The organism is Streptomyces cylindrosporus (genome assembly GCF_022698165.1).
Classification (GTDB): domain Bacteria; phylum Actinomycetota; class Actinomycetes; order Streptomycetales; family Streptomycetaceae; genus Streptomyces; species Streptomyces cylindrosporus.
Genome location: NZ_JALDAY010000019.1, coordinates 1 through 57,671 on the forward strand (window position 1 = coordinate 1; position 57,671 = coordinate 57,671).

Consider the following 57,671-nt stretch of genomic DNA (forward strand, 5'->3'; position numbering starts at 1 on the left):
CCATGCCCGGGCGCCGGAAAGCCGTCAGCGGTACGGCGGTGCTGGACATCGCCATCGACCGCGAGAGCCCGGTACCGCTGTACTACCAGCTCGCCCAGCAGCTGGAGCAGGCCATCGAGCGTGGCCTGCTCCTCCCGGGCGCCCTGCTCGGCAACGAGATCGACCTCGCCGAACGGCTCGGCCTGTCCCGGCCGACCGTCCGGCAGGGCATCAGGACGCTGGTGGACAAGGGGCTGCTGGTGCGGCATCGCGGGGTCGGCACGCAGGTCGTGCACAACAAGTTCAAGCGCCAGTTGGAGCTCAGCAGCCTCTACGACGATCTGGAGAAGGTCGGACAGGGTCCGAGTACCCGGGTCGTGCGCAACGAGGTCGTTCCCGCGTCCGCCGAAGTCGCCGAGGCCCTCGGTGTCGGGAAGGGCGACAACGTCGTCAGGCTGGAGCGGATCCGCTATGCCGGCGGTGTGCCCGTGGCGCTGCTGCGCAACCATCTGCGGGCCGGCCTGCTGTCGGCCCTCGACACGGAGCTGCTGGAGGCCACGGGCCTGTACCGGTTGCTGCGGGCGGCCGGCATCAGCCTGCACAGCGCCCACCAGGCGATCGGCGCACAGGCGGCGACCGCCGAGGAGGGCGAGTACCTCGGGGAGCCCGAGGGAGCGGCGCTGCTCACCATGCGGCGGACGGCGTACGACGCCGGCGGGGAGCCCGTGGAGTACGGCGCGCATCTGTACCACGCCGAGCGGTACGCGTTCGAGTTCCACCTGCTCACGCGGAGATAGGGCCTTCGCGCAGGAAGCAGGGGTGGTGAGGACGACCGTGGTCTCGTCCCCACCGCCCCTGCCGCTTTAGCCCAGAAGCGCCGCGGCGCTTCGGTACGCCACCTCCGTGGCCTCCCGCACCGGCAGCGCACGGTGCGCGTCGGAGAGGATCTCCACTCCCCAGGGCCCGGACCAGCCGGCCGCGCGGAGCGCGGCGATGATGCCCGGCAGGTCGAAGGAGCCCTCCCCGCACAGGCGACGGCGCCGGACGGTGTCCTCGAAGAGGGTGCCGACGACCTGCGCGTCGGCGTCGTCGAGTTCCACCCCCACGATGCGGGAGGCGGGTACCTTCGCCAGTTCGGCGGGGGCGGTGCCGGCGCGCTCGGTGTGCCAGACGTCGATGATGAGGCCGCCGGCCGGGTGCCCGGCCGCCTCGACGAGCTGAAGGCCGTCGTGCACGGTCTTGAGGTTGGACCAGGGCAGGAACTCCACCCCGAGCCGGGCGCCCACGCCGTCGGCCTGCGCCGCCAGCGCGGCGAACTCCTTGGCCCAGACACCCAAGTCCCAAGGTCGGTCCTCGACATCGGGGCCGACCTTGATGTGACGTGCGCCGAGTGCCTCGGCGGCCGTCAGGACGTAGCGGCGGGCGGCGCCCGACGCGGTGTGCGGGGAGTCGCCGTTCCACCAGTCCGTGATGAACTCCAGCTCGACATGGCGGATCCCGTTGTCCTCGAAGACGGCCCGGATGCCCGCGAGCCCGTACGCGCGCTCGGCCTCCACCAGGTCCGGGTACAGCAGTCCGAAGCCCGTGAACCCGGCCGCGCCCGCGGCTTCCACGCGCTCCCGCAGACTCAAGGGACTGCGCTCGTCGTCACTTCCGGGTATGGCGTCGCCCGCGGTTGTCCAGCAAGTCGCCAGCAAATCCTCAGTCGTCATTTCTCTGCAGCTCTCGATATTCCCGGGAATTTGGAATGGGTGCGCCGAATTCCCGGGAAGCCATCAAAAACACATCAGCAAGCTCTTCCAAGAAGGATCGAGGAAGGGCAATGCTCGTATACCGTCACGCGGCGGCGCGCAGCACCGAGCGCAGATGTTCGGCGCTTTCCCACACGTCCTCGACCGGCCCCTTCGCCGTGGGTTCCTCGATGAGGATGGTGTCCTGTTCGAGGACGTACCAGCCGTCGTATCCGCGGGCGCTGAGGTGGCTGACGATGGCCTCGACGTCGACGTCGCCCGCGCCGAGCGGGCGGTACATGCCCTCGCGCACGGCCTCGGTGTAGGTGAGGCGGCCGGACTGGACCTTGGCGGCGAGGGCGGCGTCCACGTCCTTCATGTGGGTGTGGGCGATGCGGTCAGGAGCCTGCCGGGTCAGCTCGGCGGGGTCGGTGCCGCCGATGAGCAGGTGCCCGGTGTCGAGGCAGAGGGAGATCGACGAGTCCTCCAGGACGCGGCGGACCTCCTCGCCGTTCTCGATCATCGTGCCGACGTGCGGGTGCAGGACGGCCCGTACGCCGCGTTCGGCGGCCAGCGCCGTCAGCCGGTCGAGGTTGGACAGCAGCAGCTTCCAGCCCTCGGCGTCCAGTTCGGGCCGGGAGTCGTAGCCGTCCTGTCCGGTGATCGCCGACAGGACGAGGACCTCCGCGTTCGAGGCGGCGTAGCTCTCCAGGAGCTGTTCCGTCTCGGGCAGCGGGTCGTGGCCGGGCACGTGCAGCAGCAGCGGGGTGAAGCCGCCGACGGCGTGCAGGTCGTGGTGGGCGAGGACCTGGGCCATCGCGTCCGGCGCGGCGGGCAGGAAGCCCTCGGGGCCGATCTCGGTGGCGGCGAGGCCCACCTCGCGCATCTCCTTCAGTACGCGTTCGGGCGTCAACTGGTAGCCCCAGCCGGGCACTTCGCACACACCCCAGGAGATGGGCGCGCCGGCGATCCGGTTCAGCGGTGAGGTGGTCATGCCGTGGCCTTTCGGAGGTTGTGGTCGGGGTCGGCGACCGCGGCGGGCGGGCGGCCCGCGAGGACGTCCGCGACGCCACGCGCCGCGTCGACGAAGGTCAGCGTCATCGCCCGGCGTGTCATGCCCATCAGGTGCGGGGTGAGGACGACGTTCGGGTGGTCGAAGAGCGGGTGGTAGAGGGCCGGTTCGGGGTCGAAGACGTCCAGGCCGACGCCGGACAGTCGGCCCGTCTCCAGGGCGGCCAGGGTGGCGTCGAGGTCGAGCAGGCCGCCCCGGCCGCAGTTTATGAGTATCGATCCCGGTTTCACGCGGGCCAGCAGGTGCTCGTCCGCGAGGTGCCGGGTGGCGTCGGTGAGCGGGGCGTGGAGCGTGAGCACGTCGCTGGACTCGGCGAGTTCGCCCAGGTCGGCGCAGGCGACCTCGGCCGGAGGCGGGGTGAACGGATCGTGGGCGAGGGTCCGCATCCCGAACGCCGCGGCGAGTTCGCCGACCCGGCGGCCGATGCGGCCGTAGCCGACGATGCCCATGGTGGCGCCGTCCAGGTCGCCGACGGGTATGGTGCTCCGCTCGGCCCAGCCGCCGTCCCGCACCAGCTCGGTCAGCGGATTCAGCCGCTTGGTCAGGTGCAGGGCCATGGCGAACACGCCCTCGGCGACGGCGCGGCTTCCGGCGTTCGGGGTGACGACGACGGGGATCCCGCGGGCGGAGGCCGCCGCCACGTCGACCAGGTCGACGCCCACGCCGGTGCGGGCGATGACCCGCAGCCGCGGCATCCACGCGAGCAGATCCGCGTCGACGTGCCGGTCCGCGCGGACGATGGCGCCCTCGGCGACCGCGAGGTCGTCGGGCGTCGGGTCGGTCACGAAGGCGACCCCCTCGCCGAGGACGGGGACCACCGTGTCGGCGTCCACAGGCCCGAGGGCCACTACCACATGCTGGTCAGCCATACGATCAACTCCGCGCCGGGTGACCGAAGTTCGCGCCGTCCACAGCGGGCACCGGCTGCCAGGAACCGCTCTGGGCGGAGGCCGCGGCGGCCGCGATCACCTCGGCGACGGCGTGCGCGTCCTCGATCGTCGAGTTGTGGTGCTCGACGCCGGCCACGGCGGCCAGGAACTTCTTGGCCTCGATGACCTTCAGGTCGTCGTAGCCCATGCTGTTGCCGGGGCCGGGCTGGAAGCTGGCGTAGTCGCCCATGTGGCCGTTGCCGAGCACCGTGGTGTAGCCCTGGTGGGGGCCGCTGCGGTCGAGGGCGACACGCAGTTCGTTCATGCGCTCGAAGTTCCAGGTGACCGAGCCGTCGGTGCCGTAGATCTCGAAGCCGATGCCGCACTGCGGGCCGACGATGACGCGGGACGCCTCCAGCGTGCCGACGGCTCCCCCGCTGAAGCGGACGAGGGCGGCGGTGTAGTCGTCGTTCTCGACCTCCGCCATCTCGCCGTCCTCGATCACCGCGAAGTGTGTGCCCGAGCCCATGGGCAGCAGCGGGCGCTCGGTGTAGACGGTGCTGGTGAGCGCGGAGACCTCGTCGATCGGGGCGACGACGTAACTGACGAGGTCCACGACGTGGCTCATCAGGTCGCCGAGCGCGCCGTGTCCGGCCAGCTCCCGCTTGAAGCGCCAGGACAGGGCGCCCTTGGGCTCGGAGGCATAGCCGGAGAAGAAGGTGGCGCGGACATTGGTGATACGGCCGAGCCGGCCCTCGGCGATGAGCTGGCGGGCCCGCTCGACGGCCGGGGCGTGCCGGTAGTTGTAGCCGATGGAGGTGACCACGCCGGCGGCGCGGGCCGCGGCGGCGACCTCGCCGGTCTCCTCGGCACTGCGTCCGACGGGCTTCTCGATCCAGAACGGCTTGCCGGCCTTGGCGGCGGCGATGCCGATCTCGTGGTGGAGAAGGTTCGGCGCGCAGATCGAGACGACCTCGACGTCCGGGTCGTCGAGGACGGCACGGTAGTCGGTCGAGGCCTTCTCGTAGCCGAGGACGTCACGGGCGTAGGCGGCGCGGTCCTCGGCCGTGTCGGCGGCGTGCACGAGACGGGGCTTGATGCCCAGCTCGGGGTAGACGGAGGGCAGCGCCTGGTAGGCGCGGCTGTGCAGCTTGCCCATCCAGCCGACGCTGATGAGCCCGACGCCTATCTCACGTGCGGCGCCCGGGGTGGTGGGGGTCATGTGGGTCTCCTGAAAGTTCTGAGTGGGCTGGGCGAAGTCAGCTGCGGTCGGGTCGCGCCCCAAAGGGGCGCGGGGCTGCATCGATTGGCGGCTCCGCCGCGGGGCGCGACCAGCCACGACGGCGCCGCAGCCGAACGACGACGCATCGCGGCACATCCAGCGGAGCGCTCAGGCCCGGGCTTGGTCCAGCGCGCTGGACAGGGCGGCGGCGAGCAGGGTGGAGTCGGAGCCGATGCCGATGAAGGTCCAGCCCTCGGCCCGCTTGGCGGCCGCGGCCGCGCCGTCGTTGACGAGGAGGCCGCACGCCTTGCCGTGGTCGGCGGCGGCCTTGCGGACGCGCTCCAGCGCCTGCTGGTAGACCGGGGCGCCGAACTCGCCGGGCACACCGAGGTCGTGGCTGAGGTCGCGGGGGCCGACGAACAGCACGTCGGCTCCGTCGAGGGCCGCGATGGCCTCGACCTCGTTCAGCGCTGCGGCCGACTCGATCTGGACCACGCCGAGGATCTCCCCCGCACGGTCCAGGGCTTCGGGGTCGAGGGCGAAACGGCAGGACCGGTTGTAGGTGGCCACGCCCCGGTCCCCCGTCGGCGGGTACCTCAAGTGCCGTATGGCTTCCTCGACTTCAGCGGCCGTGTCGAGGCGCGGCAGCATGACTCCGGCGACGCCCTGGTCGAGGGCGCGGCCGATGCGGATGCGGGCCGCGGACTCGACGCGTACGACGGTCGGCACCCCGTAGGCGGCCGCGGCGGGCACGGTCGTACGGAGCTGCTCCTCGCCTCCGGCGCCGTGTTCGAGGTCGAGCAGCACCCAGTCGGCACCGGCGGCGGCGCAGACCTCGGCCGAGACCGGGGAGGCGAGGCCGATGAAGGTGCCGAGGGTGGCCTCACCGGCGGCGAGGCGGCGGCGCAGGCGGCCGAAGTCCAACGGTGAGTTGTTCATCCGTACCACCTCTGGGAAGCGAGACCTTCTTCGTACTCACGGCGCAGCTGGGCGACCGTTTCCTGCTCGGAGACCTCGGCCGGGGCCACGTCCCACCACACGCCCGCACCGGGGAGGTCGGCGTGCGGGATCACGGGCACGACGAGGACGACGGGCCCGTCGTGGTCCCGGGTGTCGGCAAGGGCGGCGCGCACCTCGTCGGCGGTGGTGGCGCGGAGCGCGCGGGCGCCGAGGCCCTCCGCCGTCTTGACGAGGTCGACCTGGAGGTAGTCGCCCTCCAGCCGGGCGGGCTTCTGCGAACCGATCTCCAGGCTGCCGTCCCGGTACCGGAACTCGTTGCCGAACTCCCGTCCGCTGCGCCCCATCTGGAGGCGGTGGATGACCTGGTACCCGTGGTTCTCCGGGATCACGATGGTGACCGGGAGCCGCTCCTGGGCGGCCGTGACCAGCTCGGTCGGCGCCATGAGGAACGTGCCATCGCCCAGCAGGGACAGCACCCGCTTCGACGGGTCCGGCTCGGCGAGGCGGACGCCGATCGCGGCGGGCAGTTCGTAGCCCATGCAGGAGAAGCCGAACTCCAGGTGCGCGAAGCGGCCTTCGGTGGCGTCCCACACCTTCTGCAGGTCGCCGGGCGGACCGCCGGCGGCGGCGATGATCGTGTCGCCGGACTGCGCGTGCTCCTGCAGCAGACCGATCAACTGGCCCTGGGTGAGCACCGCGTCGGTGTCGCTGACGACGTCGGGGTCAGCGGTGGAGTGGTCGAAGGGCGTGTCCGGGTCGAGGGCGGCGGTCCGCAGCGCCTGCCACCGCTCGTCCAGCTCGCGCACCTTCTCCTGCCAACCGGCCGACGTGGTCGTGCCGTTCGCGCGCACGGCGTCGGTCAGCGCGGCGAGCGCCCGCTTGGCGTCGGCGACGATGCCGATGGCGCCGAGGCGGCCCGCGTCGTGCACGTTGACGTTGATGCTCGCGAACCGCACGTCGGGGTTCTCGAAGATCGAGTGCGAGGCGGTCGCGAAGTCCGTCAGGCGCGAGCCCACGGTCAGTACGAAGTCGGCTTCCCGGGCAAGGGCGTTGACCGCCTGCGTGCCTTCCAGACCGATGCCACCGAGCCCCCACCAGGCCCGCCGCTGCACCGCGCCCTTGCCGGCGAACGTCTCCGCCACCGGGACGCCCGCCGCGTCGGCCAGCGCCTCCAACTCCTCACCCGCACCGGAGTACACGACCCCGCCACCGGCGATGATCAGCGGCTTCTCGGCCTCGGCGAGCATCCGCGCCACCACCGCGACCTCGTCGGCGTCCGGCGCCGGGCGGCGGATCGGCCAGTCGCGCTCGGCGAAGAACTCCGCCGGGTAGTCGTACGCGTGCGACTGGATGTCCTGCGGCAGGGAGACGACGACCGCGCCGGTGTCCACGTCGGTCAGCGCCCGCATCGCCGCGGGCAGCGCGGTCAGCAGCTGCTCGGGCCGGGTGATGCGGTCGAAGAAGCGGGATACGGGCCGGAAGGCGTCGTTGACCGAGGTGTCGGCCTCGATGGGGTGCTGCAACTGCTGGAGCACGGGCCCCTGGTGGCGGGTCGCGTAGGTGTCGCCCGGGAGCAGCAGGACGGGCAGCCGGTTGACGGTGGCGAGGCCCGCGCCGGTCACCATGTTCAGGGCGCCGGGCCCGATGGAGGCGGTCACGGCGAGGGTGGAGTGCCTGCGCGTCGCTTTGCCGTAGGCGGTCGCGATGTGGACGAGGGCCTGCTCGTTCCGCCCCTGGATGAAGGGGAGTTCGTCGCTGAGCTGGTCGAGGGCCTGGCCGAGGCCGGCCACGTTGCCGTGGCCGAAGATGCCGAGCGCGGCGGGTATGAGGCGGCGGCGGTGGCCGTCGGCCACGGAGTACTGCCGGGAGAGGTAGGTGACGACGGCCTGGGCAACGGTGAGGCGCACCGTGCGCTGTGGGGTCGGATCAGTCATGAGTCGGCTCCAGAACAAAGGGGTACGGCGAGGGGTGCTGTGTCACCAGGGACGGCCGTGCAGCACGATGGTCTTGACCTCGGTCATCTCGCTGACCGCGGCGCGGGGGCCTTCCTTGCCGTAGCCGCTGCCCTTGAGGCCGCCGTACGGCATGAGGTCGGCGCGCCACAGGGGCGTCCAGTTGATGTGGACGGAACCGGCGTCGATCTCCCGGATGGCCCGCACCGCTCCGGCGACGTCGGAGGTGAAGATGCCGGCGCCCAGGCCGTAGGCGGTGCCGTTGGCCTGGGCGATGGCGGACTCCCAGTCGGCGGCCGAGCTGACGGCGACGGCGGGACCGAACAACTCCTGCTGGCTGAAGGCGGACTGAGGGTCGACGTCGGCGACGACGGCCGGCTGCACCACGGCACCGTCGCGCTCACCGCCGGTCAGGACCCGCGCCCCGTCCGCGCCGGCCTGGGCGATGGCCCGCTCGACGCGCTCCGCCTCCTTGGCCGTGATGAGGGCGCCCATCATGGTGTCCGGGGAGGAGGGGTCGCCGGTACGGATGGCCCGGACCTTGGGGACGAGGGCGTCCAGGAAGTCACCGGTCACGGCGGGATGCGTGATGACCCGCTGGACGGAGATGCAGACCTGTCCGGCGTTGACGTACCCACCCGCCGCGACGGCGCTCGCCGCGGCCTCGATGTCGGCGTCGGGGAGGACGACGACCGGGCAGGACGCACCCAGCTCCAGGGACAGCTTCTTCACACCGGCGACCCGGGAGATGTGCTCGCCGGTGGCCGTCGAGCCGGTGAAGGAGATCTTGCGGACGCGGGAGTCCGTGACCAGGGCGTCGCCGAGCACCGAGCCGGAGCCGACGAGCACGGACAGCACACCCTCCGGCAGCCCCGCGTCGACGAAGCACTCGGCGAGTTCGAGGGCGGTCAGCGGGGTGCTGGTGGCCGGCTTGAGGATCACCGCGTTGCCCGCTGCCAGGGCCGGGGCGAGCTTGTGCAGGACCAGCAGGGCCGGGTAGTTGAACGGCGTGATCGCCACGACGATCCCGCAGGGCTGACGCAGCGTGAAGCCGATCTTGTCCTGTCCCGTGCCGCGGTTGGCGTCGAGCGGGAGCGTGTCGCCGTAGAGCTGGGTCCCCTCGAAGGCGGCGAGCCGGATCAGGTCGCCGGAGCGGGACGCCTCGCCGGTGGCCTCGGTGATGGTCTTGCCGGACTCCGCGCTGATGGTCTGCGCGATCTTCGAGGCCCGCTCGTCGGCCAGCTCCGCGGCCCGCAGCAGGATGCGCATCCGCTCATGGGCGGGCGTACGGCGCCAGACGGCCGCGCCCCGCTCGGCGGCGGCGAGTGCCGCCTCGACGTCGTCGGTTCCGGCGAGCGCCACGGTGCCCACCGCCGAACCGTCGAACGGCGAGGTGACCTCCCGGGTCTGTCCGTCCCCCTTGGCCGCCTGCCAGCGACTGCCGATCAGCAACTCCACGGGCGCCATTGCCCTCTCCCTTCAGGAAGCCGTCAAGAACACGGCCATGCCCTCGGCCAAGCCGTTTACGTGTCCGCAACGCTAGGTCCGGCGGGAAGGGGTTGCGAAGCCCTCGAATCAATCATTTCGCCATCATTGACGCCATCATTTATCCATCATCGTGGAGGGCTGTCACCTCCCTGCCCTACGGTCGCAACATGGATCGGAACACCGGCACCGCGCACGACGAGCTGCGCTCCGTCGCCTTCATCGGTCTCGGGATCATGGGCGGCCCGATGGCGGCCAACCTCGTCCGGGCGGGTTACCAGGTCATCGGCCACAACCGCAGCCGGGCGGCCGTCGACCGTCTCGTCGAGGCGGGCGGTCGTGCGGCGGGCAGCGTCGCGGAGGCGGTCGCCGACGCGGACGCCGTCATCACCATGCTCCCGGCGGACACCGAGGTCACCGAGGTCGTCCTCGGCGAGGGCGGCGTGCTGGAACACGCGCGGGTCGGAAGCCTGCTCATCGACATGAGCACCATCAGCCCGCGCACCGCCACCGCGCTCGCCGAGGCGGGTCGCGAGCATGGCGTACGAGTCCTCGACGCGCCCGTCTCCGGCGGAGAAGCGGGGGCCGTCGAAGCGGTGCTGTCCATCATGGCCGGCGGCGACGCCGCGGACTTCGAGCAGGCGGCTCCCCTCTTCCACGCCCTGGGCACCACCGTCGTGCACGTCGGCCCGCACGGCGCGGGACAGACCGTCAAGGCCGCGAACCAGCTGATCGTCGCCGTCAACATCCAGGCCCTGGCCGAGGCCGTCGTCTTCCTGGAGAAGGCGGGCGCCGACCTGCCGGCCGCGCTGACGGTCCTCGGTGGAGGCCTGGCCGGTTCCACCGCCCTGAACCGCAAGAAGGACAGCATGACGGCCCGGGACTTCACCCCCGGCTTCCGCATCGACCTCCACCACAAGGACCTGGGCATCGTGACCGACACGGCCCGCGACATCGGCGCGGTCCTCCCCACGGGCTCGCTGGTCGCCCAACTCCTCGCGTCCTGCCGGGCGAACGGTGACGGCGGGCTGGATCACTCCGCGTTGCTGCGGGGTGTCGAGCGCCTCTCCGGTCGCGCGCGGACCTGAAACCGCCTACGCCGCCCGGACGGCCAGGAGGCAGGCGGACGGGGCGTCGGGCAGGGAGACGGTGAGGACGCCGCGGTCCGGTTCCCAGCGGTGCGAGCAGCTCCCGCCCGGGTACAGCTCCTCGACGGTGACACCGCCGTCGGAGCGGCGCAGCCGGGGCAGGGCGAGCTCCACCGACCGGTCGCCGCCCCGGCGCCACACGCTGAGCAGCATGCCCTGCTCGTCGTCGAGCCCGAGGGCGATCCAGTCGTCGTACCAGCCCGGCAGGCCGAGCGGCCAGCTGGGCAGAGCGTGGCGGAGCCGGGTGCGGATGGCGCGGTAGACGCCGAGAGCCCGGGCGACGGCGTCGCCCTGCTCGGCCGACAGCAGGTCGATCCGTCCGCTGAGGTGCACCCGGCCGAGCAGTGAGCTGACCATGGTGAAGGCGTTGAGGGCGGGCGAGTACTCCGGTTGCGGGTAGGCCCACACGGCGCCCTGCTCGGGGGTGACGGCCGAGGGGGCGGCAGCGGCGATCGGCGCGTAGCGCACCGGGTCCTGCTGGTCGCTCGTGGACAGCAGGGTCATCCGCGCGAGGTGGGCGTGGTCCATGCGCATGCCGCCGGAGCCGCAGTTCTCCAGCACCAGGCCGGGGTGCCGGTCGAGGACACCGTCGAGCCAGCCGAGGAAGGCCCGGCTGTGGCCGAGCAGGCCGTCGCCCGGGGAGTCGGCGTCGACGTCCGTGCCGGGGGCGGCGTTGATGTTGTGGTCGAGTTTGAAGTAGCCGACGCCGTGCTCGGCGACGAGCCGGTCGACGGTCTCGTCGAGGTGGGCGCGGGCGGCCGGGTGGCGGAAGTCGAGCTGGTGGCGGCCGCGTTGGACGACGCGTTCTCCGTCCCGCTGGAAGAACGCCTCGCGCGGGAGCCGGTCGGCGACGGGGCTGCGTACACCGACGACCTCGGGTTCGAGCCACAGGCCGGGAGTCATCCCCGACTCCCGGATGCGGGCGGTGATCTCGCCGAGCCCCCCGGGGAAGCGGACGGCGGACTCGCGCCACTCGCCGACCGTGGACCACCAGCCGTCGTCGTCGGCGTACCAGCCGGCGTCGATGACGAAGTACTCGGCGCCGAGCCGGGCCGCCGCGTCGACCAGCGGCAGCAGCTTCTCCCGGCTCGGGTCGCCCATCAGGCAGTTCATGTAGTCGTTGAAGACGATCGGCAGCGCCTCGGTGTCGGGGTGCGGCCGGCGCAGCGCGCGGCGGTGGACGGTCAGGGCGCGCAGTGCGCCCTCGAAGCCGTCGGCGCAGGCGGTGACGGCGACTTGGGCGGTACGGAAGGAGCCGCCGGGGGCGAGGAGGGTGGTCCAGGCGTGTTCCTGTTCGGTCGGGCCGGCCAGTCTGATGTGCAGGGCGCCGTCCAGGTCGTCCAGCGAGTGCACCCAGGGGCCGTTGTGCTCGATCTGCCAGGCCCAGGCGTGGCCGGTGGCCCGGTCGCTCACCCCGCCGACCGGCAGGTGGGTGCCGGAGGACCGGCTGCCGTGGGCGCCGATCCGGTGGCAGGTCTGGGTGGTGCCCTGTGAGTGGGCGGGGCCGTCGTCGACGAGGCCGATCTGCTCAAGGGTGGAGGTCTGCCAGCGGAGTTCGGCCACCCACGAGTTGTACGCGGTGTGCACCCGCAGATCCCGGTACATCCGGCCCGCGGTGACCGGCACGTTGAGGCTGGAGACGTGCCGGAGCCGCACGGGCCCCGGGCCGTCGTTGCGGATGTCGCTGTACGTGTGGAGGACCGCGGTGCCGGGACGGTGCCGTATCCGGGTGGTGACGCGCAGGCCGGTGCGCTCGTCGGCCTGCTCGACGGCGAGTTCGCGCACGCCACCGGGCTCCTCGGTCTCCCGGTGGCCCGTGTACCGCAGGCGGCCGGTGGTGACGTACGCGCGGTGCTGGGGGGCGGCGCCCTCCCCGTCGTGGCCCTCGGCGTCCGCGGCCAGCTCGACCAGCGCGCTGCCGACCGGACGGGTTCCGTCGTCCTCCTGGTCGGCGTGGGCGAGACGCTTGACCCGCACCGGGCCGTCGGACGCGATGTCCAGTTCGAGGCGGAGCGGCCCGGCCTCCCAGTCGAGGGGAGACCTGGCGGGCGAGTCGGCGGCGGGACGCATGTGGCGGGTCCTTTCCGGTCTCAGGGGACTCTCAGGAGACGGGCTTGAGCTTCCAGAGCTGGCAGTCGTTGTTCAGCCAGGTCCACTGGCGTACGTCGGTGCCGTCGGCGGTGTTGCAGTTGGCCACGTCGGCGACCTTGCCGCTGTTGACGTTCACCAGTCGCACGTAGTCGGTCAGCGTGTAGACCAGTTGCCACCGCTGGCATTTGTTGTCCAGCCAGCTCCACTGCTGGATGTTGGTGCCGTCGGCGGTACCGCAGTTGGAGACGTCGAGCACCTTGCCGGTGGCCGCGTTCGTGACGCGGTTGGTCTCGTCGCCCGGGTCGGAGAACGTCCACAGCTGGTTGGCGGTGCCTTTGCACGTGTACTGGATGACGTCGGCGCCGTCGGCGGGGTCGCCCGCGAACTCGTCGAGGCACTTACCGCTGTGGCGGTTGACCAGCTCGTACGCGGTCGGCGTGGCGGCCGTCTCCCCGGACGGGCCGGGCAGCGAGGTGCCGAGGGCGACGGGGGTGCCGAAGTTCGGGGTGCCGTCGGCGTTCCAGGTGAACTTCTGCGCGCGGGTGCTGCGGGTGTTGCCGCAGCCGCCGGTCGTCGTGCTGTTGGCGTGGTAGACGATCCAGTTCTCCGTGCCGTCGGGCGAGGTGAAGAACCCGTTGTGGCCCGGCCCGTACACCCCGGCCGCGTCGTTGCGGGTGAACACCGGCGTGGACTTCTTCGTCCAGGAGGCCGGGTCGAGCGGGTCGGACCCGGTCAGCTCCAGCTGGCCCAACTTGTAGTCGGGGGTCCCGCAGTGACTGGCCGAGTAGGTGACGAAGGTCCGGCCGTCGTGCTGGAGCACCTCCGGGCCCTCGTTGACCGCGGTGCCCACCTTCTCCCAGCTGTAGGTGGGCGTCGAGATGACGGTGAAGGCCGTACTCGCCAGCGTGTAGGGGTTGCTGAGCGGCGCGATGACCAGGCTCTGGACGCCGCCGACGAAGGCGCTGCCCAGCAGATAGCGATTGCCGCCGTACTCCAGGACGTCGGTGTCGATCAGCCAGCCGCCCTTGTCCAGGTTCGAGCCGACAATCTGGCTCTTCCACGTGTACGGCCCCATCGGGTCCGTGCCCGAGCTCTCCAGGACGTTGGTGCGCTGGCCGTCGCAGCAGCTGCTGGAGTCGCCGGCCGCGTAGTACAGGTACCAGCGGCCGTCGAGGAAGTGGATCTCCGGTGCCCAGATGTTCGCGTTGCGCCCGGCCGTGTCGTCGTGCCAGATGAGCACGTTGGGGGCGGTGCTCAGTCCCGCGAGGGTCGGGGACTTGCGCATGAACATCTCGTTCGTGATCGAGGTGGTGATCAGGTAGTAGCTGCCGTCGTAGTACGTCAGCCAAGGGTCGGCGCCCGCCCGGGACTTGACGGGGTTGGTGTACGGCTGCCCGTCGGCCGCGTGCGCGGGCGGGGCGAGCACGGCCGGGATCAGCAGGGCGACGAGGGCGGCCAGCAACGCGGGCCACGGTACGCGTCCGTGGCGGAAGGTCTGCATGTCAGTACCCCACGTGGAAGGTGGCGTCCGCCTTCTCCAGGCTGGTGGAGATCGGGTCGATGCGCAGGACGTAGTTGAAGTGCCGGATGTAGCGGTCGGGGAAGTTGTACGAACGGAACGACGTCCACGTGGAGTCGGCGAGCCCGGCCGTCCTGTAGAACGTGGCGTCCGCGGCGAACGTCGACGTGCCGTCGTTGACGTCCAGCTCCAGCTGGTAGTTGAAGTGCCGCAGATACCGCGTGGGATAGCTGACCGACTGGAAGGAGACGCCCGAGGAGTCGGCGAGGCCCGGCACCAGCTTCCACTGGGAGTCGGTGTACGGGTCGAAGGGGTACGGGTCGATCCGGCCGACGAAGTCGACGTGCCGCCAGTAACGCCCGGGGTAGTTGGAGGACTTGAGGCGGTTCCAGGTGGGAGTGCCCCACTTGGCGACCAGGTTGTCGTACTCGGTCTGGCTGATCGGCTGGACGGTGCCGTGCTTGGAGTTCAGCGGCTGTGTGTAGACGCGCTGGTCGAGGGCCGTCCAGGTGCCGGAAGCGAGGTCGCTGGTCTGCCAGGCGTAGAACACGCCGTTGGGCGTGTAGGAGTCGCCCCACAGGTACCAGGTGCCGGAGGTCTGGGACTTGACCAGGATGGGTGCCTCGGTGCTGCCGTGGGAGACGGTGCCGGTGAAGGCCGTGAAGCTGCCGGGATCGAGGGTGGTGGACTTGGCGCCCAGCATCTTCCCGGTGGTGTTGTTCTTGAAGTACATGTAGTTGACGCCGTTGACGCCGACGGCCATGTCGCCGTCGATCGCGTCGTAGCCGGGGTCGAAGAACAGCTGCCCGGTGGTCGCCGTCTGGAAGTCGGTGGTGTAGCTCACCATGATCACGTTGTGTCCGCTGCTGTTGACGGACGAGTAGATGATCGCGTACTGGCCACGGCCGGCGTCCCAGAAGGCCTCGGGCGCCCAGCTGTGGGTGGCCATGTCGTGCAGCTTCAGCAGCCGGTAGTTGTCGAAGGACCGCAGGTCGGTGGAGTCCCAGACGTGGATGTACTGGCTCTCCTGGGTCCAGTCGGTGCCCTTGAGGTTCGTCGCCATGACGACGAAGGCGCCGTCCTGCTTGCGCAGGATGAAGGGGTCGCGCAGGCCGCCGAAGCCGCCGGTGGGGGTGACGACGGGGTTGTTCTGGTTCAGCGGGGTCCATTCCAGGCCGTCGGTGCTGACCGCCAGGTGCAGGCCGTAGTCGGAACCCAGATTGTCGGGCGACTCGGTGAAGTAGCCCATCACGTAAGGGGTTCCGGTGGCCGCGCGGGCGGTGCCGGCGCCGAGGGCCAGGGCTCCGGACAGGGACAGCGGGACGGCCGCGGCCATGCCGAGGACGAGACGGCGGGAGGGTCGGGGCATGCCGGGGCTGGGCTCCGTGCTCATGAGGGTCTCCGAGGGAGGGGCGCGGGTGGCGTGGGTGGGTCAGTTCACCGGGACGGCGTCGTAGACGGCACGTGCGACGCGGGTGCGGGCCGACCGGGCGAGCTTCGCGGTCATCGACCGGTAGCGCTCGTGGACGTATGCCTGGCGGTCCTGTCCCTTGAGCCGGTCCGGGACCGTGATGTCGCCGCTCCGGGTGAGCTTCGTCTCCAGGCGGGCGTCGAGGTCGTGCAGGACGTAGTTGAGGTAGTTGGCCTCGGTGTACTGCACCGGGCCGTAGACGACCTGGTGGGCGGCGACCGCGTCGCGGCGGCGGGCGTTCTCGGCGGTCCAGGAGGTCAGGAAGGCGTCGTATCCGGGGTCGGCGATCAGCCCGTGCCGCTGGGCCAGGCCGAGGACGACGGCGGCCCGGGTGACGTCGGCGAGGGCGAGCTTCCTGGCGTAGGCGGCCGGGGTGGTGCCGCCGTGGGGCGTGGTCCAGAAGTCGGGGCCGTCGCTGACGCCGTAGGCCTGCCGGAAGTGGGCGAAGGTGGCGGCCCGTTCCTGTGCCAGGTAGAGGGTGAACTCGCGTACGGGGATGTCCTGGCCGTTGATCTCGGCGACCACGGCGGTGGGCGGGGGCGCGAGCGGGGCCGGTGTTCCGGCCGCCGCGTCCCGGTGTCCGGCGGTCAGCAGGACGACGGCCGTGATCACCACGGCGCCGAGGACGCCCGCGACGGCGACCGCCCAGCCGGGGACGGTCCGCCCCCGGGCCGTGCGGCGCTGGGGAGTCGTGGAAGGGCGGCGGGCCTGGCGCACCGACGTGGTCATCGTGGACCCCCATACGTGAGTGGTGGAAGCGGGCGCCCGGCCCGAAGGAGCCGTTTCTCCGGGCCGGGCACCCGCTGACTCGTCGCCGGCTCAGCCGGCGGCGAGCGTCTGGATCTCCGAGCTGGTGAGCACCCGGTTGTAGAAGTGGACGTCGTCGATCTGGCCGTTGGTGAAGTCGACGGGTCCCTGGTTGTAGGTGGCGGCCCCGATCAGGGTGGCGCCTCTGGCCGTCCAGGGGCTGCTGAAGGCGGTGGTGCCCTGGAGGGTGCCGTTGACGTACAGCGAGATCGTCTGGGCGCTGCTGTCGTACACGCCCAGCACGTGGTACCAGGTGCCGGTGGCCGCCGAGGCGCTCGCCGTGACGTTGGTGGCCGTCGAGCCGTTGTCGTCGGCGGCGCGGGTGACGAAGACGAACTTGCCGCCCGACAGCTGGAGATAGAACGGGCTGACCTTGAAGCCGACCAGGCTGGCGAAGGTCTGGTTGCCGGTCAGGCTGTTCAGCTTGACCCAGGCGCCGACCGAGTAGCTCTGGCCCGTGTCGATCACCGAGGACGGTACGACGGCCATGGTGGTGCCGGAGCCGTTGAAGCTGAGCGAGTTGCTGCCGACCTTGCCGCTGCCCGCCCAGGCGGTGTTGCCCTCGGTGTAGCCGCTAGCGGTGTTGCCGAGGAGGTTGGCGAAGCTCTGCCCACTGCCCTCGTCGAGCTGGTAGTAGCCGGCCGCGCCCGTGCCGAGGGCGTACGCCTCCCGCGCGGTCAGGGCTCTGGGGACCATGCGGACGTCGTCGATCGCGCCGTTGGCGAAGTCGACGTTGGCGCCGTTCCACTTGGCGCGGCCGATCGTCGTGTGACCGGTCGCCTTCCACGGAGAGGAGAAGGCGGTGGTGCCCTGGAGGGTGCCGTTGACGTAGAGGGCGATGGTGTGGGCGCTGTTGTCGTACACGCCGGTCAGGTGGTACCAGGTGCCGGTCGTCGGGGAGCCGCCGGTGATCTGCTTGTAGCTCGCGCCGGTCGAGTCGGCGCTGCGGACGGTGAACGCGAAGGTGCCGCCGGACAGTTGGAGGTAGAAGGGGCTGATGCTGCTGCCGTCGATGCTCGCGTAGGTCTGGTTGCCGGTGAGGCTGCTCGGCTTGACCCAGGCGGAGACCGAGTAGCTGCCGCTGGTGTCGACGGCCGTGGTGGGCACGTCCACCCAGGAGTTGCTCGCGCCGCTCAGGCTGACGGCGCCGGCGCCGAACTTGCCGGTGGTCCAGGAGGCTCCGGCCTGCAGGGTGCCGTTGTTGGAGCCGCCGCTGATGTCGGCGGTCGCGGTGCCGGTGGCCTCGTCCAGCGGCCAGTAGGCGCCGGAGGTGGCGGTGGGGCCGGAGACGGCCGCGCCGTTGTAGGCGCCGATGTTGGGGGCCGCGGTCGAGGAGACGGTCGTACCGAAGTAGTCCTTGCCGCCGTTGCCGGAGATGAGCGTGCCCGCGCCGAGCGCCGGGGAACCGCTCTGGAGTTTGTAGGCGGCGGCGGTGGAGCGGCCCGCGCCGCCTCCGCCCGGCTTCACGAACAGCGGGTCGGTGGTGATCTTGGCGGAGTCGGACGGCTCGGTGGACGGATGGTCGCCGTAGAAGAGGTTGTGGGTCCAGGTGGTTCTGCTGGTGGAGTAACCGCCGCTGCCCAGCTTGTAGATGATGTTGTTCGAGAAGGTCAGGGTGCCGTTCGGCGTCCCGTCGGTGACCTTGCCGTTGTTGCCCTCGGGCAGGTAGATCGTGTTGTTGTACACGGTGGCGGTGCTGCCGGTGTCCACGCCGGACATCAGCGGGAAGACCGCGTTGGAGGCGCCGTCGTTCTGGCTGATGTTGTAGCGGACGACCGAAGTCTTCGCGGCGAAGCCGCTGTAGCAGCACCACTCGGTGAAGCCGAACGGGTTGTCGTGGCTCCAGTTGTACTGCACGACCGTTCCGCTGGTGTGGTTGTCGATGTCGAAGGCCTGGCCGTCGTAGAGGCTGCGGTACTGGCGGGAGACCTCGTTGTACTGCCAGAGGCCGTCCGTCGACCAGGCCGTCCACAGGCCGGCGCCGGAGTAGCGGTAGCCGTTGTCGGTGGCGACGTTGTTCTGCACGACGGGCGAGGCGCAGAAGACGCAGACGATGTCGTTGCCGCCCGCGTCGGTGATCGTGTTGCCGTCGATCACGACGTTGGTGGCGTTGATGTCGTGGTTGAGACCGAGCAGCGAGCCGATGTAGATGCCGCCCGCGTCGACCTTCGTGAGCGTGTTGCCCGTGATCTGGACGTCGTCCCAGCCGCTGGTGGTGTTGTCGTCGGTGACGTTGAACGCGATGCCCGAGGACTCGCTGGGCTGGACCCCGCCGCTGTTGGACCAGTAGCCCTTCACGTCGTGGATGTTGTTGTTGACGATGTGGATGCCGGCGAGGATCCCGCTGGTGTCGTTCTGCAGCTGGATGCCGCTGCGAACGGCCGCGGTGGACGAGGTGTTGGTGATCTCCAGGTTCTGGATCGTCCAGTACGCCTGGTTGTGCAGGTAGACGGTGGCCGCCGCGCCGCCGCCGTCGATGATGGGCGCGGCACCGGAGCCGTACGAGGAGATGACGATCTGGCTGCCGCTCGCGCCGGATCCCTGCGGCTGGAGCTCGCCGCTCCAGGAGCCGCCCTTCTGGAACAGGATCTGGTCGCCCGCGGTGAAGGTGGTCCCGTTGACCTTGGAGAGCGACTTCCACGGGGTGCTCGCGCTGCACCCGTCGTTGCTGTCGCTGCCGGACGAGGACGAGACGTAGTACGTCGTGCACGCGGCGTGCGCCGTCGTGGCGGGGAGCATTACCAGTCCGAGCGCGGCAGCCGCGCTTCCTATCGCCGCGACCAGGCGGCTTCGCCATCTTCGCATTGCGTTCCTCTTCGAACGGGAGCGGGTGGGAGGGGAGTCGGGGACTTCAGGAGAGGCGGATCATGTTCCAGGAGAGAGCGGGGAGGGTGGCCCGCAGAACGCCGCCGTCCAGGGAGGTGCCCTCGGCGGCGGTGGGTGTGACGCGTTCGGGCTCGTCGAGGGTGTTACGGGCGTCCGGGTCGGCGTCGGTGAGGACCGAGTGCTCGGCCACGCGGGTCAGGCCTTCGAGGCCGCGCAGGCTCACTTCGAGGGGCAGGGCGTCGGTCCGGCTTCGGTTGACGGCGAAGACGGTGACGGCTCCGGTCTCCTCGTCGGCGACGGCGGTGGCCTGGAGGAGGGGCACCTCGCCGAACTTGGCGGTCTCGTACGTCGGGCTGTCCACGTGGACCTGGAGCACCCGGCCGCGCCCGTACTGAGACGCCTGCGCGAAGGGGAAGAACGTCGTCTGGCGCCAGGCGGGCCCGCCCGGTTCGGTCATGATCGGGGCGATGACGTTGACCAGTTGGGCCAGGCAGGCCACACGGACCCGGTCGGCGTGGCGGAGCAGGGCGATGAGCAGGGAGCCGAAGACGACGGCGTCGGTGACCGAGTACACGTCCTCCAGCAGCCGCGGCGCCTCCTGCCAGTTGCGGCGTTCAGTCTCGGGCCGCGAGGAGTACCAGACGTTCCACTCGTCGAAGGAGATGTCGATCCGCTTCTTCGACTTAAGCCGCGCGCCCACGTGATCGCAGGTGGCGATCACGTTCTCGATGAAGGACTCGGTGTCCACCGCCGAGGCGAGGAAGGAGTCCCGGTCGCCGTCCTTCTCCTCGTAGTAGGCGTGCATGGAGACGAAGTCCACGAGGTCGTACGTGTGCTCCAGGACCGTCGACTCCCAGGCGCCGAACGTCGGCATGAACTGCGCGGAGCTGCCGCAGGCGACCAGTTGCACGTCCGGGTCGACCAGGCGCATCGCCCAGGCCGTGGCGGCGGCGAGCTTGCCGTACTCGTCGGCGTCCTTGTGGCCGATCTGCCACGGGCCGTCCATCTCGTTGCCCAGGCACCACAGCCGGACGCCGTACGGTTCCTTGTCGCCGTGGGCGACCCGCTGGTCGGAACGGTCCGTGCCGCCGGGGTGGTTGGCGTACTCCAGCAGTTCCAGGGCCTCCTTTACGCCCCGGGTGCCGAGGTTGACGGCGAGCATCGGCTCGGTGCCCTCGACCTTGCGGACGAAGTCCATGAACTCCGACAGGCCGAACTGGTTGGTCTCCGTGGACCGCCACGCCGGGTCGAGGCGGCGCGGCCGGCTCTCCTTGGGGCCGACGCCGTCCTCCCAGTCGTAACCGGAGACGAAGTTGCCGCCCGGGTAGCGGATGGCGGTCACGCCGAGTTCGCGGACCAGTTCGAGGACGTCGGTGCGCAGCCCCTCGGCGTCGGCGGCGGGGTGTCCGGGTTCGTAGAGGCCGGTGTAGACGCAGCGGCCGAGGTGTTCGACGAACGAGCCGAACAGGCGGGGGTCGACGTCGCCGACGGCGAACGCGGGGTCGAGGACGAACCGCGCGGTGGATGGCATGGGGGTTCCTTCACGGTCGGGCCGGTGGAGGGAGGGGTCGGGCTCAGGACTCGGGTGCCAGGCTCGGTTCGACGGGCTCGTCCCGGTCGCAGGTCAGCCGGCCGTCGGTCACGCGCAGGGCGGCCATCTGGAGGGACGAGCGGCGGAACGCGTAACTGGCCTCGTCCGTGTCGGGTGTGCGGTCGGGGTGGGTGAAGTAGAAGACGTACGCCGTCTCGCCCTGGACCACCACGTCGGCGTGCAGGCCGATGCCGCCGTCGTCGGGGCGGCTGCCGGGAGTGTCGAGGATCAGGCCCTGGTACTCCCAGTGCTCCAGGTCGTCCGAGCGCAGGACGCCCTGACCGCGCCACTCGTCGACGATCATCCAGTGGTGGCCGCCGAGGGTGAACACGTTGGGGCCCTCGTGCGGGCGGTGCGTGACGGCTGGTCCGGTGAGCCGCCAGTGGTAGAGGTCCGGGCTGTCGGCGGCGTACGTGAACGAGCCGTGCGTCTCGTCCTTGAACCACATCCGGAAGCCGCCGTCGGGCAGCGGGTACACGCAGGCGTCGATCACCCGGTCCGAGCCGAGGTCCAGGGCACCGTGGTGGGTCCAGGTGAGCAGGTCGGGGCTGGTGTAGTGGCGGATCTCGGCGTCGCCGGTCCAGTCGGACGGCACACCGCGGATCCAGCTGACGTACATGTGGTAGAGCCCGTCGTGCCAGACGATCTCCGGTGCCCAGAAGGTGTTGCGGCCCCAATCCGGGTCCGGGAGGTCGAGCGTGCCGCGGTACGTCCAGGTCCGGCCGCCGTCGGTGGAGGCGGCCACGCCCAGGTCGGTGCCGTGCACCCAGGCGACGCCGGGACCGGGGGCGTCGACCCGTCGGTTGGTGTAGACGAGCCACCACTCGCCCGCCTGCCGGTTCCAGACCGCCACGGGGTCCGCCGCCCCGTCGTGGACGGGGTCGCGGAAGAGAGGCGCGTTCACTGCGTCAGCCATGGACCGGATTCCCTCACTTCAGACCGGAGTTGGCGAAGCCGCGGACGTAGGAGCGCTGTGCGGCCAGGAACAGGAGGATGACGGGGATCAGGTAGAGGACGGCGCCGCCCGCGATGAGGTTCGGCAGCGGGAAGCCCTGGCCCATGACATAGCCCGTGCCCACGCCGACCGCGAGCGTGGTGTTCGACTGGTCGAGCAGCAGGTTCGGCGCGATGAAGTCGCCCCACACCACGTTGAAGGCCAGGACGAAGGCCGTGACCAGCAGCGGGCGCGACAGCGGCAGGAAGATCTGCACGAAGATGCGGATCCGGCCGGCCCCGTCGATGACGGCCGCCTCCTCCAGTTCCTTGGGGAAGCTGGAGAAGAACTGCCGGTACAGGAAGATCGCGTACGGTGCTCCCGCCGAACCCCACAGCACCCACGGCCAGTACGTGCCGACCAGGCCGAGGTTGGCGAACAGCAGGTAGGTGGGGATGAGGGTGACGATCTGCGGCACCATCATGGTCGAGATCAGCAGGCCGAACAGCAGGTTCTTGCCGGGAGCGCGCAGTCGTGCGAAGCCGTAGCCGACCAGCGCCGAACTGATCGTCGTCAGCAGGGCGTTGACGGTGGCCAGGATCAGGGAGTTGCGCCCGTACCGCCAGAACGGGATGACCTTGACGGCGTCGGCGTAGTTGCGCCAGTCCAGCGTCGACGGCAGCCAGGTGTCGGAGCTCGTCTCGGAGGACGGCCGCAGCGAGCCGATGAGGAGCTCCACGAAGGGCAGCAGCATCAGGACGGAGACGACGAGCAGGATCGTGAACACCAGCAGGCGCTTGCGGCTTCGCCGGCGTCCTGCGGCCTTCGGGACGGCCGCCCGGGTGTGCGCCGGCGTCGAGGGCGTCACCGCGATCGGCTGGCTTTCCTTCAGTGCCATGGCGGATCAGCCTTCCTTCGCGGCCGCGTTGGGATCGACGGCGTAGAACACGGTCCGTCCGGCCAGTTTGAAGATCATCACGGTCATGGCGACGATGACGAGGAAGAAGACCGTCAGCATCGCCGAGCCGTAGCCGTACCGGCCGTAGGCGAAGAACTGTGAGTAGACGTCGACCATGTAGACCCGGTTGGCGTTCGGGATGTTGGTGTAGACGTTCGAGATGCCGCTGTCGCTCATCGGGGAGAGCAGCAGGACCGGGACGAAGGTCTGCAGCGTGGTGATGGTCACCAGGACCGTCTGGAAGAGCAGCACGGGAGAGATCACCGGGAGCGTCACGTGCCGGAAGGCCGTGAAGGCGCCCCCGCCGTCCAGCTTGACGGCCTCCAGCTGTTCGGCCGGCACGGTCTGCAGGGCGGCCAGGTTGATGATGATGCCCGCGCCGATGCCCCACAGCAGCACGACGACCAGGACGACGAAGGCGTGGCTGCCGGTCAGCCAGCTCACCGCGGTGCCGCCGAGCATTCTCAGGAACCGGTTGACGGCTCCCGAGTTCTGGTCGAACGCCACCTTCCAGATGAGCGAAGCGGCGACGGGCGGCACGATCGCGGGGATGTAGATCAGGGTCCGGAAGACCGTGCGGCCACGGACACGCTCGTTGAGCAGGACCGCGAGGACCAGGCTTCCGACGATCGTCGTCGGGACGACGATGGCCACCAGCAGCAGCGTCTTGGACAGTGAGGACATGGTGTCCGCCGAGGTGAGGACCTCGCGGTAGTTGTCCAGGCCCACCCAGGGCTTGAAGGGGGCGACGCCGTCCCAGGCGGTGAAGCTCAGATAGACGGCGTAGCCCACCGGGAAGACGGTCAGCAGGGCGGTGCCGAGGAGCCAGGGGGAGACGAAACCGTAGAACGCCAGGGCCTCACCCCGGCGTCCGCCGAGCCGTCGCCTCCTGGACGGCTCGGTGGTCCGGGCGGTTCGCGAGCGCATGCCAGTCCCCTACTTCCCGGCGAGCTTCTTGCCGTTCGCCAGGACGGCGTTGACTTCCTTGGTCAGCTGGTCCGCGAGCTTCGCCACCGAGGCGCCGCCGCCGACCGCCGACGTGAACGTCTTGGCGATGGTGGTGTCCAGCGCCGTGGTCAGGGCGTAGGGGGTCGCGTTGTGCAGGACGTCCACGTAGTCGAGTTCGGCCGTCTGCACCTTGAACGCCGCCTTCTGGAAGGCGGTCTTCTGCGGGACGACGGCGAGCAGCGACTTGAGGGAGGGCAGACCGTTGCCGGCCGCGATGCGCTTCTTGGCGCCCTCGCCGCCGCAGTACCACTCGATGAACTGGAAGGCGGCCCCCGGGTTCTTGGACTTCGCCGGAATCCAGTAGCCGACGGCGCCGAAGGAGGGGCTGACCCGCTTCTTGCCCAGCATGGGCGCGGCGGCGAACACCGTCTTCGACTCGTACGCCGGGGCGGTGGAGCCGAGGAAGCCGCCGAACCAGAAGCCCTGGCCGGAGGTGGCCTGCTTGCCGGCGACGTACTGGGGGCCGTCCCAGTCGGGGCTCGGGTCGAGGAGGGAGTAGCCGACCTTGGCCTTCGCGGCGTCGACCAGCCAGGTCAGCGCGGCGATCACCTCAGGTGAGGTGAAGTCGGCGGTGCCGAGGTCCGCGGAGAGGATCCGGCCGCCGGAGGTCGCCGCGATGGAGCCGATGCGGTTCATGCTGGCCGTGGTGGTGAACAGGCCGTGCACCGTGGTCTTGCCGCCCGAGGACTTGGTGAGCTTGCGGGAGGCGTCGAGGAGTTCGTCGTAGGTGATCGGCTTGGCCGGGTCCGGCGCCGAGAGTCCGGCGGCGTCCCACATGTCCGCGTTGTACCACCACATGGAGTCCTGCGACCAGTCCTTGGCGATCCCGTAGCGGGAGCCCTTGCCCTGGTGGGTGCCGTCCCACTTCCAGACGTCGTTGATGGGCAGGATGTCGGCTTCCTTGAGGATGCTGCTCTGGGCGAAGTACTCGTCCAGGTTGAGGGCGACGCCCCGGCTTCCGATGTAGGGGGTGACATCGGTTCCGGCGTCGCGCACCACGTCCGGGGGGTCGCCGGCGGCCAGCATGGCGTTGAGCCGGGTCGCGTCGGTGTTGATCACCTTGATCTTGACGCCCGGGTGCGCCTTCTCGAAGGCGGTTATCTCGGCGCTGGTGATCTCGCCCGGGGCGCTCATGATCGTCAGCGTTCCGGTCTTGGCCTTCGCGGGGGTCTTGGACGCCCCTGTCGTGCTGTTGCCGCACCCGGCGAGGGCGACGGCGCCGGCCAGGAATCCGGCGCTTCTCAGGACCGAGCGCCTGCTGAGAGCTGAGTGGTGCATGGAGTCCAACTCCTTGTCCGAGGGTGTGGCGCGACGCCGACCGGGCGACTGCGACTGCTTCCACCGACCAAGGCGGCTACGTCGGACGGTGAGCGCCGGAACCGGCAAACCGGGTGTCACGGCTGGAAGCGGGATCAGAATGTAGGGCAGGTACATCGTCGTCAACCCCTTCGTCCAACGTTTTTTGCCCGGTCGAGACGCCCGGCCCAACGGATCCACCCCGGCGCTCCGCCATATCCGCAGGTAGCAGTCCCTTGTCTCGGGCATGTCTGCCGATCCCGCGTGATGAGCGGAAAGTTTTCGGCCGTGGCGCGGGTTGTCCAGCGCATTGACATCGTTGAACTAGCGGTGCGATGCTCACGCCGCTCCAGGGCTCACCAGCAAGAGGAGATCCCATTGCCCCGAAACACCCCCGCCGGCTATCTGCTCGCCCACTTCACGGGCGAGCACCTGGCCGACGGCGAGCAGGTCCGCTTCTCCCTCTGCGACTCACCGCGCATGGACCGCTGGCGGGAGCTGGACGGTGTGGCACCGCTGGCCCCGGACGGCGGCGGAGCCAGGGATCCGTTCCTGATCCGGTCCGCCGACGGCAGCGGCTTCCACCTGATCGCCACCGACCTGCGCATCCACGGCGGCGACGGCTGGGAGCAGGCCATCGCGCACGGCAGCCGCAGCCTGCTGGTGTGGAACTCGGCCGACCTGCACGACTGGGACGGTCCGCGCCGGGTGGAGGTCATGCCGGAGCAGGCGGGCTGCGTCTGGGCCCCCGAGGCCGTGTGGGATCCCGCCCGCGAGGAGTACCTGGTGTTCTGGGCCTCCACCGTCTACCCGGAGTACGACCCCGAGCACCGCAGCCCCTCGTACCACCGCATGTTCTGCGCCACCACCCAGGACTTCCGCACCTTCTCCGCCCCGCGGCCATGGCTGGACACGGGCTATCCGGTGATCGACTCCACCGTCGTCGAGCACGACGGCTGGTTCTACCGCTTCACCAAGGACGAGCGCCTCCCCGGCACCCCCGGTGCCCCGCACGCCAAGTTCGTCTTCGTGGAACGCTCCCGCGACCTGCGCTCCCCGCACTACGAGCCCGTCACCCAGGGCGTGGGACGAGGCACCGACGAGCTGCCCGGCCTCGCGCACGCGGAGGGCCCCATCGTGCTGCCGGCCCCGGACGGCGACGGCTGGCTGCTGCTCCTGGACGAGTTCGAGGGCCGCGGATACGTCCCCTTCCGGGCGGACCGCCTGGACAGCCCGGTGTGGCTGCCGGCCGCCGGTCCCGACGGCTGCGTGATACCCCCCGGGCTGCGCCACGGTTCACTGCTGCCGCTCACGGCGGCCGAATGTGCCGGGCTGCGCGACCTCGCCCCGGCCGAAGCCTAGAGTTCAGCCATGTCCACGATGCATGACGTGGCCCTGCGGGCCGGCGTGTCACCGAAGACGGTGTCCCGCGTGGTCAACGGCGAGCCCGGGGTGAGCGAGCGGACCCGCGAGAAGGTCACCGCCGCCATCGCCGAACTGGACTTCCGCCCCAACCCCGTCGCCCGCAACCTGCGCACGGGCCGTACCGGACTCGTCGGCCTGGCCCTGCCGCACCTGGCGCAGCCGTACTTCTCCTCGCTCGCCGAGGCGATCATGCGCGAGGCCGAACGCCACGACCTGACCGTGCTGACCGAGCTCACCGGCGGGGACGCGGAGGCGGAACTCGCCCTGGTGCGCGAGCACGGACCGTACCTGGGCGGACTGCTGATGTACCCGGTGGGGCTGTCCGACGCGCAGGCCCGGACCGTCGCCCGGACCGTGCCGACGGTGTTCATGTCGGAACGCGCCTACGACGCACCGGTCGACCGCGTCGCCATGGCCAACCGCGAGGGCGTGCGGGCCATGGTCGCCCACATGGCGTCCCTCGGGTACACCCGCATCGCCGCGCTCGGCGCCGATCACTCCGGCCTGCCCGAGCGGGCGTCGGCGCACCTGCGTCTGGAGGGATACCGGGACGGACTGCGCGACGCCGGTCTGCCCTGGCTGCCCGAGCTCGTCTGCGAGGTCGGCACGCCCGACTGGGACCGGCGGCACGGAGCGGCGGGAGTACGGCGGCTGATCGAGGCCGGTGTCCGGTTCGACGCCGTGGTGGGCTTCGCCGACGCCCTGGCGCTGGGTGCCCTGTACGCGGTGCGGGAGGCGGGTCTGCGGGTCCCGGCCGAGGTGGCCGTCGCCGGTTTCGACGACCTGGACGACGCCCGCTACGCCTCTCCCTCGCTCACCTCCGTCGCTCCCGGCACGGCGCAGATCGCCCGCGAGGCGCTGGTCCTGCTGAACGACCGGATGAACGGCACGGCGCCCCAGGACACCGGCCGGCTGATCGTCGCCGACTTCGAACTGACGGTCCGCGAATCGACGTTGGGAGGGATGGGCGGATGGGGCGGGGCGTGACGATGAGCACCGTGGCCGAGAAGGCCGGGGTGTCCACGAAGACGGTCTCCAACGTCGTCAACGGCACCGGGTCCTACAGCCCCGAGACCGAGCAGCGGGTCCGCGCGGCCATAGAGGAACTCGGCTACCACATCAACCCGTTCGCCCGGGGTCTGCGCTCCCGGCGCACGGACACCATCGCCCTGGTTCTGCCCAACCTCTACCAGCCCTTCTACGCCGAGTTCGCCGAACAGGTGATCAGGTCGCCGGAGACACAGGGCCTGAAGGTGGTCCTGGAGTCCACGCGCGGGGACGCCGGGCGGGAGCGGGCCGTCCTGTCGTCGCACCGGGAACTCGTGGACGGCGTCATCTACGTCCCGCACGCCCTCGGCCCCGAGCAGTACCTGCCGCTGCCCTTCGCCCGGCCCACGGTCGTCCTCGGCGAGCGGCCGGCCGAGGCCGCGCAGCTGGGTCTGGACTATGTCGAGACCGCCGACGAGCAGGGCGCGCACGCGGTGGTCGGTCATCTGCTCGCCCAGGGGCGGCGCCGTATCGCCGTCATCGGAGAACGGCCCGGCCCCTGGGCCGGAGCCAGGCGACTGCGCGGCTACCGCACAGCGCTGGCGGAGGCCGGGGTGGACTACGACGAGTCCCTGGTCATCGGGGTGGACGACGCGGACCTGTGGTCGTCCGGCGTCGCCGGAGCGACGCGGCTGCTGCGCACCCGTGTCCGGTTCGACGCCCTCTTCTGCTTCCACGACGTGGTGGCCGTCGGCGCGCTCTCGGTCCTGGCCCGCAGCGGCATCGCCGTACCGGACGACGTGGCACTGGCCGGCTTCGACGACATCGAGGCCGCCCGCTTCGCCTCGCCGCCGCTGACCACGGTCGACCTCGGGCGCGAGTCCATCGCCCGCACGGCCGTGGCGCTGCTGCGCTCCCGCATGGACCGGGAGGACTCCAGGGAACTGCCGGGACGCCGGGAGAGCACAGGGTTCGACCTCCGCGTCCGGGCGTCCTCCACCACCACTCCCGCGCCCACGGAGTCGGGCGTCACCGCCCGTTGACGTCGCTGCGGTCGCGTCGCAACAGGGGGCCAGGCCGGGTACGGCAGCGGCTCCCCCGCCGTGGCCGCCTCTCCCCCGCCCGTCAGCCGTCGTGACAGACGAAGACGCGCGGTGCGCCGCCTACGTCCGGGACGGTCAGTTCGTCGGCTGGGCGCACGCCCTGGGACACCGTTTCTCCCGACCGCGGGTCGATGACCCGGAAGGACCGGGGAAACGTCTCGGCGGTCTCGGGGTTCAGCCGCAGCGGGCCGCCGTGTTCGACGTAGGCGATGTACAGGGTGCCGTCCGGGGAGCTGAGGGCTCTGCCGGCCATCGCGCGGTCCCAGTCCGGGCGCAGGTCGGTGGTCGGCAGCCCGTCCAGGACGCGGCCGATCAGGCCGACGTAGCGGGAGCCCTCGAAGTCCAGCGCTTCCCGCCAGCCGCAGCCGGGGGCGAGGAAGTACGGCTCGTGGTCGCCCTCCTCCGCGTGCAGTCGCCACTGCCACAGGCTCCCCGCGCCGTAGACGACGCCCATGGTGCCGCCCGCGCACAGGTTGGACCAGGCCTCATGGCCCTGCCACCAGCCCGCGCCCTTCCCCGTCGTCCCTGAGTTCTCGTACGTGGGCTCCCCGTTGGCGACGCCCTTGGCCGGTTCGTTGCGCCGCATGTCGGCGACCCGCTCGGGGAGGTGCTCGCCGGAGTGGCCGGTCTGGCACCACTGGAAGTCGAGCCAGCCGGCGCCCTGGTGGGCCCGGCTGCGGCCGTGCGGCCGGTAGTGCACCCCGCAGGGCTGGCCGTACGCGTCCCATGCCTCGATCTCCGCGCCGCCCGCGGCGATCTGCGGTTCCTCGCCCGAACCGTCCGCGCCCACCAGGTAGACGACGGGGGAAGCGCCGTAACGGGCCACCAGGTAGCGGCAGTAGCGCTCGTACTCCTCCGGCGGCACCACCGTGCCCGCCACCGACCGTCCCTTCCAGCCGAACCCCTGGAAGACGGGCTGCAGAACGGGGACGATGTCGTGCTCGCCGAGGATGTCCAACAGCCCGTCCAGGTACTGGAAGTAGGCCGGGTCGAGGCGTGCGAGGCGACCGTCCTTCAGGTCCTCGAAGCCGACGTCGAAGCCTTCGTCCTGGGTGCGGTCGCGGGGGCCCCTGGCATGCATGTCGGGCTGCACGCTCATCAGCAGGACGGCGTTGAACCCCTTCGCGGCCCGGTCGGCGGCGTAGACGCGCGCGTCGTCGGGCGTGGCCCGCCAGGGCAGTGCCCATGCCGTGTCGGCGACCAGCAGGGCGGGGGTGCCGTCGGCGTGCACCAGGCTGCGGGCGCCCGGGGACATGCGCCAGAACCCGTGCCGCTCGAAGCGACGGGCGGACTCGGCGTGCACCACGGTGAGTTCACCGGTGAGGCCGATGAGCCCGGGGTCGTCGACATCGCCGTCCGTGCGCCAGGTCCAGACTCCCGTGGCCGCCGGCGAGGCGAACCGCAGGCGCCAGGTGGAGCCGCCGTCCCAGAAGGCGGGGCGTCGCAGGACGGTTCCGGTGGGCTGGTGGGTGAAGTCGGCCCACAGCTCGACGCCCGTGTAGGGGTCGGAGTGACTTCTCTCGGCAGTGAACGACAGCTCAGTCCGGCGCCAGGGGCGGATGTTCATGGATCGGAGTCCTCGGGTGTGCGGGAAACTCGGGGCAGGGCGTCCGTGGTTCAGGACAGGACGACCGGGTTGGTGAGCGCTGCCATGTGCCCGTTCACGTCGCGGACCTCGCAGCGGACGAACGCCGGTTCCTCGGCTCCGACGTGCCACTCCACGGTGCCCTCCCCCGTGTCGGGCAACGACGCGCCGTACACCTCCCCCCGTTCCGTGTGGAGGCTGACAGTGCCGCGGGGCACGCCGTGCACCACGACCCGCACCACGGCCGGCTCGTCGCCGGTCGTCAACCGTTCACCGATCCCGGCGCTCTGGTCACCGGCAGAGACGGCGAACGACAACTCGACGGCGTCCGAGGCCGCGATCCAGCTGCGGCCGGCACGTACACCGGCGAGGATCGCGTCGACACTCAACTCCTCAGCGAGCACGACGGTGTGCGGGCTGCCGAGCTGGCCTTCCAGGTGGGTGTCGCTGTTCCCCATCGCGGGCCACCACCGGCCCCGGCGGAGTTCCGCGGCCAGACCGCGTCCCCACCCGGCCAGGGCCGCCTCGTTGTCCGCCTGCCACGGCACGTCCGAACTCCACGGTCCGTTCCACACCTCCACCACGTCGAAGCCCTGGTACGAGTACATGAACCTGCCCGAGGCGTACGGCGCGTGCGGATGGGCCGCCACACAGATCCCGCCGACCCGGTGAACCTCGTCCAGGTGCCGGCCGACCAGGTCGTCCTCCACGCCGTAGCGCCAGTCGACCACCTGGCCCGGCCGGACCCCCAGCGCGAGCCAGTGGCCGCTCCTCGTGGTGACCTCCTGGCCCAGGATCACCAGCAGATCGCCGCCCGCGTGCCGGCTCCAGGCACCGTGCGTCCGGGCGGTGTTGTGTTCGGTGGTCGCGAGGAAGTCGAGCCCCGCCGTGCGGGCCGCTGCCACGAGTTGGCCGGGCGTCAGCTCGCCGCCGTTCGAGGAAACCGAGTGCACATGGCAGTCGCCCCGGTACCAGCCACGCCCTCGGCCGGCCACCCGCGTCGGCGGGAACCGAGACTCCGGAACCCCTCTTCCCGCTTCGTCGCGCACAGTCACTTCTGGGGCCGCACCGACTCCCGGATCACCAACTGGGTGCTCAGGACCACGTGGTCGTCGCCCGCGATGGTCTCCTCGCGGTCCAGCGCCAGGCGTACGGCGGTGCGTCCCAGTTCCTCGTACGGCACCCGGACCGTGGTGAGCGACGGCGTCAGGTCCGCGGCGTAGGGGACGTCGTCGAAACCGATGAGCGACACGTCGCGGGGGACCTTGAGGCCCGCCTCGCGCAGGGCGGCCAGCACGCCGACCGCGATCGCGTCGGTGCCGGCGAAGACGGCGGTGAAGTCCAGGCCTGCGTCCAGCGCGTCCCGCACCCTGCGGTAACCGGAGGCACGGTTGTACGAGCCCGGCACGTCGAGTTTCTCCTCGTAGGGGACCGTGTGGGCGCGCAGAGCGGTCATATGGCCCTCGCGGCGCTGCTCGGAGCTGCTGAAGCCGGGCTCGCCACCGAGGAACAGGATGCGCCGGTGCCCGGCGGCGAGGAGATGCGAGGTGGCCTGGAACGCGCCGCCCCGGTTGTCGTAGTCGACCACGGTCGCCGGGATTCCGGCGGGCAGCGCGGGGCGTCCGACCAGCACCAGGCGGGAGCCGGCCGCGTCGAGGGCCTTGGCGTACTCGGCCATACGGCGGTGGTAGGCGTCGTCCGGGACCACGCCGCCGACGAGGACGACCGCGGCGGCGTGCTGCTCCCGCATGAGCTGGACCAGGTCGTCCTCGCGAGCGGTGTCGCCGTGGGTGGAGCAGACCAGGCTCAGCCTGCCCCGGCTGGTGGCCTCCTGTTCCACACCGGCGGCGACATGGGCCAGCGAGGGGCCGGTGATGTCCTGGATGACCAGGGCGACGGGACCGGCGACGGCCCCGGATAGGGCCTTCGCATGGACGTTCACCACGTAGTGCAGTGACTGCACCGCCGCCATCACACGGGCTCTGGTTTCCGCCGACACCGGATAGTTGCCGGCCAGAGTACGGGAAACGGTTGCTACCGAGACGCCCGCCTTCCCCGCGACATCGCGGATGGTGCTCGGCCTGTCCGACCGTGTGCCCTTTCGCTTGGTCCCGCTGGCCGTTGAGTTCCTGCGGGTGCCGTTCCCGTTGTCCGTCACGAGACCGACGTTACTGCATCGGAAAGCCCTGCGGCCTGGTCGTTGCAGAAACCATCGCGGCAAAGCAGTAAACGATTTCCGCCGCAGCCGAGCACGACCGACGGATCAGGCACTGTTGACCAGGTCCGCCTGGTGCACGGCGTGCGCGAGGGGCGCGCCCGCGCCGAGCAGCGCCAGCTCGTCCACGACCGTGCGGCCCAGCCGCTCCAGCTCGTTGCCGAGGGAACCGGCGATGTGCGGGGTCAGGAAGACGTTGGGCAGCCGGTACAGCGGGGAGTCCGCGGGCAGCGGCTCCGGCTCGGTCACGTCCAGGACCGCGCCGATCCGTCCGGAGACCAGCTCGTCGGCGAGCGCGTCGGGATCGACGAGGGCGCCCCGGGAGGTGTTGACGAGCACGGAACCGTCCGGCATGAGCGACAGCCGCCGGCGGTCGAGCATGCGGTAGGTCTCCGGGATGTCCGGCGCGTGCAGGCTGACGATGTCGCTGGTGCGCATCAGCTCGTCGAGCGGCACGAGTGCGGCCCCCAGCGCGGCGGCCTCGGCGGCGTCGACGTAGGGGTCGTACAGCGTCACCGTGAAGTCGAAGGGTCGCAGCAGTTCGAGCAGGCGGCGGCCGACCCGGGAGGCGCCGATGATCCCGACCCGCCTGCCCAGGTTGCCGACCGCGGCGTGGTCGGCGGGCGGCGGGTAGACGTGCTCGGCGCGGAACCGCTCCCGCAGCCCGAAGGCGTCCTTGCCGGACAGCAGGATCGCGGCGAGCGTGAACTCGGCGACCGGCACTGCGTTGGCCTGCACGGCGTTGGACACGACGATGCCCCGCTCCCAGACCGCGGGCGCGACCAGGCTGCGTACGCTGCCCGCCGCGTGCAGCACGGCCCGTAGCCGGGGTGCCGCGGCCAGGACGACCTCGTCGATGCGCGGGCAGCCCCAGCCGGTGATCAGCACCTCGGTCTCGGCCAGCGCCTTGGCCATGGCCGGATCGCCGAAGTCCTGGAGGACCAGGGCGGGGTCGATCCGGGCCACGTCGCCGAGCCGTGCCATGAGCCGGGGCGGAAAGAGTTCGGGAAGGTGCACCGGGTTCATCGCGAACAAGGCGCGCGGCGGCAGCTCTGACGTGGGCATGGATCTCCGCTTCTACACGAGGAGGGGAAGTGAGAACGAGGTAGTAACCGTATTCCACGCTAGGGCTCGCCAGCTCGGCCAGTCAACGTTCCTCCCGGGGTGCACGTACGGCGGTGAAGCGCCTGCGATCCGGGGGTGGATGCCAAAACAGCAGGTCAATGGCCGCCAGCGGGTAACCTGCCCGCAAGCTCGTCGAAACAAATGAGCTCCCCCCTCTTGTGGCGTGGGCCCACTGCGTCCTACCGTCCATGGGAAACGGTTACTGAAACTCTGTAGCCACCCACCCTCGCCTGCCCTGCCTTCAGCCGCCCGCGCCCTCTCCCCACCGCAGGCGCTGTCCGCCCCTTCCCGGAGGACCGATGAGCACCATCCGTACGAGAACCCTCGCCGGCGCGGCCGCTGCCCTCTCCCTGTCCCTCGTCCTGAGTGCCTGCGGTGGCGGCGACGACACCGACTCGGCGGCCAAGACCACCAAGGGCAAGGTGCAGCTGGAGTTCTGGAGCTGGACCGAGGGCATCTCCGACCAGGTCGCGGTGTGGAACAAGGAGCACCCCGAGACCCAGGTGAAGTTCGTCAACGCCGCGGGCGACACCGTCTACCAGAAGCTGCGCGCCGCGGTCACCTCGGGCAACGCGCCCTGTCTGTCGAAGATGGACGGGATGAACCTGGCGAACTTCGCCGCCGACGGCCTCCTGACGGACATCACGAAGGTCGCCGCGCAGTACAAGTCCCGTTACACCGTCCCGGCCTGGAACGCGGTCAGCCCGGGTGGCGCCACCTACGGCATCCCCACCGGTTCCTCCCCGCTGTTCACCGCCTACCGCGCGGACCTGTTCGAGAAGTACGGCGTCAAGGCCCCGACCACCTGGGACGAGCTGATCGCCGCCGGCAAGGCGGTGCAGAAGAAGAACAAGAACGTCAAGATCTTCAACATGGCCGGCGAGGACCCGAGCACGCTGGTCGACCTCTCCTGGGAGGCCGGCGCGCAGTGGTACGCCGTGGACGGCGACCACTGGAAGATCGGCTTCACCTCGCCCGACGCGCTCAAGGCGGGCGATGTCGTCCAGCAGCTGGTCGACAACAATCTCGCCTCCAACGCCTCGTACGCCGACCCGGGCGTCTTCAAGACCTGGGACCTCGGCAAGACGATCCTGATGACCACGTCGACCTGGCAGCTGCCGATCTACGACACCAACTTCCCCAAGTCGAAGGGGAAGTGGCAGCTCGCCGACGCCCCCGTCTTCGACACCGCCAAGCCGCAGACGTCCAGCAACTTCGACGTCACCGCCGTACTCAAGGGCTGCAAGTACCCCGACCGCGCGGCCCAGTTCGCCGCCTGGCTGTCCAGCAGCAAGGAGTCTCTGACCGCGCTCACCGACCCCAAGTCCAAGTCGGGGCTCTTCCCGGCGGTCAAGGACGTCTCGCCGTACGTCGACAAGATCATTCCGACCGAGATGTTCAACGGGAAGTCCGACAGCGCGCAGGTCATCACCACCGCGGCGTCCCGGGTGGGCGAGCAGTGGCAGTACGGCCCGGACTACGCGGCGATGTACTCCGAGATGCAGAAGCAGTGGGGCAAGGTCATGAAGAAGCAGCTCACCGTGAAGGCGATGCTGACGCACCTTCAGGAATGGGTGCTGGCCGACCTGAAGAGCAAGGGCGTCAAGGCCGTCGCCGCGAGCTGACCGTCAACGCCCCCTGAGCGCACCTCACTGGAGACACCCTTGTCCACCCTCACGCGGCCGGCGAAGGCCGCAGCAGACTCCCCGGTCCGGCGGACCTCCCCCCGCCGGGCCGGGAGGCGGGGAGCCTACAAGGGGCTGCTGTTCATGCTGCCCTTCCTGATCGGCTTCCTCCTGACCTACGTCGTGCCGATCGGCTACGCCTTCAACCAGAGCCTGCACGAGAAGAAGAGCAGCGGCCTCGGCTTCGGCCCGACGAAGGTCGTCTTCACCGGCTTCGCCAACTTCTCGGCGATCCTGGCGGACGGCACCTTCTGGGCCGGGATGCTTCGCACCCTGCTCTTCGGCACCGCGCAGATCACGGTCATGCTGGGCATCTCGCTGCTGCTGGCCCTGCTGCTCGACGGCGTCGCGGCCCGGGCGGTCCGTTTCTTCCGCGCCGGACTGCTCATCCCGTACGTCATCCCGGGCGTGGTGTCGACGCTGATCTGGCTGTTCCTCTACAGCCCGACCGCGAGCCCGATCGTCGACATCGGCGACAGGGCGGGCACCACCGTCACCTTCTTCGGCGGCCTGAACACCTATCTCTCGCTGGGCAACCTGCTCACCTGGCAGGGCATCGGCTTCAACATGATCCTGATCTCCGCCTCACTGCAGGCACTGCCCCGCGAGCTGTACGAAGCGGCGCGGCTCGACGGTGCGAAGGAGTGGCGGATCGCCTGGTCGATCAAGGTGCCGAACATCACCGGGATCCTGGTTCTGACCGGCATGTTCTCCCTGATCGGCCGCCTCCAGCTGTTCACCGAGCCGCTGTTCCTGCGGTATGTGGCACCGGAGTCCATCAGCACCGACTTCACGCCCATGCTGGAGATCTTCGACCGGGCGTTCAAGACCGGCGACTACCAGTACGCCGCCGCCGAGTCCCTCGTCCTCGCCGTCGTCACCGGCATCCTCGCCTTCGTCTTCTACCGCGTCACGAACAGGAAGGTGTCATGAGCGCCGTCACCACCGGGGGCGGCGTACGCCCCACCCGCCGGGCGGTGGCGCTCACCACCGGTCTGCTGATCGTCTTCCTGCTCTACTCGCTCGCCCCCACCTGGTTCCTGCTGGTGGCCTCGACCAAGAACCAGACCGACCTCTACTCCACCTTCGGCCTGTGGTTCTCCTCCAACCACCTCGCCGACAACTTCCAGGCCATCTGGGACTACCACGACGGGGTCTTCGGCCGCTGGATCGCCAACTCCGTCCTCTACTCCACGGTCGGCGCCGCGGGGTCGACGTTCATCTCGCTGGCCGCCGGCTACGGACTGTCGAAGTACGAATTCCGGGGCAGGGGCGCCCTGTTCGGGGTCATCGTCGGCGCCTCGCTGCTGCCGAGCACCCTGCTGGCGTTCCCGCTCTACCTGGTCTTCGCGAAGATCGGTCTCACCAACACGGTGTGGGCGGTGCTGATCCCGTACTTCATCAACCCCTTCGGGGTGTACCTCGGCAAGGTCTACGCCGACACCTCGATGCCCACCGAGCTGATGGAGGCGGCCCGCATCGACGGCGCGAGCGAGACGCGGATCTTCTTCTCGGTCGCACTCCGGCTGATGACCACCGGCGGCATCACCATCTTCATGCTCGACTTCGTCAACATCTGGAACAACTTCTTCCTCCCCCTGTTCATGCTCAACGGCGAGCGCTCCTTCCCCGTCACCCTGGGCCTGTTCTCCTGGGTGCAGCAGGCGCAGACCTCCCGCGACATGAACACCCTCGTCCTCACCGGGTCCCTGCTGTCGATCATTCCGCTGGCGGTCTTCATGTTCGCCCTCCAGAAGTACTGGCGCAGCGGAATCCTCATGGGCAGCCTCAAGTAAAGGATCAGTCGTGCCCGACGCACCCATCACAGCCGTGCCCAGCGCACCGAGAAGACGCGACGTGCTCAAGTACGCCGGCGCGACCGGTGTCGTGGCTGCCGCCATCGGCCTGCCGACCGCCGTGACCGCCACACCGGCCTACGCGGCCGAGCCGGACGCGGCAGGCGCGCGAGGCCGCGCCCCGCTCGACGTCGTCGTCTTCGGCGACACGGACTCCGAGACGGCGCACAACCTCACCGCCGCCCTCTCCGACACGGTCACCGGCGGCCTGGGCCAGAGCGCCCGCGTCCTCAACCCGACCGAACCGGCCTCGTACGCGGGCGGCACCCTGAAGTTCGAGGTCGCGGTCAGCCCGACCGGCACCACGTACGTCACCGTCCGCCTGTGGGGCGACGACTACGACGACAGCTCGGCCGAGGCCGCCTCAGGCACCGACATGTGGCGCCTCCAGCTGTTCTGCGAGGGCAAGCAGGTCGGCCACCAGGACCAGGGCGCCGTCGACAACCTCGACATCCTCGACACCGCGCCCCGCACCCCGGGCCGCTTCTTCTTCCACACCCTTCCGCTGCCGGAGAAGATGACCGCCGGCAGGAAGAAGGTGTCGCTGGAGATCCGCGCGCTGGGCCGCATCTGGTCCTACGGCCAGAACCAGGCCCAGCTGTACTACAACATGACCACGCCCTCGCGTGGCATCTACCGTCTCTACACCCACACCGACCCCCGGTTCGTCCCGCCGAAGGGCGAGGTCCAGGGCCCCGCGCCGACCCCGAAGCCCCGTACCGGCGGCGAGGGGATCCTCGACGACATCAAGGCGCGGGTGCAGAAGGACCAGAAGTACCTCCTCACCTCCGCGACCCCCGCCACCCTGGACGGCTGGGCGATGCAGTCCCTCGCCGAGGGCTATCTGTGGTCCGGCAGTCCCGCTTACCAGCAGGACGCAGCCGTCGACCGGGTGCTGGAGGCGATCGACGGCCGGTACATGGCGTGGAAGGCCGACGACACCGTCATGACCGGGTCCGACCAGCAGTGGCAGGGCTTCGGCCGGGTCGGGCTCGTGCTGGCCCTGCTGTGGGAGCACCTCGGCGACCGCCTCGACACGCAGGTGACCGGCTCGCCGTACGCGATAGCCAACCCCGGCTTCGAGTCGGGCGCCGACACCCCCACCGGCTGGGAGAAGCCCGGCTGGGCCCCCGGCGGCACCTGGGCCCGCGACACCACGGTCGCCCGCTCGGGCTCCGCCTCCCTCAAACTGACGGCCACCGGTGCGGGCGACTACAGCTACGTCTACTCGGCGCCCAGGACGCGCGTCGGCTCGGGCACGTACACCTACGGCGCGTGGATCAAGACGGACGGCGTCACCGGGCTCGGCGCGCACATCGACCCGCTCTTCTTCGACGCGAGCGGCAACCTGGTCGGCAGCGACCACAAGGTGTACGCCACCACCGGCACCCACGACTGGGAGTACGTGTCGGTCGACCTGGCCACCCCGTCGGGCGCCACCCAGATCGAGATGCACCTGCGCCTGACCGGCCCCGGCACCGCCTGGTTCGACGACGTCACCCTCGTCGCCCCCACCGGCACGGACACCCCCGTGCCGCCGGTGCGCAAGGACGCGTACGTCGACATGCTCAAGTCCAGCCGGGACTACTGGCGCCGGCACTTCCCGCACTACAGCAACCAGTCCCAGATCTGCGCCATCGGCATCTACCAGACCAACCGCGGCCTCAGGCTCCTCGCCCCCGACCTCGCCCTGTCCGAGGACAAGGCGCGCGACTACCTGTACCAGTCGCTCGGCATCAAGCCGTACCTCGGCCCGGAGGACGCCGACGGCAACCCGACCAAGCCGCTCGGCGAGAGCTACTACCAGGTGACGAAGGCGGGCCTGACCCGCGAACTCGGCTACGTCGGCAACTACGGCGAGGTCATGGACTGGCTCGTGATGATGTACGAGTCCGTCACGCGCGGGTACGGCGGCCAGGAGGCGCCCGAACTGCGCGAGCAGATGGTGCGGATGACCAAGGCGCGCGGCGCGTTCCGGGTGGTCGACGTCGACGGGGACGGCTGCCGGATCTCCCGCATCGAGACCGTCATCGGCTGGCGCAACGAGGTCTACCCCGGCGAGATCGGCTACGCCTCGCGCACCGCGTGGGACTCCAACCCCCTGATGACCGCGGTCGCCTTCAAGGACCCCGACATCGTCGGCTGGACCCAGGAGATGATCGCCGACGGCCAGCTCTACCCGCAGCTGACCCTCCAGGCCGAGCACACCTGGACCCGCGTGGGCCTCAACGCCCTGCGGTTCGTCTCGCACGACTGGCCGGAGTTCCAGGCCCTCGCCGCCCGGCCCGCCCGTATCCCGACCGGCTGGGACCGGCCCGACTTCGTCGTCACCGACGAGGAGAACGGGTGCGTGGCCGTCAAGAACGGCAAGGAACTCCTGTTCGCCTCGCTGTACTGGCGTGCGCGGCAGGGCGTCAACAACTACGCCCGCATCCACCAGGTCACGCCCACCGACCAGCGCTCCGCCACCATCCGCCAGCGCACCGCGGGCGCCACCGGCGACACCTTCACGGCCCGCGACTGGATCCTGTGGGACTACGCCATCAACGACCCCGGCGCCGCGGCCATCCCGCCCGGCGGCTTCCCGCCCCCCGGCGAGACCCTCCACCAGGCCCTCGCGGGCGACGTCTACCACCTGGCGCCCGTCCCCGCCGACGTCCCCGACCCCACCCTCGGTGTCCACTTCGACGGCGTCGAGACCATGCTCGTGGGCCGCGCGCCCTTCTACCTCTGCGAGTACGGCGACTACCTGATCGCCATGAACACCAGCACCGACAAGGTCTTCACCCTGCCGGCGCGAACCGACTTCGGGCCGGCCCGCGACCTCGCGACCGGCAAGACGGTCGGAGCGGGCCAATGCCCCAAGCTCGGCCCGCGCAGCACGCTCGTGCTGTATCGCGGCTGAGCCGACCGCGCGCAGCACTTCCCCGCTCGACACCACTCAACGCCGAGTGAAAGAGAACCCTCCCCGTGAACGAGCCGCAACCCACCACCAACACGTCCCCCAACCGCCGCCGTTTCCTCAAGCTCACCGCCGTCGGCGCGGGCGCCGCGGGCCTCGCGGGCGCCGGCGCCCTGGCCGGGGCGAGCCAGGCCGCCGCCGTCACCTCCGGCCTGACCGCGCTGACCCACCCCGGCGTCCTGCACAGCCGAGCCGACCTCGACCGCATGCGCAGCAAGGTCGCCGCGGGCGCCTCGCCCTGGATCGGCGGCTACAACGTCTTCGCCGCCGACTTCTTCTCCTCGTCCTCGTACGTCGTCGCGGGCGGCCGGGCGACCGTCACCCGGGGTACCAGCCCCGAGAGCGGCAACATGGAACTCTGGTACGACTGCAACGCCGCCTACCAGAACGCCCTGATGTGGTACATCACCCAGGACACCGCGCACGCCTCCAAGGCGCTGGAGATCATCAAGTCCTGGACCAACGCCCTGCAGACCATCAACGGCGCCGACGCCGAACTCGCCGCCGGCGTCTACGGCGCCAAACTGGCCGCGGCCGTCGAGATCATGCACTACACCGGCCCGGCCGGCAGCTGGACGCAGTCCGAACTCGACGCCACTGTCGCGATGTTCAAGAACGTCTTCGTCCCGCTCATCAACATCTACGGCGACGGCGGCTACGGCCTGATGGGCCTCAAGGGCATGATGCAGATCGCGGTCGCCTGCAACGACCTCACCCTGTTCAACGACGCCTACAACGCCTTCTACACCAACAGCTGCTGCGCCCTGACCAAACTGATCCAGTCCGGCACCGGCCAGTGCTGCGAGTCCGGCCGCGACCAGGCGCACACCCAGCTGATCCTCGGCTCCCTCGCCGAGATCTGCCAGACGGGCTGGATCCAGGGCCTCGACATGTTCGGCGCCTCCAACTCCCTGCTCCTGAGCGGCTACGAGTACACGGCGAAGTACAACCTCGGCAACAGCGTCCCGTACGACGCCACCTTCGGACGCTGCAACTGGCACTGGTCGTCGCTCTCCGCCAGGGACAGCTTCCGCACCATCTACGAGATCGCCTACAACCACTACGTGAAGCGGGCCGGCAAGTCAGCCCCGTACACCGCCCAGGTGGCGAGCCAACTACGGCCGGAAGGCGCCCCCTTCCAGTGCGACCACCCGGGCTTCGGCACCCTCCTGTTCTCCCTCTGAGTCCCGAACGGACCCCACGTGATCCACAACCCCGTCCTGCGCGGTTTCGAACCCGACCCGGTGATCCTGCGCGTCGGCGACGACTTCTACATCGCCACCTCGACCTTCGAGTGGTACCCGGGCGTACGCGTCCACCACTCCCGGGACCTGGTCAACTGGCGTGCGCTGGGCGGGGTCCTGGACAGCCGGCGGCTGCTCGACCTGACCGGCGTGCCGGACTCCGGGGGCATCTGGGCGCCCGGACTGTCGTACGCGGACGGTCTGTTCCACCTGGTCTTCACCGTCGTCGACACCTACGCGGAGGGCTGGAAGGACCTCCCCAACTATGTGACCACCGCGCCCGCGATCGAAGGCCCCTGGTCCGACCCGGTGCCCCTGCACGGACGGGGCTTCGACGTCTCCCTCTTCCACGACGACGACGATGACGGCGACGGCCGCAGCTGGCTGCTGAACATGCGCTTCGACTGGCGCCCGGACCGGGACATGTTCGCCGGGATCGAGCTCCAGGAGTACGACCGCGGGACGCGGACCCTGCTCGGTGAACCGCGGACGATCTCCGTGGGCACCGCGGCAGGCGTCGCGGAGGGCCCGCACCTGTACAAGAAGGACGGCTGGTACTACCTCGTGCACGCCGAGGGCGGCACCGGCTACGAGCACGGAGCGGCCGTCGCCCGCTCCCGCGACCTGTTCGGCCCGTACGAACCCGACCCGGCCGGACCGCTTCTGACGTCCCGTCACGACCCGTCCCTGGAACTGCAGAAGGCCGGCCACTGCTCGCTCGTACGGACGTCGACGGGCGAGTGGTACGCCGCCCACATCACCGCCCGCCCCTACACCGAGCGCGGCCGGTGCGTGCTGGGCCGGGAGACCGCGCTGCAACCGGTCACCTGGACCGAGGACGGCTGGCCGCGCATCAAGGGCGGGGTGCCCGCCGTCACCGTGCCCGCCCCGGCGCTCGCCGCTGCGCCCGTGCCGCCCGAGCCCGTCACCGACCGCTTCGAGACTCTCGGACCGCACTGGTCCACCCTGCGCCGACCGCCCACCCCGGACTGGATCGAGCCCGCGCCGGGACGGCTGCGCCTGCACGGCGGCCAGTCACCCGTCGGCCGCCGGTCCCCCAGCCTGCTCGCCCGCCGGGTCACCGCACCCCGGTGCACGTTCGAGACCCGGCTGACCTTCGCCCCCCGCACCCCCGACCACCTGGCCGGGCTGACGGCGTACTACAACACCCGCAACTGGCACTATCTGTACATGACGGCCGAGGACGACGGATCCCCCGTGCTGACCGCGCTGAGCTGCGCGGCCGGCGCGCTGACCGCGCACCCGGTGCGGATCCCGCTCCCGCCCGGTCTCCCCGTCGTGCTGCGCGCCGAACTGGACGGTCCCGTCCTGCGTTTCTCTTACGACGTCGACGGGACCGGCCCGCACCGCCTGCCGCTCGACCTCGACGCCACCGTCCTCTCGGACGAGCACGCGGACGAGTTCCACGACGGACAGCTGCGCGTCCTCGGCTTCACCGGCGCGATGCTGGGCCTGTGGGCGCAGGACCTGGACGGCGCCGGAGTGCACGCCGACTTCGCGTACGCCACGTACCAGGAGGACCAGGGGTGATCGAGCTCGGACGCGTCCGCCTGTTCTGCACGACCCTGGGGCCCACCGACTCCCCCGCCCTGCTGCTGGTGCATGGCTGGGGCGGCGACGGCCGGGAGTGGTCGCCGCACGCCGAGGCGCTGGCCGACCGGTTCCGGGTGATCGTCCCCGACCTGCGCGGCCACGGCCGCTCCGAGGTGCCGGACGAGGGCAACACCCCGGCGGAGATGGCGGACGACCTGGCGGCCCTGCTGAAAGCGGTCGGCTGCGGCCCGGTGGTGGCCGTCGGCCACTCCATGGGCGGACAGGTGGTCAACCTTCTCGCGGTACGACACCCCGGGCTGGTCCGCTCGGTCGTCGCCCTCGACCCGGCGCACGGCGCGCACGGGGCCGAAGTGGACGGGATTCCGGGGCGGCTGGCGGAGTACCGGGAGCACGGGTCCCGTGCGGCGGCCGACTTCGTCGCGGGGGCGTTCTCCGACCGGGCCCCGGCCGGGCTGCGCACCGCGCACGTCCGCACCATGCTCGGCACCCCGGACCACGTGATCGCCCAGGCGTACGCCGGCATGTACACCGAACCCGGCGCCGTGGGCATCCGCCCGCACAGCGAGGCGTACCTGCGCCGCCGCACCCGGCCGGCGCTGACGGTGTGGACGGCGGCGGAGCCCGCCGCCTGGGAGAGAAGCACCCTGCACGTGACCGGCTCGCGTGTGGAGCACTGGCCGGGCATCGGGCACTACCTGCACGAGGAACGGCCCGAGGACACCGTCCGGCTCGTCCTGGAGTGGGCGGACGCCGGGTGACGGCGGCCCGGCCCGGAGCCTCACGTCGATCTCCTGCCCAAGAAACATCAAAGCGCCCCTCAAGGCCGGTCCGTCCGCGATGTGCCGCCGCCGGGTTGTTGGTTAGGGTCACCTTCGAGGGCTGAGTCGAACACCAGGGGGGCTTGGGTTGGAGCGCCTGGCAGGTGCGGAGCCGGAAGCCGGCCAGGCCCGGTCCGGCAAGGCGGGCGTGTGCCTCTGGCCGGTCGCGGTGCTCGCCACGCTGGTGGTCGGGCTGCTCGGGTTCATGTACGCCGGTCACACTCAGCCCGGCCGGGTGGACAGGTGGTTCGTGAAGCCGACGGAGGACAGCGTGCGCGGGCCCTGGAGGCGTGTCGCCCTGTCCCTGGACTTCCTCGGGGAGCCCGCCGGATCGGTGATGGTGGTCGGGGCCGCCGTGACGGCATGTCTGCTGCTACGACGGCCTCGCGCGGCCGTGCTCGTGGTTGCCGGTGTCGCCCTGGCCGTGGGGGCGGCGACGCTCCTCAAGCATGTGGTGGGGCGCACCATCCACGGCCCCGGCAACCTCTCCTATCCGAGCGGGCACACCGCCTTCTTCACCGCACTCGCCCTCGTCGGGGCGCTGTTCGCGACCGGCCGGCTCGGCCTGGGCAGGACGGCCGCCACGTCACTCGTGCTCGCCGCGGCGCTCGTGGCAGGCGCCGCGATGGGATGGGCGCAGGTCGCCCTGGGCGCGCACTATCCGACCGATGTCCTCGGCGGCTGGTGCACCGCGCTGGCCGTGGTCCCGGCGACCGCGTGGCTGGTCGGCCGGACGGCCGTGGCCGGTCGGCAGGAGCGTCCCTGATGTCATCCCACGGTGCGTTACACCAGGCGGCGGAAGACCGGTTTCACAGGCCGTCCGCCCAACCAGGGGGTCGGGTCGCCGTCGTCCAGTGCCTTGCGGTACACCGCGCAGGCCTGCGCCACCGCGTCGACCGTGTGATCGATGTCGGCGTCGCTGAGCGCGCTGCTCACCACGAACGACGGCGCCAGCACCCCACCCGCCAGCAGCCGGCGCAGGAACAGGGTGCGGTACTCCTGCGAGGGCTGCCCGTTCCCGTCGAGGGTGGCGAAGACCAGGTTGCTGGCCCGGCCCCGGACGACGACGTGCTCGCCGACGCCCATGCCGGCCGCGGCGTCGCGGACACCGGCGGCCAGCCGCTCGCCGAGGGCGTGCAGCCGCGCGGTGACGCCCTCCTCGGCGTAGACGGTCTGCACGGCCATCGCGGCCGCCAGCGAGTGCGTCTCGGCACCGTGCGTGGTGGACAGCAGGAACACCCGCTCGCCGGAGTGCCGCAGCCCGCCCCGCTCCATCAGCTCGCGGCGCCCGGCCAGCGCGGAGACGGCGAACCCGTTGCCCAGCGCCTTGCCGAAGGTGGAGAGGTCGGGGACGACGCCGTACAGGCCCTGCGCGCCCGCCTCGGACCAGCGGAAGCCGGTGATCATCTCGTCGAAGACCAGGACGCAGCCGTGCCGGTCGGCGAGCTCGCGCAGGCCTGCGAGGTAGCCGGGCGGCGGCTCGGAGTGGGTGGCGGGTTCGAGGATCAGGCAGGCGATCTCGCCCTGGTGGCGGGTGAGCAGTTCCTCCGTGGCGGCCAGGTCGCCGTAGGGGAAGGTGACGGTGAGGTCGTTGGTCTCCGCCGGGATGCCCGCGGACATCGGCGTGGTGCCGATGAACCAGTCGTCGACGGAGAAGAACGGGTGGTCGGCGCAGATGGCCACCCGAGGGCGGCCGGTGGCGGCGCGGGCGAGGCGCACCGCGGCGGTGGTGGCGTCGGAGCCGTTCTTCGCGAACTTCACCATCTCGGCGGTCGGCACCGTGGCCAGGAAGCGTTCCGCCGCCTCGACCTCCAGGTAGGACGGCCGGACGAAGTTGCCGCCGCGGTCGATCTCCCGCCGTACCGCCTCGGTCACGCGCGGGTGGGCGTGACCGAGGCTGACCGAGCGCAGACCGGAGCCGTACTCGATGTAGCGGTTGCCGTCGACGTCCCACACGTGGGCACCGCGGCCGTGGCTGATGACCGGGGCCAGGTCCTCGGGGTACTGGTCGTCGCCCTTGGCGTAAGTGTGCGCGCCCCCGGGGATCAGGGCATGCAGCCGCTCGTTCGCCTCCCGCGAGCGGGGCAGGAGGAGCTCTGCGGTGTCTTGGGTGTGCAAGCGGGCCTCAACTTTCTTGGTGCTTCAGGACCTCGGCGAGGCTCGGTGCCTCCCGGTCCCGTTGGGACATCGAAGTGACCGGCAGCGGCCAGTCGATGGCGAGCTCCGGGTCGTCGAAGGCGATCGTCACGTCCTCGGACGGGTCGTGCGGCCGGTCGATCCGGTACGAGGTGTCGGCGGTCTCGGTCAGCGCCTGGAAGCCGTGCGCGCATCCCGCCGGGATGTACAGGGTCACCTGGGTCTCGCCGGACAGTTCGAAGGACGTCCAGTTGCGGTAGGTCGGCGAGGTGGGGCGCAGGTCGACGACGACGTCGAAGATGCGCCCGTACGAGCACCGCACCAGCTTGGCCTCGCCGGCGCCGGAGCGCAGGTGCAGGCCGCGCAGCACGCCCCGCACCGAGCGGGAGACGCTGTCCTGGACGAAGGCGTGCGGGTCGAGGCCCACCGAGCGGATCACGTCGGCGTCGAAGGTGCGGCAGAAGAAGCCGCGTTCGTCGGCGTACGGCGTCGGCTCGAAGAGGTGTGCGCCGGCGATCTCGGGGACTTCGGTGGCTTTCATCGGGCCTTCCGTGGGGCGTGGGCGTTCGCCGGGAACAGGGTCGTGGTCAAGGCGGTGAACTGCTCGTCGAGTTGCTCCGCGGCGACCCGGTTGCGCTCGGCGAGGGTCTGCCGCAGCTGTGCCGAGTGCTTCTCCAGGTCCCGGAACTGTTCGAGGAGCCGGTCGGCGTCGACCTCGCGGGCCGGGTGGCAGTACGCGCCGAGGCCCATCCGGTCCATGAGCGCGTCGCTCTTCGCCGCGTAGCACAGGGCGAGCACGGGCGTTTCGGTCTTCAGCGCGCAGATGAGGTTGTGGTAGCGGACCGCCACCACGGAGTCGGCGGCGGCCATCTCGTTCATCAGGTCGGCCAGGGAGGCCGGTTGGGCCGCGGTGACCAGGGGTGAGTCGACCACGTCGAGGATCGCGGCGACCACCGTCTCGTCGCAGGTGTCACCGGTGAGCAGCCGCACAGGTCTGCCCTCCTCGACCAGGGTGCGGACGAACGTGATCGTGCCGTCGAGGTAGCGCCCGTGGATCTCGTCGGCGCGGGCGCGGTCGTCGTTGCCGCCGTGGAAGTCCATGACGCCGAGGCAGACGGTACCGGGCGTGCCGGTGGGCGCGCTCGACTTCGGCGTCGGCAGGGAGAACGCGAGGTCCGGGTAGACCTCGTCGCGCGCGGTGTCCACGCCCATCGCGTGCATCGCGTCGCGGGACTGGCCGTCACGGTACGACCGGTAGGCGGCGAGCCGTCCCGACCAGCGCACCAGGGCGCGGGTCGGGCGGCTCTTGATCTCGGCGGCGCCGACGCTGACCAGGGCGACCCGGGTGCCCACCAGCCGGCCGCTCGCGCAGAGCAGGAACAGCGAGTAGGGGAAGCCCCAGGGGCGCAGCGGCAGGGTGGCCTCCAGGACGCCCATGCCGGGCACGATCACCACGTCGTGCCGGCGCACCCAGGCGGCGGTACGGAAGACGTCGACGAGCTTGCCGAGTCCCTTCGAGGCGATCGAGCCCAGACGGGACGCGGTCCGGTACTCCGCGCGGTTCCAGTGCAGCCGGGTCGCGGGGATCCCGAACCTGGCCGTGACCGCCTCGGGTCCGCCGCACAGGGCGTCCACCTCCGCGTCCGGATGCTCGGTGCGGAGGTATCCGAGGAGGGCTTCCAGCGATCCGTCGTTGCCGAGGTTGCCGGAGCCGAGCAGGCCGAACAGGCCGACGCGCACAGCGGTCATGCCCGCCTCCCCTCGCGGCCGGCGACGAGGGCGTCGACGGAGACGGTGAGCTGGGCCGGGTCGACCGGCGCGCGGTCCTCGACCCGCTCGCCGGCCCCCGGCCGGGCCCGGCTGGTCATCCACGCGGCCATGTGCCGGTAGCAGGCGCGCCGGTCGGCCGGGGAGATCGGTGCCCGCCGGATCGCCGAGGCGAAGCCCCAGACGTACTCGGCGAGCAGCCGGGGCGTCGGGTGCAGCAGGCCGGCCCGGCGCGGGTCCAGGTTGACGCACCGGGAGCGCTTGGACGGGTTGGCACGCTCGGCGCGGGTGGGGTGGTCGCGGCGGAAGTACAGGAGTTCCGGCACCTGGTGGAAGCGCCCGTGCAGGGCGATCTCGGCGACGAAGGTGCGGTCGGCGTGGTGGTAGCTGTCCATCGGCTTCACCCGGCGCAGCGCGGCGGCCCGGATCACGCCGTAGAAGTCGTCGCCGCCCGGCTCGAAGAGCATGCTGCGGAAGCGCTCCGGCGCGTGCGGCGAGTCGGTCGCGAGGGTGTACTCGTACGGGACCTTCACCTTGCCGTCGCCGTCGATGACCGCCTGGTCGGCGTGGGCGAGGATCACGTCGGGCCGCTCGTCCAGCGCCTCGACGCAGCGCCGGATCAGGTCGCGGGCGTACAGGTCGTCGTGCGAGGCCCACTTGAACAGCTCACCGCGGCACTCGGCGAAGACCCGGTTGTGGTTCGGCGTGGCGCCGATGTTGCGGGGCAGCCGGAGGTAGCGGATGCGTGAGTCCTGCGCGGCGTACTTGCGGCAGATGGCCTCGGTCCCGTCGGTGGAGGCGTTGTCGGAGATGACCAGCTCGAAGTCCTCGTAGGTCTGGCCGAGCAGGGCGTCGAGCGACTCGGCCAGGTACTCCTCGCCGTTGTAGACGGGCAGGCCGATGGTCAGCCTGGGCTGGGAGGTCATGATGTCCTCACTTCGGGAACGGAGTTGGGGTCGCGCTCGCGCAGGGCGGACCGCAGTTGCAGCCACCACACGGCCGAGCCGCTGAGGGTCGCGGCGGCGACACCCCAGGCCGAGCCCGCCGTACCGGCGAGTGCCGCACCGCCGAGACCGCCGCCGACATAGCAGGCGGAGGCGAAGAGTTGGCAGCGCAGGCTGCGCCGGGCCGCGCCGAGGGCGCGCAGGCCCGCGGCGGCGCCGGTGCCGAGGCCGGCGCCCGCGACGCTGAGGGTGATCTGGACGATGAGGTGCGAGGAGGAGTGCCAGACGTCGCCGAGCACCAGCTCGCCGAGCCGGCCCGGCATCAGCAGCAGCGCCGAGCCCCAGACCAGCGCCGCGACGGCCTGCCCGCCGCCCAGCAGGAGGCAGAACCTGCCCAGTTGGTGGGGGGCCTGCCGCAGTACCCGGGCCGCCTCCGGGACGGTCACCAGCGACAGCCCCATCAGTACGGCGAGGAACGGGCCCATCAGGAGCTCGGCGCCCCGCACCGCGCCGACCGCGCTCACGCCGACGATCCCGCCGAGGCCGTACGCCCGCAGCTGGCTCGCGCCGCTGAGGCTGACGTTCTCGACCAGGTACCGGTAGCCGAGATCCCGCTGCTCGCGCAGCCAGCCGCGTGCCTCGGTCAGCCGGGGCCGGATGCCGGACTGGAAGTAGCCGTACACGGCGGCCACCGCCGCGGACGCGCCCCAGGCCAGCACGAAAGCGGCCACGGTGTTCACGTGGGCCGCCACCACCATGGCCGGGACGAGCGCCACACACCACACGATGTCGTTGAGGAATGCCTTGCGGCCGTTGCCCGCGGCGAAGAACGAGAATCGCCAGGCGTCCTGCAGCAGCAGTCCCGGCATCATGACGCCCAGGCAGACGAACGCGGGTCCGAGCCGACCGCCGAGTGCCAGCCCGGCCACCAGGGACACCGCGCCGATGGCGGTGCCGACGCCGATCGCCGTGCCCGTCGAGCGGGCCACCGCCCCGCGCCAGGACGCTTCCGGCACTCCGCTGAAGCGCACCACGAGCGGGTCGGTGGCAAGGCCGCGGGAGACGTTGAGCACCACGCCGTAGGTCACCCAGGCCAGGCTGAACACGCCGAACGCGGTCACCCCCAGCGAGCGGGCCACATAGATGCCCACCGCGAAGTTGGAGATGCTGGAGGCCGCCTGGTCGGCCAGTCCCCAGGACAGCCGGCCGACCAGGGCCCGCTTGGCGGACCTGGCCGGTGGCGCCGTTGTCGGCGGGTTCTCCCCCTCGACGGGCAGCGACGTCATGTCTTGACCAGCCCCGCCTCGTGCAGGGCGTCGGCCGCGCCGGCGACGGTGTCGAACGGCAGCCCGGACCGCTCCGCGACCTCCAGCAGGTCGTGCTCGCCGTCGGACAGGCTGAGCACCCACAGCATCGCCATCTGGGCCTGCTTGGTGTCGCTGCGCCCGCCGAGCGCGTCGTACAGTCCGCGCCGCCCGAGCTGCGGTTCGCCGTACGGGCTGAGGTTGACGTACTGACGGTTGCGGTCCAGGACGGCGAACGCCTCGCGGCACACGGCGAGGGTGTCGGCCATCGCCTCCGGGGAGACGAAGTCCAGGTTGTCCGCCGAGGTGTGGTACTCGGGGTAGCCCGCGTACGGGGTCCGGGTGAGCGAGCCGACGCCAAGGTTGAAGCCGGGCGAGCAGTACTGCCGCTCGTCGTAGCCGTACGGGGTGAACTCGTTGACCTGGTGCGGGCGTTCGGAGACGGTCAGCACGTACTGCAGCACCCGGTCGATCTCGGCGTCGCCGCGCCGGCTCCGCTTGTACGTCAGCTGCCCCGGGTCCCCGGCGCAGGCCAGCACCAGGCCGTGCTTGACCCGGTCCACCCGCTCGGCGTTGCGGGCCAGCCAGGTGATCGCCCCGATGGTGCCGGGCGCGAAGATGAACCGGTAGGTGTAGTACGGCGTTTCCTCGGCCAGCGCCCGGGCCAGGAAGGTCGCCACGGCGACGCCGGCCATGTTGTCGTTGGCCAGCGCCGGGTGGCAGACGTGACAGGAGACGATCACCTCGTCGGCCACCTGCCCGGGCACCACGTGCTCGGCGTAGGTGAGGTGGCCGTCGGCGAGGGTGGAGTCGATGCGCACCTCGTACTCGCCGTCCGGCATCGCGTCCAGGGTGTCCTGGGCCAGGCAGAAGCCCCACTCCGGCTTGTAGTAGCTGGTGCGGTACGGCACCCAGGACGGCCGGTCCGGCAGGGTGTGCAGGTGCGGGCGCAGCTCGGACAGCGGCATGGTCGCCGCCACCGGGACGCTGTAGCCGAGCACGTGCAGGCTGGACGCGGCGAAGTCGACGACCCGGTTGCCGGCCGTGTCGGCGATGTACGCGTCGCGGATGTTCCACTCCTGCGGCACCGTCCAGTCGAGCACCTGCGTCCCGGTCGGCACCTCGTGCACGTCGAGCGGGATGTACTCGCCGACGATGTCCAGGGTGGCGCGCACACCGTCGCCGGTGATGCTCCGGCAGAGCGGGTAGAGCCGCTCCACCAGGGCGTACATCTCCTCGCCTTGTGTGGTCACCGGCGCCACCGCAGGGTGTCGTCGACGGTGCCGGCCTCGGAGGCCGCGCGGAGCACGGCGAGGCGGGTGAAGCGCTGGTCGAAGGCCTCCTTGGTCAGCCCGAACTTGCGGTAGGCGTCGGCGAGTTCGAGCGCGCCGCGCTTGACCGACCACTCGATGTCGAAGCCGGGGATCGCGGCGCGGAAGCGGGAGAAGTCCACCCGGTAGGAGCGCGGGTCGGCGCCGTTCTCCCCGGTGATCCTCACCTTCGCGCCGGGCACCGCCTCGGCGACCTGCTCGGCGATCTCGGCGACCGTGACGTTGTTGGTCTCGCTGCCGATGTTGAACGCCCGGTCGTGCACGGCCTCCCGGGGCGCGGTCAGCGCGGCCGTGAAGGCGCGGGCGATGTCGACGGCGTGCACCAGCGGGCGCCAGGGGGTGCCGTCGGAGAGGACGAGGACCTCGCCGGAAAGCAGCGCGTGGCCGACAAGGTTGTTGAGCACGATGTCCGCGCGCAGCCGGGGCGAGTAGCCGAAGGCGGTGGCGTTGCGCATGTACACCGGGGTGAAGTCGTCGTCGGCCAGCTCGTGCAGGTCGTCCTCGACGCGCACCTTGGACTCCGCGTACGGCGTCACCGGGCGCAGCGGGGCGTCCTCGGCCACCAGCTCGTCGCCGCCTGCCGCGCCGTAGACGGAGCAGGTGGACGCGTACAGGAAGCGCCGCACCCCGGCGTCGCGGGCGAGCTCGGCGAGTCGTACGGACGCGTGGTGGTTGATGTCGTAGGTGAGTTCCGGTGCCAGCGAGCCCAGCGGGTCGTTGGAGAGCGCGGCCAGGTGGATCACGGCGTCGACGCCGGCCACGTGCTCGGCCGTGACGTCGCGCAGGTCCACCTTGTGCCCCTGCGGGTCGGCGGGGGTCTCGCCGAGGACGCAGTCGGCGAACAGGCCGGAGTCGAGGCCAACGACCTCGTGTCCGGCGGCGGCGAGGACCGGGGCCATGACGGTGCCCAGGTAGCCCTGGTGACCGGTCAGCAGTACGCGCATGGTTCAACCCCCAAGGTTGAGCTTGAGTTTGGTGACGGCGAACGCTTCGGCGTATCGCTCGTGGCATTCGATGCCGCGGATCCGCGCGAGGCCCAGGAAGGCCTCCCGGTCGTACCAGGGCCGGTGGCGCTGCGAGGCGTAGTGCTCCTGCAGCAGCCGTACCTTCTCCTCGGCGATCTCCACAGGCAGCGGCTGGTAGGCCGTCATGCGGCCGAGGTCGCCGTCCCACTTGACGATCTCGTAGCCGAGCACGAGGTGGTCGCGGAAGGCGGTGGGGATGAGCTGTGCCAGGCCGCGGTGGTCCTGGTGGGCGTCGTCGGTGCGCGGGGCGAGGATCAGGTCCGGGTCGGTCTGCGCGCGCAGTTCCTCGACCGCGGCCTTGGCCTCGTCCCAGTGCACGGGCATCCGGCCGTCCGGCAGCTTGAGCACGGTCAGCCGCAGGTCGGCGCCCGGGCAGAAGGCGGCGAGCGCGGCCCGCTCCTCCTGCTCGCGTTCGGTGCCGCCGCCGGAGAGCACCAGCGCGTCGACCCGCAGGCCGGGCCGCGCGAGGCACAGGGCGAGCAGCGTGCCGCCGACACCGATCGCGATGTCGTCGCAGTGGGCGCCCACGGCGACGATCGCGTCCGGGGACCCGGCCCCGAGTCGGATCACGCTCGTACTCCCTGCTCCCACACGGCCCACGGACGGTCGCCCTGGGCATAGGCGGCGTCGAGGGCGGCGCGCTCCTTCACGGTGTCGGTCGGCTTCCAGAAGCCGCGGTGCTGATGCGCCACCAGCCGCCCGCGCTTGGCGAGTTGGGCGCAGCCGTCGGCGACCAGGTCGCCGTTCTCCGGGATGTGGTCGAAGACCTCCTGGCGGAGCACGAAGTAGCCGCCGTTCTCCCACAGGGGCAGTTCGCTCACCGCGGTGATGCCGCCGACCAGGTTGTCCTCGCCCAACTCCACGCAGTGGAAGGAGGACTGGGGCGGCACGACCATCATCGAGGCGCCGGCGTCGCGCTGCGAGAACTTCTCGATCATCTCGGGCAGCGGGGCGTCGGTGAGGACGTCGGCGTAGTTGGCGAGGAACATCTCGTCCCCGTCCAGGTGGTGGCGCACCCGGCGCAGCCGCTCGCCGATGGGCGACTCGATGCCGGTCTGCGCGAACGTGATCGTCCAGTCGGCGATGTCGGTGGACAGCAGCTCCGTCTGCCCCTTGCGGAGCACGAAGTCGTTGGACGTCGTCTCCTCGTAGTTGAGGAAGAAGTCCTTGATGTGGTGGGCGCCGTAGCCCAGGCACAGGATGAACTCCTTGTGCCCGAAGTGCGCGTAGTAGCGCATGACGTGCCAGATCAGCGGGCGCGGGCCGACCATCGCCATCGGCTTGGGCACGTCGTCGGCGGTGCCGTTGCGCATCCGCATCCCGTAACCGCCGCAGAACAGAACGACCTTCATGCTGTGACCTCTTCCGACGCGGCGTCGACGATGCTCAGTTCCGGGATGGGGAAGACGAGGCGGCCGCCCCATTCGTGGACGAAGGACAGCTGCTCGGTCAGCTCGGCCCGCAGGTTCCACGGGAGGACGAGCACGTAGTCCGGCTTGTCGGCGGCGATCTGCTCGGGCGGCAGGATCGGGATGCGGGTGCCGGGGGTGAACCTGCCGTGCTTGTAGGGGTTGCGGTCGACCGTGTAGGCGAGCAGGTCGGGCCGGATGCCGCAGTGGTTGAGCAGGGTGTTGCCCTTGCCGGGGGCGCCGTAGCCGACGACCGTCTCGCCGCGCTCGGCCGCCTCGATGAGGAACTTGAGGAGGTCGCGGCGCACCTTGGCGACCCGGTCGGAGAACTCGGTGTACCCGGACAGCTCCTGCAGCCCGGCGGCCTTCTCCCGGGCCAGTACGTCGGCCACCCGCGAGGTCGGCTCGCCGGCCACCTCGGCCGGCCTCGCCCACAGCCGGATGGAGCCGCCGTGCGTGGGCAGCAACTCGACGTCCACGAGGGCGAGTCCGCCGCTCGCGAGGGCGCGGATCGCGGAGGCGACCGTGTAGTACTGGAAGTGCTCGTGGTAGATGGTGTCGTACTGGTTCTCCTCGATGAGGGTCAGCAGGTGCTGCACCTCGACGGAGACCCAGCCGTCGTCGGCGACCAGGGCGCGCAGCCCCTGGGTGAAGCCGACGACGTCGGGGATGTGTGCGTACACGTTGTTGGCCACGACGAGGTTCGCCGGGCCGTGCTCGGCGCGGACCTTCGCGCCGGTCTCCGGGCTCAGGAACTCGGTGAGCGTGGGGACGCCCTTCTCGCGCGCCGCCGCGCCGACGTTCACCGAGGGCTCGATGCCCAGGCAGCGGATCCCCCGGTCCACCACGTGCTGGAGCAGGTAGCCGTCGTTGCTCGCGACCTCGACCACGAAGGCGACGGAGCCCTCGGCGTCGAGCCCCGCGCGGTCCACGGCGTCGGCGACGAACGTACGGGCGTGCTCGACCCAGGAGGTCGAGTAGGAGGAGAAGTAGGCGTACTCGCTGAACGTCTCCTCCGGCGTGATCAGCGGAGGCAGCTGGGCGAGCCAGCAGTCGGTGCAGACCCGCAGGTGCAGCGGGTACGCCGGTTCGGGCCGGTCCAGTTGGTCCGCCGCGAGGAAGCTCTCGCACGGCGGGGTCGCCCCCAGATCGACGACGCTGGCCAGCGTCGCCGAGCCGCAGAGTCGGCATCGTGTCATGTGCTGTTCCCATCCCCCCTGCTCGCGCGGGAGTCCCCGCCGCGAGTCCGTTCCGACCGGACCGCGATCGCGGTGCGGTACTCCTCGACCAGGCGCTCCAGCCCTACGGCCGGGCTGAAGCCCTGTTCGTAACGGAGCCGGGCCGTCCGGCCCAGCTCCCGGTTGGTGGCCGGTTCGGCCGTGATCCGGCGCAGGCAGGACGCGAGCGACGCGGACTCCCCCGGCCGGTGCAGCAGTCCGGTCACGCCGTCCTCGACGAGTTCGACGAAGGCGCCGTGGCCGGCGGCGACGACCGGGACCCCGGCCGCCATCGCCTCCACGACCACCAGCCCGAACGCCTCCAGCCAGGTCGAGGGGGCCACCACGGCGACCGACCGCGCGATGGCCTTCTGGCACTCGGCCGTGTCGTACAGGCCGACGTACCGCACGTCGTCCCGGCCCGCCGCCCAGGCGGTGACCTCCGCCTCCAGTGGTCCGGTGCCGGCGATCACGAGCGGTACGCCCACACCGCCGCCGGCCGTGATCTCGTCCCAGGCGGCCATGAGCAGCCGGACGCCCTTGGCCTCGGCGAGCCGGCCGAGATAGAGCACGTGTTCGCCGTCGTCCGTACGGCGGGCGTCCGGGTCGGGTACGAAGTTGTGCTTCACCGCGAGGCGTTCGGCGGGCATCCCGGCCCGTACGAGGACGTCGCGCTGCGCGGCGGAGATGCACAGGAACCGCTCCACGCCGGACCACCAGCGCCGCCGGTTCGCCGACATGCTGACCGCGAGCGGCACCGTCGCGAGGCGGGAGTCGCGGTAGCAGCCGTGCCGGACCGCGGGCAGCGGCACCGACGAGCCGACGCACTCGGTGCACGGCCGCCCGTCCCGCTGGAGTGTGCCGGGCGGGCAGATCTGGGTGTAGTTGTGCAGCGTGGCGACGGCGGGCACGCCGGCGTCGGCGCAGGCGGCGAGGACCGCGGGCGACAGCAGCGGGAAGACGTTGTGGACATGGACCACGTCCGGCCGCTCGGCGCGCAGCCGGGCCGCGAGCTCCGTCCGGACCGCCGGGTTCCACGGCACCCGCAGGGGCACCGCGACCTTGCCGAGCAGGGACATGGCGCCGATGTCGTCGCTGCGCCGCTCGAACAGCCCGACCCGGTGACCGCCCGCGCGCAGCAGCTCCACCTCCTGGTCGACGACCTTGTTCTCGCCGCTCGGCTGCGCCGAGGCGTAGCGGTTGTGCACCACGAGGACGTGCATGCTCAGGTCACCTCCGATCCACGGGCCCAGCGCGGCACGCGCGGTCGGGGGATCTCGGGCTTCGTACGGGCTTCGAGGGTCTTGAGCGACTCGGTCGTCCCGAGCGGGGCGGTCGCGGCGGCGGGTGCCGCGAGCAGCGAGGCGGCCAGGGCCAGATGCAGCAGATACGGTGAGGCGTCGCCGAGACCGGCCTCGGTGTACGAGGCGATCGCGCAGTAGCTGATCAGGAAGATCGCGCAGGCCCGCTGCAAGGACGGCGGACGCAGCAGCGCGACTCCGCCCAGGACGACGAGGACGATCGCGACCAGGGTGACGCCGACCAGTCCCTGCTCGTTGTAGACGGCCAGCCAGCTGTTGTCGATCGGCAGTCCGCCGAACGACTTGTCGCCGAGGCCGACGCCGAACAGCTTCTCCCCCGTCGTCCGGGGCGCGGCCAGCAGGGCGTCCCAGACCTTGGCCCGGCCGGTGAGGCTGGAGAAGTTCTCCTTGCTCTGTCCGCGCAGGAACCACGACTGGAGCATGGAGGCGAACCCGACCGCGGCCACCGTGGCGCACACCACCGCCCAGGTGAAGAAGCGGCGGGCCGCGGCGCTGGTGAGCAGGAGCGAGCCGATCGCCAGCAGCAGCCCGAGCAGCAGGCCGAGCGTGGCCGTGCGGGTGTGGGTCAGCGCGAGCAGGACGGCGGACGGCACGATGACCACCGCCGCGCTCCTCCCGTCGGTCCGGCGGCCCAGCAGGAGCAGCACGGTGAGCCCGATGATCACCGCGGCGTACTGTCCGATCTGCGGCGGGGTGAGCGGCCACAGGTCGCCGACCAGCCGTCCGCCGTAGAGGTCGGGCAGGGCCATGCCCGGTGAGACGACCAGGCCGAGGGCCACCAGTCCGAGCACCGCGAAGTACATCCGGATGTGGTGCCGCACGAACGTCAGGCCGCCGTCCCACCAGCGGGTGAGCAGCCACAGCGTGCACACGAACAGGGCGAGCCGGAAGCAGCGGAACAGCGCGCCGAAGCCGGACTCCAGGTGCGCGCTGGAGATCACGCTCGACACCAGGAGCACGGTGAGCAGGAACACGTACGCGGTGGGCCGGATGCGCAACTGGACGTTGACCGCGAGCGCCAGCGCGAACGCGGCGACCAGCGCGCCCATGGTGACCATCTGGATGAGGGAGCGGGGCAGCGGGACGATGGTCTTCGCCCCGGCGGAGCCGAGGGTGTTGAGGATCAGCAGCCCCCAGACCGTCCCGACGATCTTCGGCGTGCGGTTCGCCGTCATCTCAACCACCGTCCCCTGCGCGCAGGGTGCTGCCCGCGTCCTGCCGGTAGGGCAGGCCCCGCCACTGCGCGAAGTCGAGCACCTTGCTCGGGTCCTGGGCGACGAACTTCCACGGTCCGACGTAGACGTTGTCGTGCCAGCGGTTGTGCTGCTTCCGGGTGATCGCGTCGGCCACCTTCTCGCCCTTGTACGGCGACCAGTCCGGATAGGTGCCGTAGTTGGACAGCACGGCCATGCGGTCGCACTTCGACGTGCACTTGAGGACGGACTTGTCCAGCACGAAGCGGTTGTCGTGGATGTCCACCCGCTGGGTCTTCCACCGGCAGTCGGAGTAGAGCGGTGCCCTGGCGATCGCCGGCCGCGCGCAGCTGGAGGTCTTCTTCACCAGCAAGGTGCAGTCGCCGGAGGAGGTGTTGGCCGGGCTGTTGCAGAACCGGTCGGCGTTCTCCCACAGGGTGATCCCGGACCAGTTGTTCTCCAGCACGTTCCGGTAGACCTCGATCTTGTCGGTACGGGCCTTGATCCGTGGCTCGCCGCCCGACT

The 57,671-nt window shown here is 70.9% G+C and carries 47 protein-coding genes (1 of these 47 running past the window's edge); 13 read left to right on the top strand and 34 right to left on the bottom strand.

The genetic code is table 11. From position 1 onward, the window contains the following. Positions 1-2 precede the first annotated feature (2 nt). Complete coding sequence (locus tag MQP27_RS45560) at positions 3-776, top strand: GntR family transcriptional regulator (RefSeq protein WP_242776924.1); 774 nt, start codon at positions 3-5, stop codon at positions 774-776. Positions 777-842: 66 nt separating this feature from the next. Here the strand turns inward: MQP27_RS45560 and MQP27_RS45565 are convergent, their stop codons facing one another. The 7 genes from MQP27_RS45565 to MQP27_RS45595 all read right to left on the bottom strand — a co-directional run bounded on the left by MQP27_RS45565 (position 843) and on the right by MQP27_RS45595 (position 9,251). Further along, complete coding sequence (locus MQP27_RS45565; protein ID WP_242776926.1) at positions 843-1,610, bottom strand: sugar phosphate isomerase/epimerase family protein; 768 nt, start codon at positions 1,608-1,610, stop codon at positions 843-845. Between the two features lie 205 nt (positions 1,611-1,815). Next, positions 1,816-2,703, bottom strand: a complete 888-nt coding sequence (locus MQP27_RS45570) for a sugar phosphate isomerase/epimerase family protein (RefSeq protein WP_242776928.1) — start codon at positions 2,701-2,703, stop codon at positions 1,816-1,818. After that, the gene (locus MQP27_RS45575) at positions 2,700-3,650 is read right to left on the bottom strand and encodes an NAD(P)-dependent oxidoreductase (protein WP_242776930.1); all 951 of its coding nucleotides are present in this window, start codon (positions 3,648-3,650) and stop codon (positions 2,700-2,702) included. The genes MQP27_RS45570 and MQP27_RS45575 overlap by 4 nt, the downstream gene beginning before the upstream one ends. Positions 3,651-3,654: 4 nt before the next feature. Beyond that, positions 3,655-4,872, bottom strand: a complete 1,218-nt coding sequence (locus MQP27_RS45580; protein ID WP_242776932.1) for a Gfo/Idh/MocA family protein — start codon at positions 4,870-4,872, stop codon at positions 3,655-3,657. A gap of 168 nt (positions 4,873-5,040) precedes the next feature. After that, positions 5,041-5,811: an HpcH/HpaI aldolase family protein gene (locus MQP27_RS45585; RefSeq protein ID WP_242776934.1), complete on the bottom strand. Its 771-nt coding sequence runs from the start codon at positions 5,809-5,811 to the stop codon at positions 5,041-5,043. Continuing rightward, positions 5,808-7,766: a 3D-(3,5/4)-trihydroxycyclohexane-1,2-dione acylhydrolase (decyclizing) gene (gene iolD, locus MQP27_RS45590; RefSeq protein WP_242776936.1), complete on the bottom strand. Its 1,959-nt coding sequence runs from the start codon at positions 7,764-7,766 to the stop codon at positions 5,808-5,810. The genes MQP27_RS45585 and iolD overlap by 4 nt, the downstream gene beginning before the upstream one ends. Before the next feature lie 42 nt (positions 7,767-7,808). Then, positions 7,809-9,251 (bottom strand): aldehyde dehydrogenase family protein, encoded by a 1,443-nt coding sequence (locus tag MQP27_RS45595; RefSeq protein ID WP_242776938.1) that lies wholly within the window; start codon positions 9,249-9,251, stop codon positions 7,809-7,811. Positions 9,252-9,439: 188 nt separating this feature from the next. Between MQP27_RS45595 and MQP27_RS45600 the strand changes: the two genes are divergently transcribed. Continuing rightward, positions 9,440-10,357, top strand: coding sequence for a 2-hydroxy-3-oxopropionate reductase (locus tag MQP27_RS45600; protein WP_242776940.1), 918 nt, complete (start codon positions 9,440-9,442; stop codon positions 10,355-10,357). 6 nt (positions 10,358-10,363) lie between these two features. Here MQP27_RS45600 and MQP27_RS45605 read toward each other — a convergent pair whose 3' ends face one another. The 10 genes from MQP27_RS45605 to MQP27_RS45650 all read right to left on the bottom strand — a co-directional run bounded on the left by MQP27_RS45605 (position 10,364) and on the right by MQP27_RS45650 (position 24,900). Next, positions 10,364-12,487, bottom strand: coding sequence for a glycoside hydrolase family 36 protein (locus MQP27_RS45605; RefSeq protein ID WP_242776942.1), 2,124 nt, complete (start codon positions 12,485-12,487; stop codon positions 10,364-10,366). 31 nt (positions 12,488-12,518) lie between these two features. Then, on the bottom strand, positions 12,519-14,009 hold the full coding sequence (locus MQP27_RS45610; RefSeq protein ID WP_242776944.1) for a family 43 glycosylhydrolase: 1,491 nt from the start codon (positions 14,007-14,009) through the stop codon (positions 12,519-12,521). A 1-nt stretch (position 14,010) separates the two neighbouring features. Then, positions 14,011-15,420, bottom strand: a complete 1,410-nt coding sequence (locus tag MQP27_RS45615; protein ID WP_242776946.1) for a glycoside hydrolase family 43 protein — start codon at positions 15,418-15,420, stop codon at positions 14,011-14,013. Between the two features lie 39 nt (positions 15,421-15,459). Further along, on the bottom strand, positions 15,460-16,227 hold the full coding sequence (locus tag MQP27_RS45620; RefSeq protein WP_242776948.1) for a hypothetical protein: 768 nt from the start codon (positions 16,225-16,227) through the stop codon (positions 15,460-15,462). A gap of 90 nt (positions 16,228-16,317) precedes the next feature. Further along, entirely contained in the window at positions 16,318-19,110 is a 2,793-nt protein-coding gene (locus MQP27_RS45625; protein WP_242776950.1) for a LamG-like jellyroll fold domain-containing protein, read from the bottom strand. Positions 19,111-19,156: 46 nt separating this feature from the next. Next, positions 19,157-20,662, bottom strand: a complete 1,506-nt coding sequence (gene arfA / locus MQP27_RS45630; RefSeq protein ID WP_242776952.1) for an arabinosylfuranosidase ArfA — start codon at positions 20,660-20,662, stop codon at positions 19,157-19,159. Positions 20,663-20,705: 43 nt separating this feature from the next. Beyond that, the gene (locus MQP27_RS45635; RefSeq protein ID WP_242776954.1) at positions 20,706-21,638 is read right to left on the bottom strand and encodes a glycoside hydrolase family protein; all 933 of its coding nucleotides are present in this window, start codon (positions 21,636-21,638) and stop codon (positions 20,706-20,708) included. 13 nt (positions 21,639-21,651) lie between these two features. Further along, complete coding sequence (locus MQP27_RS45640; protein WP_242776956.1) at positions 21,652-22,554, bottom strand: carbohydrate ABC transporter permease; 903 nt, start codon at positions 22,552-22,554, stop codon at positions 21,652-21,654. Between the two features lie 6 nt (positions 22,555-22,560). After that, positions 22,561-23,541, bottom strand: a complete 981-nt coding sequence (locus MQP27_RS45645; RefSeq protein WP_242776958.1) for a carbohydrate ABC transporter permease — start codon at positions 23,539-23,541, stop codon at positions 22,561-22,563. Between the two features lie 9 nt (positions 23,542-23,550). Then, positions 23,551-24,900: an ABC transporter substrate-binding protein gene (locus MQP27_RS45650; RefSeq protein ID WP_242776960.1), complete on the bottom strand. Its 1,350-nt coding sequence runs from the start codon at positions 24,898-24,900 to the stop codon at positions 23,551-23,553. 396 nt (positions 24,901-25,296) lie between these two features. Here MQP27_RS45650 and MQP27_RS45655 point away from each other — a divergent pair, with 396 nt between their 5' ends. Genes MQP27_RS45655 through MQP27_RS45665 form a run of 3 tightly spaced genes read left to right on the top strand, consistent with a single transcriptional unit; the run spans position 25,297 to position 28,373 of the window. Beyond that, positions 25,297-26,280 carry a glycoside hydrolase family 43 protein gene (locus MQP27_RS45655; RefSeq protein WP_242776962.1) on the top strand — a complete coding sequence of 328 codons (984 nt, stop codon included), beginning with the start codon at positions 25,297-25,299 and terminating at the stop codon, positions 26,278-26,280. A 9-nt stretch (positions 26,281-26,289) separates the two neighbouring features. Then, the gene (locus MQP27_RS45660; protein WP_242776964.1) at positions 26,290-27,330 is read left to right on the top strand and encodes a LacI family DNA-binding transcriptional regulator; all 1,041 of its coding nucleotides are present in this window, start codon (positions 26,290-26,292) and stop codon (positions 27,328-27,330) included. Positions 27,331-27,332: 2 nt separating this feature from the next. Next, on the top strand, positions 27,333-28,373 hold the full coding sequence (locus MQP27_RS45665; protein ID WP_242777282.1) for a LacI family DNA-binding transcriptional regulator: 1,041 nt from the start codon (positions 27,333-27,335) through the stop codon (positions 28,371-28,373). Positions 28,374-28,455: 82 nt separating this feature from the next. On the opposite strand, the gene MQP27_RS45670 is transcribed toward MQP27_RS45665, so the two are convergent. The 4 genes from MQP27_RS45670 to MQP27_RS45685 all read right to left on the bottom strand — a co-directional run bounded on the left by MQP27_RS45670 (position 28,456) and on the right by MQP27_RS45685 (position 33,298). Further along, positions 28,456-30,000 carry a glycoside hydrolase family 140 protein gene (locus MQP27_RS45670; protein ID WP_242776966.1) on the bottom strand — a complete coding sequence of 515 codons (1,545 nt, stop codon included), beginning with the start codon at positions 29,998-30,000 and terminating at the stop codon, positions 28,456-28,458. 50 nt (positions 30,001-30,050) lie between these two features. Continuing rightward, a complete protein-coding gene (locus MQP27_RS45675; protein ID WP_308290089.1) occupies positions 30,051-31,073 on the bottom strand; it encodes a CehA/McbA family metallohydrolase in 1,023 nt (340 codons plus the stop codon). Next, complete coding sequence (locus MQP27_RS45680; protein ID WP_372511453.1) at positions 31,070-32,176, bottom strand: LacI family DNA-binding transcriptional regulator; 1,107 nt, start codon at positions 32,174-32,176, stop codon at positions 31,070-31,072. Before MQP27_RS45680 ends, MQP27_RS45675 begins: the two co-directional genes overlap by 4 nt. Before the next feature lie 105 nt (positions 32,177-32,281). Next, positions 32,282-33,298: a hydroxyacid dehydrogenase gene (locus MQP27_RS45685; protein ID WP_242776970.1), complete on the bottom strand. Its 1,017-nt coding sequence runs from the start codon at positions 33,296-33,298 to the stop codon at positions 32,282-32,284. A 359-nt stretch (positions 33,299-33,657) separates the two neighbouring features. Here MQP27_RS45685 and MQP27_RS45690 point away from each other — a divergent pair, with 359 nt between their 5' ends. The 8 genes from MQP27_RS45690 to MQP27_RS45725 all read left to right on the top strand — a co-directional run bounded on the left by MQP27_RS45690 (position 33,658) and on the right by MQP27_RS45725 (position 44,264). Then, positions 33,658-34,983 (top strand): ABC transporter substrate-binding protein, encoded by a 1,326-nt coding sequence (locus MQP27_RS45690; RefSeq protein ID WP_242776972.1) that lies wholly within the window; start codon positions 33,658-33,660, stop codon positions 34,981-34,983. A gap of 39 nt (positions 34,984-35,022) precedes the next feature. Then, positions 35,023-35,976, top strand: a complete 954-nt coding sequence (locus tag MQP27_RS45695; protein WP_242776974.1) for a carbohydrate ABC transporter permease — start codon at positions 35,023-35,025, stop codon at positions 35,974-35,976. Further along, the gene (locus MQP27_RS45700) at positions 35,973-36,839 is read left to right on the top strand and encodes a carbohydrate ABC transporter permease (protein ID WP_242776976.1); all 867 of its coding nucleotides are present in this window, start codon (positions 35,973-35,975) and stop codon (positions 36,837-36,839) included. The genes MQP27_RS45695 and MQP27_RS45700 overlap by 4 nt, the downstream gene beginning before the upstream one ends. Positions 36,840-36,849: 10 nt before the next feature. Next, on the top strand, positions 36,850-39,804 hold the full coding sequence (locus MQP27_RS45705) for a Tat pathway signal sequence domain protein (RefSeq protein ID WP_242776978.1): 2,955 nt from the start codon (positions 36,850-36,852) through the stop codon (positions 39,802-39,804). A gap of 65 nt (positions 39,805-39,869) precedes the next feature. Further along, complete coding sequence (locus MQP27_RS45710; RefSeq protein ID WP_242776980.1) at positions 39,870-41,045, top strand: alginate lyase family protein; 1,176 nt, start codon at positions 39,870-39,872, stop codon at positions 41,043-41,045. 18 nt (positions 41,046-41,063) lie between these two features. Continuing rightward, on the top strand, positions 41,064-42,656 hold the full coding sequence (locus MQP27_RS45715) for a glycoside hydrolase family 43 protein (RefSeq protein WP_242776982.1): 1,593 nt from the start codon (positions 41,064-41,066) through the stop codon (positions 42,654-42,656). Continuing rightward, positions 42,653-43,438: an alpha/beta fold hydrolase gene (locus tag MQP27_RS45720; protein ID WP_242776984.1), complete on the top strand. Its 786-nt coding sequence runs from the start codon at positions 42,653-42,655 to the stop codon at positions 43,436-43,438. The genes MQP27_RS45715 and MQP27_RS45720 overlap by 4 nt, the downstream gene beginning before the upstream one ends. Positions 43,439-43,646: 208 nt before the next feature. Continuing rightward, positions 43,647-44,264, top strand: a complete 618-nt coding sequence (locus MQP27_RS45725; RefSeq protein ID WP_242777286.1) for a phosphatase PAP2 family protein — start codon at positions 43,647-43,649, stop codon at positions 44,262-44,264. A gap of 17 nt (positions 44,265-44,281) precedes the next feature. On the opposite strand, the gene MQP27_RS45730 is transcribed toward MQP27_RS45725, so the two are convergent. The 13 genes in view from MQP27_RS45730 to MQP27_RS45790 are tightly spaced (at most 7 nt apart) and all read right to left on the bottom strand, a layout consistent with a single transcriptional unit that may run on beyond the window. Continuing rightward, positions 44,282-45,616, bottom strand: coding sequence for a glutamate-1-semialdehyde 2,1-aminomutase (locus tag MQP27_RS45730; protein WP_242776986.1), 1,335 nt, complete (start codon positions 45,614-45,616; stop codon positions 44,282-44,284). A gap of 7 nt (positions 45,617-45,623) precedes the next feature. Continuing rightward, positions 45,624-46,175 carry a dTDP-4-dehydrorhamnose 3,5-epimerase gene (gene rfbC / locus MQP27_RS45735; protein ID WP_242776988.1) on the bottom strand — a complete coding sequence of 184 codons (552 nt, stop codon included), beginning with the start codon at positions 46,173-46,175 and terminating at the stop codon, positions 45,624-45,626. Beyond that, positions 46,172-47,383, bottom strand: coding sequence for a polysaccharide pyruvyl transferase family protein (locus MQP27_RS45740; protein WP_242776990.1), 1,212 nt, complete (start codon positions 47,381-47,383; stop codon positions 46,172-46,174). The genes rfbC and MQP27_RS45740 overlap by 4 nt, the downstream gene beginning before the upstream one ends. Then, positions 47,380-48,327: a glycosyltransferase family 2 protein gene (locus MQP27_RS45745; protein WP_242776993.1), complete on the bottom strand. Its 948-nt coding sequence runs from the start codon at positions 48,325-48,327 to the stop codon at positions 47,380-47,382. The genes MQP27_RS45740 and MQP27_RS45745 overlap by 4 nt, the downstream gene beginning before the upstream one ends. After that, positions 48,324-49,631 (bottom strand): MATE family efflux transporter, encoded by a 1,308-nt coding sequence (locus tag MQP27_RS45750; RefSeq protein WP_242776995.1) that lies wholly within the window; start codon positions 49,629-49,631, stop codon positions 48,324-48,326. Before MQP27_RS45750 ends, MQP27_RS45745 begins: the two co-directional genes overlap by 4 nt. Further along, positions 49,628-50,911, bottom strand: a complete 1,284-nt coding sequence (locus tag MQP27_RS45755) for a DUF4910 domain-containing protein (RefSeq protein ID WP_242776997.1) — start codon at positions 50,909-50,911, stop codon at positions 49,628-49,630. The genes MQP27_RS45750 and MQP27_RS45755 overlap by 4 nt, the downstream gene beginning before the upstream one ends. Next, positions 50,899-51,924, bottom strand: coding sequence for an NAD-dependent epimerase/dehydratase family protein (locus MQP27_RS45760; protein ID WP_242776999.1), 1,026 nt, complete (start codon positions 51,922-51,924; stop codon positions 50,899-50,901). Before MQP27_RS45760 ends, MQP27_RS45755 begins: the two co-directional genes overlap by 13 nt. 3 nt (positions 51,925-51,927) lie before the next feature. After that, positions 51,928-52,575, bottom strand: coding sequence for a PIG-L deacetylase family protein (locus MQP27_RS45765; RefSeq protein ID WP_242777001.1), 648 nt, complete (start codon positions 52,573-52,575; stop codon positions 51,928-51,930). Further along, the gene (locus tag MQP27_RS45770; RefSeq protein WP_242777003.1) at positions 52,572-53,357 is read right to left on the bottom strand and encodes a sugar phosphate nucleotidyltransferase; all 786 of its coding nucleotides are present in this window, start codon (positions 53,355-53,357) and stop codon (positions 52,572-52,574) included. The genes MQP27_RS45765 and MQP27_RS45770 overlap by 4 nt, the downstream gene beginning before the upstream one ends. Beyond that, positions 53,354-54,613 carry a class I SAM-dependent methyltransferase gene (locus tag MQP27_RS45775; protein ID WP_242777005.1) on the bottom strand — a complete coding sequence of 420 codons (1,260 nt, stop codon included), beginning with the start codon at positions 54,611-54,613 and terminating at the stop codon, positions 53,354-53,356. Before MQP27_RS45775 ends, MQP27_RS45770 begins: the two co-directional genes overlap by 4 nt. Further along, on the bottom strand, positions 54,610-55,854 hold the full coding sequence (locus MQP27_RS45780) for a glycosyltransferase (protein ID WP_242777007.1): 1,245 nt from the start codon (positions 55,852-55,854) through the stop codon (positions 54,610-54,612). Before MQP27_RS45780 ends, MQP27_RS45775 begins: the two co-directional genes overlap by 4 nt. Positions 55,855-55,856: 2 nt before the next feature. After that, on the bottom strand, positions 55,857-57,128 hold the full coding sequence (locus tag MQP27_RS45785; RefSeq protein ID WP_242777009.1) for an O-antigen ligase domain-containing protein: 1,272 nt from the start codon (positions 57,126-57,128) through the stop codon (positions 55,857-55,859). A gap of 1 nt (position 57,129) precedes the next feature. After that, a protein-coding gene (locus MQP27_RS45790) for a right-handed parallel beta-helix repeat-containing protein (protein ID WP_242777011.1) crosses the window boundary here: on the bottom strand, positions 57,130-57,671 show its end. 1,003 nt of this gene lie beyond the right edge of the window; only the last 542 of its 1,545 coding nucleotides appear in the window; the start codon falls outside the window, past its right edge; the stop codon is at positions 57,130-57,132.

Coding starts and splice junctions, on each gene's coding strand:
- MQP27_RS45780 (WP_242777007.1), bottom strand. CDS start 55,854: ATGCACGTCCTCGTGGTGCACAACCGCTACGCCTCGGCGCAGCCGAGC.
- MQP27_RS45625 (WP_242776950.1), bottom strand. CDS start 19,110: ATGCGAAGATGGCGAAGCCGCCTGGTCGCGGCGATAGGAAGCGCGGCT.
- MQP27_RS45560 (WP_242776924.1), top strand. CDS start 3: ATGCCCGGGCGCCGGAAAGCCGTCAGCGGTACGGCGGTGCTGGACATC.
- MQP27_RS45665 (WP_242777282.1), top strand. CDS start 27,333: ATGAGCACCGTGGCCGAGAAGGCCGGGGTGTCCACGAAGACGGTCTCC.
- MQP27_RS45615 (WP_242776946.1), bottom strand. CDS start 15,420: ATGAGCACGGAGCCCAGCCCCGGCATGCCCCGACCCTCCCGCCGTCTC.
- MQP27_RS45645 (WP_242776958.1), bottom strand. CDS start 23,541: ATGCGCTCGCGAACCGCCCGGACCACCGAGCCGTCCAGGAGGCGACGG.
- iolD (WP_242776936.1), bottom strand. CDS start 7,766: ATGACTGATCCGACCCCACAGCGCACGGTGCGCCTCACCGTTGCCCAG.
- MQP27_RS45745 (WP_242776993.1), bottom strand. CDS start 48,327: ATGACCTCCCAGCCCAGGCTGACCATCGGCCTGCCCGTCTACAACGGC.
- MQP27_RS45750 (WP_242776995.1), bottom strand. CDS start 49,631: ATGACGTCGCTGCCCGTCGAGGGGGAGAACCCGCCGACAACGGCGCCA.
- MQP27_RS45605 (WP_242776942.1), bottom strand. CDS start 12,487: ATGCGTCCCGCCGCCGACTCGCCCGCCAGGTCTCCCCTCGACTGGGAG.
- MQP27_RS45580 (WP_242776932.1), bottom strand. CDS start 4,872: ATGACCCCCACCACCCCGGGCGCCGCACGTGAGATAGGCGTCGGGCTC.
- MQP27_RS45785 (WP_242777009.1), bottom strand. CDS start 57,128: ATGACGGCGAACCGCACGCCGAAGATCGTCGGGACGGTCTGGGGGCTG.
- MQP27_RS45740 (WP_242776990.1), bottom strand. CDS start 47,383: ATGACCGCTGTGCGCGTCGGCCTGTTCGGCCTGCTCGGCTCCGGCAAC.
- MQP27_RS45690 (WP_242776972.1), top strand. CDS start 33,658: ATGAGCACCATCCGTACGAGAACCCTCGCCGGCGCGGCCGCTGCCCTC.
- MQP27_RS45600 (WP_242776940.1), top strand. CDS start 9,440: ATGGATCGGAACACCGGCACCGCGCACGACGAGCTGCGCTCCGTCGCC.
- MQP27_RS45770 (WP_242777003.1), bottom strand. CDS start 53,357: ATGAAGGTCGTTCTGTTCTGCGGCGGTTACGGGATGCGGATGCGCAAC.
- MQP27_RS45595 (WP_242776938.1), bottom strand. CDS start 9,251: ATGGCGCCCGTGGAGTTGCTGATCGGCAGTCGCTGGCAGGCGGCCAAG.
- MQP27_RS45685 (WP_242776970.1), bottom strand. CDS start 33,298: ATGCCCACGTCAGAGCTGCCGCCGCGCGCCTTGTTCGCGATGAACCCG.
- MQP27_RS45775 (WP_242777005.1), bottom strand. CDS start 54,613: ATGACACGATGCCGACTCTGCGGCTCGGCGACGCTGGCCAGCGTCGTC.
- MQP27_RS45650 (WP_242776960.1), bottom strand. CDS start 24,900: ATGCACCACTCAGCTCTCAGCAGGCGCTCGGTCCTGAGAAGCGCCGGA.
- arfA (WP_242776952.1), bottom strand. CDS start 20,662: ATGCCATCCACCGCGCGGTTCGTCCTCGACCCCGCGTTCGCCGTCGGC.
- rfbC (WP_242776988.1), bottom strand. CDS start 46,175: ATGAAAGCCACCGAAGTCCCCGAGATCGCCGGCGCACACCTCTTCGAG.
- MQP27_RS45575 (WP_242776930.1), bottom strand. CDS start 3,650: ATGGCTGACCAGCATGTGGTAGTGGCCCTCGGGCCTGTGGACGCCGAC.
- MQP27_RS45760 (WP_242776999.1), bottom strand. CDS start 51,924: ATGCGCGTACTGCTGACCGGTCACCAGGGCTACCTGGGCACCGTCATG.
- MQP27_RS45660 (WP_242776964.1), top strand. CDS start 26,290: ATGTCCACGATGCATGACGTGGCCCTGCGGGCCGGCGTGTCACCGAAG.
- MQP27_RS45610 (WP_242776944.1), bottom strand. CDS start 14,009: ATGCAGACCTTCCGCCACGGACGCGTACCGTGGCCCGCGTTGCTGGCC.
- MQP27_RS45670 (WP_242776966.1), bottom strand. CDS start 30,000: ATGAACATCCGCCCCTGGCGCCGGACTGAGCTGTCGTTCACTGCCGAG.
- MQP27_RS45570 (WP_242776928.1), bottom strand. CDS start 2,703: ATGACCACCTCACCGCTGAACCGGATCGCCGGCGCGCCCATCTCCTGG.
- MQP27_RS45640 (WP_242776956.1), bottom strand. CDS start 22,554: ATGGCACTGAAGGAAAGCCAGCCGATCGCGGTGACGCCCTCGACGCCG.
- MQP27_RS45700 (WP_242776976.1), top strand. CDS start 35,973: ATGAGCGCCGTCACCACCGGGGGCGGCGTACGCCCCACCCGCCGGGCG.
- MQP27_RS45620 (WP_242776948.1), bottom strand. CDS start 16,227: ATGACCACGTCGGTGCGCCAGGCCCGCCGCCCTTCCACGACTCCCCAG.
- MQP27_RS45585 (WP_242776934.1), bottom strand. CDS start 5,811: ATGAACAACTCACCGTTGGACTTCGGCCGCCTGCGCCGCCGCCTCGCC.
- MQP27_RS45635 (WP_242776954.1), bottom strand. CDS start 21,638: ATGGCTGACGCAGTGAACGCGCCTCTCTTCCGCGACCCCGTCCACGAC.